The organism is Phenylobacterium sp. (assembly GCF_025934275.1).
GTDB lineage: Bacteria > Pseudomonadota > Alphaproteobacteria > Caulobacterales > Caulobacteraceae > Phenylobacterium.
On the sequence record NZ_JAICYI010000001.1, the window covers coordinates 107,196 to 161,991 of the forward strand.

Sequence of the window (54,796 nt, forward strand, 5' to 3'; positions counted from 1 at the left end):
GGCCGTCCTCGTCGCCGCGAGGCCGACCGCGTCGCTGGCGCTGAAGGGGATGGTGCTTCTCACCCTTGGCTATCTGGCCGGCAGCCTCGTCTGGGCGCCGGGCCTGTGGCTGGACCCGCTTGGGCCGCTGGTGAAAGCCGTTCCCGCCGCCGTCCTGGCCATGGCGGCGCTCGCCATGATGGACGAACGATGAGCCTCTATCTCGCGCTCAAGGCGCTGCACATCGTGGGCGCGACGGTGCTCCTCGGCACGGGCGCCGGCATCGCCTTCTTCATGCTGATGGCCCATCGCACCGCCGACGCGCGGCTCATCGCCCACACCGCCGGCGCGGTCGTCGTCGCCGACGCGCTGTTCACCGCCACGGCCGTGGTGCTGCAGCCGATGAGCGGCGCCGCGCTCGCCGCGATGGCCGGCTATCCGCTGCTCCACGGCTGGGTGGCGCTCAGCCTGGCGCTCTACGTATTGGTCGGGGTCTTCTGGCTGCCGGTGGTCTGGATGCAGCTTCGGATGCGCGATCTCGCCCGCGCGGCCGCGGCGCAGAGCGCGGCCCTGCCGGCCGCCTATCATCGGCTGTGGCGTCTCTGGTTCGCCTGCGGGATCCCGGCATTCACGGGCGTGCTGGCGATCATCTGGCTGATGACCGCCAAGCCTTCCCTCTAGGCGGCGAGCTCGGCGGTCAGCCGGTCCAGCACCAGCCGGCCGGCCGGGGTGGCGCGCAGCCGGGCAGGGTCGGCCGCCAGCAGGCCGAGCGTGGTCAGCTCGGCGATCCGCTGCGGGGGGATCACCAGCGCCGCCAGGGCCCCGAGCGGCACGCCCTCGGTGATCCGCAGGCCGGTGAGCAGGCGCTCCTCCGCCGCTTCCCGAAGCGACAGCGTCAGGCGGCTCGCCAAGCCCGCGCCGCGCTCGGCCACGCGGCGGATGTAGTCGGCCGGGCGGGCCTCGGTCAGGGTCGCCTGGCGGACGCCCTCGATCGTGATCCGCCCATGCGCGCCGGGGCCGACGCCGAGATAGTCCCCGCCACGCCAGTAGACGAGGTTGTGGCGCGACTGCGCAGCCGCCCCGCGGGCGTGGTTGGAGACCTCGTAGGCGTCGAAGCCGGCTGTCCCGAGCACGGCCTGGGTGGTCTCGAACAGGTGGGCCGCCGTCTCCGGATCGGGCGGCGCCCAGCGGCCGCGGCGCACCGCACGCTCGAACGCCGTGCCGGCCTCGATGGTGAGCTGGTAGGGCGAGACGTGCTCGGGTCCCAGCGCCAGCGCCCGGCCGAGCTCGGCGGCCCAGGCGGCGGGCGTCTGTCCCGGCCGGGCGTAGATCAGATCGATCGAGAGCCTGCGGAAGACGCCCCGAGCCGCCTCAGCCGCCCGGATGCCGGCCGCCGCGTCGTGATTGCGGCCGAGGAAGGCCAGCGCCCGATCGTCCAGCGACTGCAAGCCGAGCGACAGGCGGTTGACGCCAGCCTCGGCGAAGGCCCGGAAGGCGGCGGCCTCGGCATCCGTCGGATTGGCCTCCAGGGTGACCTCCAGCTCGGCCGCCGGGCGCCATAGCCGACGGGCGGCGTCTATGATCTGCGCCGTCCACGCCGGGTCCATCAGCGAGGGCGTGCCGCCGCCGAAGAAGATCGAGACCAGCGTGCGCGGCCCGGCGAGCGCCGCCTGCGCCTCCAGGTCGGCGACGATGGCGCGGGCCAGCGCGGCCGCCTCGGGGCCGCCGCGCGCGCGGACCACGTTGAAATCACAGTAGGGGCAGATCCGCGCGCAGTAGGGCCAGTGGACATAGATCGCGAGCGGCGCGGGCGCGCTCAAATCAGCGCGGCCTTCAGCTTGGCGAACGCCCGCGACCGATGGCTCATCTGCTCCTTCTCGGCCGGGTCCATCTCACCGAAGGTCTCGCGGCGGCCCTCGGGCACGAAGATCGGGTCGTAGCCGAAGCCGCGGCCGCCGCGCGGCGGGAAGGTCAGGCTCCCGTCCACCCGGCCCTCGACGACCACCACCGGTCCGTCCGGCCAGGCGAGCGCCAGCGCGCAGGTGAACCAGGCGGCGAGGTCGTCGCTTTCGGCCGCGCCCAGCCGCTCTTCGACCTTCGCCATGGCGAGCGGGAAGTCACGGCCCGGCCCCGCCCAGCGTGCGGAATAGACGCCCGGCTGGCCGTCCAGCGCCCTGACCGACAGGCCGGAGTCGTCGGCGAGCGCGATCCTCCCGCTGGCGTCGGCCGCCAGGCGCGCCTTCAGCAGCGCATTGCCGGCGAACGTCGATTCGGTCTCCTCCGGCTCGCGGAGGCCCAGCTCGCCGGCCGTGGCGATCTGGAAACCGCCGCCGAGGATCTCCGCCAGCTCGCGCGCCTTGCCCGGATTGTGGGTCGCCACGACCAGCCGCGCACCGGGCTCGAGCTTCAGGGCCATGTGTTCGCGCCTCCTTCGGGCCGCGGACCATAGCGCCGCCGACGACCGTTGCATTGCGAAAGTTTAATATTGTTAATCGATATTCATTTGATCGAGTTTCGATGCGGACCTATCCCTCTGGCCCAGCAGGACGGCATGGCCGTCCAGGAACATCGCTGCGCTGCAGCAACAGACATCGAAGGGGCTATCGCCATGACCAAGTCGCTCACCCGCACGTTCGACCGCGCCGCCCTGGGGCTGGTTTTCGCGCTCGCCGCGCTGCCGATCATCGGCCTGCCGCTGCTCGCCATCGCGGCCGCCGGCGTGATCCAGTAGGGTTCCGCGTCGCATGGGCCTGGTCGGGTCCGTCGGCGGTCGCGGAGGGGCCGGGATCATGATGCGTGCGCTGGGTCCGGGATCGGTCTCGAGCTTCCTCAAGGTGATCCTGGACGTCGTCTACGCGGCCCTGATGATCGGCGTGGCCGCCGTCGGCCTGATGGTGATCAGCGCTCTGGTGTTCAGCTTCAATCCCGGCCTGCTGCAGGGCGTGACGCTTCCGGCCGCCGGCGCCTCGCTCGCCAGCCGTTGGCCGACCGTCACCGGCGGTCTGTTGGCGGCGGGCCTCTACATCGCCGGCGTGCTGGTGATCGTCGGACGCCTGCGGCGCATCTTCGTGACGCTCACCGCGGGCGATCCCTTCCATCCGGACAACGTCAGCCGCCTGCGGCTGATCGGCGCCATGCTGGCGGCCCTCGAGCTCGGCCGCTATGTCGTCTGGGCGGCCGGCGCGTGGCTCGCGCCGGAACTCGCCAAGCAGCGGCCCGGCCTCAGCCTGACCGCCTGGTTCTCCGTGCTGGTGGTGTTCGTGCTCGCCGAGGTGTTCCGCGAGGGCGCGCGGCTCCGGCGCGAGGCGGAGCTGACGATCTAGCCATGCCGATCCGCGTGCAACTCGACCGCGTGCTGTTCGAACGCCGCATGTCGCTCACCGAACTGGCCGATCGGGTCGGCGTGACCATCGCCAACCTCTCCATCCTGAAGACCGGCAAGGCGCGGGCGGTGCGCTTCACGACCTTGGCGGCGCTGTGCCGCGAGTTGGACTGCCAGCCCGGCGACCTCCTCACCTATGAGGCGGGCCCGTCCGAGGCTCCTGACGAGGCGGGCGACTCCTAACCGATGGGTGCGCTGCAGCGCACCGACTGTGGCGTTGCGGCAACAACTCACGGCTAGACAGCCAGAAATCTTGCACTTTCAATCTCTCGATCTTATGTGCGATGCAGCAATAATGCGCTGCACAAAGGAGAGTGAGATGGTCGCTGCTATCGAGCGTTTCCTCGACGCCTTGTTCGCCCCGCTTGCGCGCGAACTCGCCCGTATGCCGGCTTCGGCGTTCCGCCACCTGCTGCCGGGGATCTGACGTCGAACGTCCCTCCCTGCGGGAGGGACAGCTCGCCCGAGCGAGCAGGGCCTTCCGGCTAGGGGAGGGCCGCCGCCGCCCGCTGCAGGATGCAGAGCTCGCCGATGCCCTTGCGCGCGAGCGCGAACAGGGCCTCGAACTCGGCCTCAGAGAAGCCGCGCTTCTCCCCTGTCGCCTGGATTTCGACGATGTCGCCGGTCCCGGTCAGCACGAAGTTGGCGTCGGCCTCGGCGGTGGAGTCCTCCTCGTAGTCGAGGTCCAGCACCGGGATTCCCGAGAACACCCCGCAGCTGATCGCCGCCACCTGGTCGAGGATCGGGTCCCTGGCCATCACCCCCTCCGCGACGAGGTAGCGGGTCGCCTGGCGCAGCGCGACCCAGGCGCCGGTCACCGAGGCGGTGCGCGTGCCGCCGTCCGCCTGGATCACGTCGCAGTCGAGGGTGATCTGGCGCTCGCCCAGCGCCTTCAGGTCGACCACCGCGCGCAGCGAGCGGCCGATCAGCCGCTGGATCTCCTGCGTGCGGCCGGACTGCTTGCCCTGGGCGGCCTCGCGCCGGCCGCGCGTGTGGGTGGCGCGCGGCAGCATGCCGTACTCCGCCGTGACCCAGCCTTGCCCCGTGCCGCGCAGGAACCCCGGTACGCCTTCCTCCAGGCTCGCCGTCACCAGCACCCGCGTATGGCCGAAGCTCGCCAGGCACGAGCCCTCCGCATAGCGGTTCACGCCGGTCTCCAGGGTTACAGATCGCAGCGCGTCTGGCGCGCGTTCGGAGGGTCGCATGATGGAAGGAACTCCGAGACCGGATCGGGCGTCTTGCACGTGGTGAGGCGGCGCTTATCCTAGATCGACAAGGTCCAGTCCATGGGCGCGCTCGAAAGACTGCCGCAGGCAGACGTGAACAATTCCCTCCTAGGCCGCGGGCCGTCGCTCGCCGAACTCGACGAACGCGCCCGCGACATCTTCCGGCGGATCGTGGAGAGCTATCTCGAAAGCGGGGAGCCGGTGGGCTCGCGCACGCTGTCCAAGGCCGGCATCGCGCTGTCGCCGGCCTCGATCCGCAACACCATGCAGGACCTGACGCAGCTCGGGCTGCTGGGCGCGCCGCACGTCAGCGCCGGGCGGCTGCCGACCCATGCGGGCCTGCGCCTGTTCGTCGACGGCCTGCTGGAGGTGGGCGACATCGCCGAGGAGGAGCGCCGGTCCATCGAGGCCCGGCTGCGCGCCCACGGCCGCAACTACGAGGACGCGCTCAACGAGGCCTCCTCGATCCTCTCGGGCCTGGCCGGCGCGGCCAGCGTGGTGGTCACCCCGATCCGCGACGCGGGCGTCAAGCACGTCGAGTTCGTGCCGCTCGGCGTCGAGCGGACGCTCGCGATCATGGTGTTCGAGGACGGCACGGTGGAGAACCGGCTGATCCGTCTACCGGCCGGCGTCACGCCCTCGGCCCTGCAGGAGGCCTCGAACTTCCTCAATGCGCGGCTGCGCGGCCGCACCCTGCTGGAGGCCGGCGCGGACCTCAAGGCCGAGCTCGACAATGCCCGGCGCCAGCTCGACGCGAGCGCCGCGCGGCTGGTGGAGGACGGCCTCGCCGCCTGGACCGGCGAAGGCGAGGAGCGCGCGCTGATCGTCCGCGGCCGCGCCAACCTGCTGGAGGACCGCGAGGCGCTGGAGGATCTGGAACGGGTCCGCTCCCTGTTCGCGGACCTCGAAGAGAAGGAGCATCTCATCCAGCTGCTGGACGGCGTCCGCGACGGCCAGGGCGTGCGCATCTTCATCGGAGCGGAGACCCGGCTCTTCTCGCTGTCGGGTTCCGCCGTGATCGCCGCGCCCTATATGACGGGCTCGCAACGGGTGGTCGGCGCGATCGGCGTGATCGGCCCCGCCCGGCTGAACTACGCCCGGGTCATCCCGCTGGTGGACTACACCGCCCGCGTGCTTGGCCAGGTGATGAACGCCTGAGACAACAGAAACCAGGAAAGCCATGTCCGAAGACAAGACCCCGGCCGATCCCGCCGAGGCGCCGGCCAACGACCTCGACGCCGACGAGATCGAGGCGCTGAAGGCCGAGGCCGCGGCCCTGAAGGAGCAGGTGCTCCGCTACGCCGCCGAGGCGGAGAACACTCGTCGGCGCGCCGAGCGCGAGGCCAACGACGCCCGCGCCTACGCGATCCAGAAGTTCGCGCGCGACCTGCTGGGCGTGGCCGACAACCTCGCCCGGGCGTTGTCGCACCTGCCCACCGATCTCGCCGATCCGGCGACCAAGACCTTCGTCGTCGGCGTCGAGATGACCGAGAAGGAGCTGCAGACCGCCTTCGAACGCAACGGCCTGAAGAAGATCCACCCCGCCAAGGGCGAGAAGTTCGATCCGCACAAGCACCAGGCCATGATGGAGCTCGCCGAAGCCGACGCTCCGCCGGGCGCGATCGTCGAGGTCATGCAGTCCGGCTATGAGCTCCTGGGCCGGCTGGTGCGCCCGGCCATGGTGGTGGTGGCCGGCAAGGGCGCCGGCGCGCGCGGCAAGGCCAACAAGGGCGACGGCAATCCCTACGCCGGCGGCGAGGACGACGGCGCCGGCGGGTCGGTGGACACGCGGGCCTGAGCTTCCCGCTGCAGCGCCGCCGCGCCTCGGTCAAGGAGGCGCTTCCGCGGCCCTCAGAATCCGCTAATGTGCGAAGTCCCTTCCAGTCGGGAAGCGCGGCCTTGCGATCGGCTGCGCGGGTGAGGTTCGGGACACACGCATGAAGCTGACGATCGAGCGCGCGGCGCTGCTGAAGGCTCTAGGCCACGTTCAGAGCGCGGTGGAGCGGCGCAACACCATCCCGATCCTCTCCAACGTCCTGCTCTCGGCCGAGCGGAACGGCCTCGCCTTCTCGGCGACCGACCTCGACATGGAGATCGTCGATGGGGCGGCGGCCCACGTCGACCAGCCCGGCCAGATCACCGCGCCCGCCCACACCCTCTATGAAATCGTCCGCAAGCTGCCGGAAGGCGCCGACGTGTCGCTGAGCTTCACCGGCGAGGACCCGAGGCTCGCCGTGCAGGCCGGCCGCTCGCGCTTCAACCTGCCCGTGCTGCCGGCTGGCGACTTTCCCGTGATGTCCTCCGACGGGCTCTCGGGCGCCATGTCGCTGGACGCCGCAGACCTCATCCGCCTGATCGACAAGACGCGCTTCGCCATCTCTGCGGAGGAGACCCGCTATTACCTGAACGGCATGTACCTGCACACGGTGATGGAGGACGGCTCGCCGAAGCTGCGGGCCGTGGCGACGGACGGCTCGCGCCTGGCGCTCGCCGAGATGCCGGCGCCGGAGGGCGCGAGCGGCCTTCCGGGCGTCATCGTACCCCGCAAGACCGTCGGCGAGGCGCGCCGTCTGTTGGAGGACGCCGGCGAGAGCGTCGAGCTGCAGATCAGCCCGCAAAAGGTGCGCTTCGCCTTCGACGGCGCGGCGCTCACCTCGAAGGTCATCGACGGCAATTTCCCCGACTACGGCCGGGTGATCCCGAAGGACAACACCCGCACGGTCAGCGTCGACGCCAAGCTGTTCGCCCAGGCGATCGACCGGGTGGCGACCATCTCGGCGGAGAAGTCCCGTTCCGTGCGTCTCGCCTTCGAGGCCGGCAAGGTGGTGCTCACCGTGCGCAACATGGAGGCCGGGCAGGCGGTCGAGGAGTTGGAGGTCGACTACGACGGCGACGCCTTCGAGCTCTCGTTCAACGCCCGCTTCCTCATGGACATCACCGACCAGATCGGCGGCGAGACGGCCGAGCTGCGCTTCGGCGGCCCCAACGATCCGGCCCTGGTGCTCGATCCCGGCGATGCGCTCGTCCAGTACATCCTGATGCCGCTCAGGGTGTAGCCCTCCCCAGAAGAGGGGCCTGAGCCTAGTGCCCGTGCGAGCCTTCGTAGACGCCGGGGGCCAGGCGCTCGTCCTCGGCGCCTTCCGAGCCCTTGGCGAGCACGAAGCGGCGGTCGCAGTAGGGACACTCGACGAAGTCGGCTTCGCCCATCTCCAGCCAGACGCGCGGGTGGCCCAGGGCGCCGCCGACGCCGTCGCAGGAGATCCGGCCGGAGCGCACCTCGATCACCTCGGGCGCGGGCAGGCCCGGCGTCAGCGCCGGCTGGGCCGGCGCGGGCTCAGGCCGCTTCTGCGCCTTGGCGCCCAGGTCTCGGACTCGACGGGCCATCTCACCATCCTTGCGCCGACCGGGCTGCTTGGCGGCGGCTTGCGGCGCGCCTAGGTATGCGAGGCGGCTTTGCGCCGTCAACGATCCCGGAGACGGCATGCAGCTTCCCGACTACGCCATCGAGGCCCGCGGCCTGGTCAAGACCTATGCGGCGACCAAGACCACGCCGGAGATGCAGGCTCTGCGCGGCGTCGACCTGGCGATCCCGAGGGGCTCGATCTTCGGCCTGCTGGGTCCAAACGGGGCGGGGAAGTCAACCTTCATCAACATCCTGGCGGGGCTTTGCCGCAAGACTTCCGGGACGGTGGCCATCTGGGGCCGCGACATCGACGAGCGGCCGCGTGACGCCCGCGCCGCGATCGGCGTGGTGCCGCAGGAGATCGCGGCCGATCCCTTCTTCACCCCGCGCGAAAGCCTGGAGGTCGCCGCCGGCATGTACGCCGTGCCGCCCGGCCAGCGGCGGACCATGGAGCTCCTGACCGCGCTCGGCCTCGCCGACAAGGCGGAGGCCTATGTGCGCCAGCTCTCCGGCGGCATGAAGCGGCGGCTGATGGTCGCCAAGGCCATGGTGCACAACCCGCCGGTGCTGATCCTCGACGAGCCCACGGCCGGCGTCGACGTCGAGCTGCGCCGGCAGCTGTGGAACTACGTCCTGGAGCTGAACCGCAGGGGCGTGACCATCGTGCTGACCACCCACTACCTCGAGGAGGCCCAGGAGCTCTGCGACCAGATCGCGATCATCAACAAGGGCCAGCTGGTCGCCTGCGAGCCCACCACGACGCTGCTGCGGCGGATCGACACCCGCAAGGTCCTCGTCACGCCGGAGGAGCCGATGACCGCGGCGCCGGCGCTCCCCGGCTTCGAAACCCACCTCCTGAGCTCCGGCGGCTTCTCGGTCGGCTACCGCACCGGCCACTCGAGCGTCGAGCAGGTGCTGGCCGCGATCCGCAAGGCGGGCTTGCACATCAAGGACATCTCCACCGAAGACCCCGACCTCGAGGACGTCTTCGTCTCGCTCACCTACGCGGCCGAGCCGGCGCAGGCCTGACGTCAACCGCATCGTGAAACGATGTTTCCGATTCGGCGTTCAACGGGCCTGACACCCAGAGGAGTTTGGAGATGAAGAAGACCGTTCTGACGGCCGTCGCCGCCCTGAGCCTCGCCGGCGCCGCCGCGCCCGTGCTGGCCCAGCCGGTGACGCCCGGCGGCTGGGACCTCGCGCGCCGCGAGTCCTGGCTGCAGGACCGTATCGACCGCGGCCGCGCCGACGGCTCACTTGCCCGCATGGAGGCTCGCCGGGCCGAGCGCCAGCTCGCCAGCGTCCGTCGCCAGGAGCGGCATCTGCGGCGGATGGACGGCGGCGTGCTGCGCCCCTCCGACGTCACCACCCTGCAGGCCCGGCTCGACAACGTGGCCGACCACATCCGCTGGCTGCGCCACAACGACGTCCGCCGGCCCTGGGCCTAAGCCGGCGTCGGCTCCGCGCCGAACGCCGCGACGTCGTCGATCAGCGCCTGGGCGGCGGCGGCGACCAGCTCGCCGCCTTTCTCGGGCGTGGCCTGGCCCGGATCGGAGCCCATCCGGCCGTCCGGATAGCGGGCCCGGAAGTCGCGCGCCTCGCGGATCGGCCCGGTGGGGGCGATCTGCGGGGCGTAGTTCGCCGCCTTGATGGCGTCGGGATAACCCCACTGGGTGACCGCGATCTCCGAGGGCGTCGCGTGGCTCCCGTGGCCGGTCGGGAACTGCCGCTGGGCGATCGCCATGACGCCCTTCAGGTCCCACCAGTTCTTCAGCTTGCAGGCGAAGCCGCGGTTGGAGTCGCGGAACGTCGCCTCCGCGTAGAGCTCCGAGAACGCCGCCTCGATGGTCGCCACGTTGCCGCCGTGGCCGTTGAGGAAATACATCCGCTCGAACCCGGCCAGGCTCAGCGAGCGGCACCAGTCGCCGATCGCGGCCATGAAGGTCGAGGGGCGCAGCGCGATGGTGCCGGGGAAGCCCAGATGATGCTGCGCCATGCCGATGTTGAAGGTCGGCGCGACCAGGAGCTCGGGGTTCGTCTTCTGCGCCTGGTGGGCGATGATCTCCGGGCACAGCCAGTCGGTGCCCAAGAGCCCGGTCGGGCCGTGCTGCTCGTTGGAGCCGATCGGGATCACCACCGTCTTCGAGCGTTTCAGGTAGTCGTCGATCTCCATCCAGGTGGAGAGATGCAGGAGCATGGCGGGAAGACCCTCATTCGGCCGTGCGGAGCCGCATCCGGCTTACTATCTTTGGCGCTGGGCCGATAAGCGTAAACCAGCCAGGAGATCTCCATGAGCCTCCGTTTGGGCGACACCGCCCCCGATTTCACCCAGGACTCCACCGAGGGCCCGCTGCACTTCTACGAATGGGCCGGGAACAGCTGGGTCGTGCTGTTCTCGCACCCCAAGGACTACACCCCGGTCTGCACGACAGAGCTCGGCCTTGTGGCCAAGATGAAGCCGGAATTCGCCAAGCGCGGCGTCAAGGTCATCGGCCTCTCCGTCGATCCCGCCGACAGCCACCGCGGCTGGTCGAAGGACATCGAGGAGACGCAGGGCGCGAAGCTGAACTTCCCGCTGATCGCGGACCACGACCGCAAGGTCTCCGACCTCTACGGGATGATCCATCCGAACGCCAACGACACGCTCACCGTCCGCTCGGTGTTCGTGATCGACCCCAACAAGAAGGTGCGGCTCACCCTCACCTATCCGGCTTCCACCGGGCGCAACTTCGACGAGCTGCTGCGGGTGATCGACAGCCTGCAGCTGACCGACAAGCACAAGGTGGCGACGCCCGGCAACTGGAGGCATGGCGAGGACGTGATCATCGTCCCCTCGATCTCCAACGAGGAGGCGAAGCAGCTCTTCCCGAAGGGCTTCAAGGAGCAGAAGCCCTACCTGCGCACTACGCCGCATCCGGTGTGACCGCGTTGCTCCGCGTCAGGGGGAGCTGTCCCGAAGGGACTGGAGGGGGCTTCATCCCGACGCTTCGTCGGAAACCCCCTCCGGTCCTCGGGACCACCGTCTCCTGAGGGCGAGGACCAGGGGCTACTTCGCGGGCTCCGGCCCGACCTCGATGCGGCTGCCGGGCTGGGCCGGCATGGCGGTGAGCCGCCAGCCGGGCGTCTCGCGGGCGAAGGTCAGCAGGCAATGCTGCGCCGGATCGCGCACGCAGACGTGGTCGCGATCGATGGGTTTCAGCAGCGCCGCCGTCTGGCCGGGCGAGGGCGCGGCGGCGAGCGGCTGGTCGGTGCCCTGCCGCACCAGCCGAAGCGCCGCTGGGTCGATCCGCCGGTCGAGGGCCGGTTCCGAGGGCCCGCCCTCCACGTCCAGGCCGTTGGCGCGGCCGACGCCGGCGATCTGGGCGCGGAGGTCGGCGCGGAGCGCCGGGCGGTCGAGGCGCGCCTCGAAGGCTTTGGCGTCGCCCGCCTGGACGGCGGCGAGCAGCGCCTGCACGTCCGGCGTCGCCGCCTTGACCGGATCGCGCCGCGCGCAGGCGCAAAGCAGGAGGAGCGCCGCCGCGGCGGCGAGGCGAGCCGGCATTCGAAGCATGGCCGGACCATGGCCGCGCCGCGGCGCGCCCGCAAGCCGCAGCGCAAGGCGAATGTTGCGCTGAATGGCCCATCCGCATACTCGTCGGCGCGTATCTCGCCCAGCGTCCCTGGGCGGCAGCTGGAGTGCGGACCGTGTCGGAAGAGGTTTTCCCCGTCCCCAAGGAATGGGCCGAGAAGGCCCTGATGAACGCCCAGGCCTATGAGGCGGCCTGCAAGCGCGTCGCGGCCGAGCCCCAGGCCTACTGGGCCGATCTCGCCAGACGCCTCGACTGGATCAAGCTCCCCACCGAGATCAAGGACGTCTCCTTCGACCGCGAGGACTTCCGGATCCGCTGGTACTCCGACGGGATCCTCAACGTCTCGGTCAACTGCCTCGACCGGCATCTCGCCACGCGCGGCGACCAGGTGGCGCTGATCTGGGAGAGCGACGGCGGCGACAGCTACGACGCGCTCACCTACAGGCAGCTGCACGTCGAAGTCTGTCGAATGGCCAACGTGCTGAAGGCCAAGGGCGTCAGGAAGGGCGACCGGGTCACCATCTACCTGCCGATGATCCCGGCGGCGGCGGTCGCGATGCTCGCCTGCGCCCGCATCGGCGCGATCCATTCGGTGGTGTTCGGCGGCTTCTCGCCCGACAGCCTGGCGGGACGCATCCAGGACTGCGACTCGAAGATCGTCATCACCGCCGACGAGGGGATGAGGGGCGGCAAGCCCGTGCCGCTGAAGCGCAACGTCGACGAGGCGCTGGCGTCCTGCCCGATGGTCACCGACGTGATCGTCATCCGTCGCACGCGCGCCGACGTGCCGATGACCGCCGGCCGCGACGCCTACTATTCCGATCTTAAGCAGGGCGTCTCCGACAGTTGCGATCCGGAGCCGATGGAGGCCGAGGATCCGCTGTTCATCCTCTACACGTCGGGCTCGACGGGTAAGCCCAAGGGCGTGCTCCACACCACCGGCGGCTATCTCGTCTGGGCCGCCTACACCCATGAGGTCATCTTCGACTACCGGCCGGGCGAAGTGTTCTGGTGCACCGCCGACGTGGGCTGGGTCACCGGCCACTCCTATGTGGTCTACGGGCCGCTCGCCAACGCCGCCACCAGCGTGATGTTCGAAGGCGTCCCCAATTACCCGACCTCCTCACGGTTCTGGGAAGTCTGCGACAAGCACAAGGTGGAGATCTTCTACACCGCGCCCACCGCCATCCGCGCGCTGATGCGCGAGGGCGACGCGCCGGTGAAGCGCACCTCGCGCGCCTCGATCCGGCTCCTCGGCACGGTCGGCGAGCCGATCAATCCGGAAGCCTGGCTCTGGTATCACCGCGTGGTCGGCGAGGAGCGCTGCCCGATCGTCGACACCTGGTGGCAGACCGAGACGGGCGCGGCGCTGATGAGCCCGCTTCCCGGCGCCACACCGCTCAAGCCCGGTTCCTGCACCAGGCCGCTGCCGGGCGTGAAGCCGCAGCTGGTCGACGCCGACGGCAAGGTGCTGGAGGGGGCGGTGACCGGCAACCTCTGCCTGATCGACTCCTGGCCCGGCCAGATGCGCACGGTCTACGGCGACCACCAGCGCTTCATCGAGACCTACTTCTCGACCTACCCCGGCAAGTACTTCACCGGCGACGGCGCGCGACGCGACGAGGACGGCTACTACTGGATCACCGGCCGCGTGGACGACGTGATCAACGTTTCCGGCCACCGCCTGGGGACCGCCGAGATCGAATCCGCCCTGGTCGGCCATCACGACGTCGCCGAGGCCGCGGTGGTCGGCTACCCGCACGAAATCAAGGGCCAGGGCATCTACTGCTTCGTCACGCCGAAGGCCGACGTGCCGCCTTCCGATGCGCTGCTGGCCGACCTGCGCGGCTGGGTGAGGCGCGACATCGGCCCGTTCGCCGCCCCGGACGTGATCCAGTTCGCGCCGGCCCTGCCGAAGACCCGCTCCGGCAAGATCATGCGCCGCATCCTGCGGAAGATCGCCGAGGACGACCTGGGCAATCTCGGTGACACCTCGACGCTGGCGGATCCCTCGGTGGTCGACGACCTGGTGAAGAACCGCGCCGCCCGGGGCGGCGAGGAGCATCTGCAGGTGGCCGGAGAGAAGCTGCAGGCGGCGGACCTCGAGGCCGTGCTCCGCGCCCACGACGCCATCGCCGACGCCGCGGTCGTGGGCGTGCCGGCCGGCTCGTCGGGCGACGAGGCCCTGCACGCCTTCGTCCGCCTCGAGGCGGACGTGGCGCCCACCGATGTGCTGCAGGCCGACATCAAGGGCTGGATGCGCCGCGAGGTCGGTCCCCATGCGGTGCCGGCGGAGGTTCGCTTCGTGCGTGGCCTGCCCCGCGCCCGCTCCGGCGAGGTGGTCCGCTCGATCCTGCGCAAGGTGGCGGCCGGCGACGTCAAGGACCTCGGCGATCTGTCGGCGCTCGCCGATCCGTCGCTCGTGGACGACCTGGTCAACAACCGGGCGCCCGCCGAAGCTTGAGATTGCTAGGCTGGAGGGGATGATCCGTCCCCTCCTGTTCGCCGTTCTCGCCCTCGCCGGCTCCGCCGCCCGCGCCGCCGACCTCGATCCCAGCGTGCAGGCGCAGCTCGCCCGCGGTCGGCCCTACGTGCAGGTGCGCGCCGATGCGGACGGCGAGTCCGGGCTGATCCAGGCGGCCATCGATATCGCCGCCCCGCCGCAGGTGGTCTGGAACGTGGTCACCGACTGCGACCTCGCGCCCAGGATGGTGGCCAGCCTGAAGAGCTGCCGCATCCTGGAGAAGGACCCGGCCGGCGCCTGGGACGTGCGCGAGGACATCTCGAAGATGGGTTTCCTGCCCTCCGTGCGGAACGTCTTCCGCTCCGACTACGACCCGCCGAGGAGCGTCCGCTTCCATCGCGTGGCCGGCGATCTCAAGGTCTACGAAGGCGAGTGGCGGATCGAGCCGCGCGGCGGCGAGACGCGGGTGTTCTACGAAAGCCGGGTCTCCGCGCCCTTCCGGGTGCCCGGGCCGATCGCGCGCATCGCGCTCCGTTACGAGGTGCCGCAAGCGCTCATGGCGCTCCGCCGCGAGTGCCTCGCGCGGGCGAAGTGAGAGCTCGATCTGGCCTACCGCCCACGCCCGCGGAGCACCTGATCCAGCGCGTCCAGGGCGCCAGGATTCATCACCGGCCGGGCGCGCGGCGGCAGGTCGAGATCGAGCATTTGTTCGCTCCTGGCGTCGTACTTCGGCCACGCCGACAGGCCCGGGCCATTAGGATCGCCGGTCTTGGCGAAGTTCACCCAGTAGTCGGCGGTGATGCGGGCCATCAGCCCGTCGGCCGCATCCCACTGCAGGTCGGCGTAGCGCAGGTTGTCGAAGGCGTAGGCGACGTCCGAGCCATGCGGCGCCCCGGCCTGCCGCGTCGCGCGGCCGTCCGGCCCGTAGGCCGGCGGGGCGTGGCTGAAGAGGTAGAGCCAGACCGGCGCCTTTCCCGTCTTCGTCTGCAGGCGCGCCCAGGTGCGGTGTCCGGCGAAGTTCGCATCGCGCAGCAGCGCGTGGTAGCTCGCCTGGGCCTGGGCGTCGCTGGCCGCCGGATAGACCGCGAGCAGCCGCTCGGCGACAGGACCGTAGGCGTCTTTCAGCCACGCGACGTAGTCGGCCGCGGTCTTCGGCGGGCCGCCCGGGTGGGTCCGCCCGCCCGGTTCGTCGGCGGTGCCGCCGGTGATCAGGGCGACGTCGTTCTGCCGGCCCTTCTCGAAGATCGTGCGGATGTCGGCGGGCAGGAAGGCGCCGTCGACGATGGCGGCGTTCATCCCTGGATTGGGCATTTTCAGATAGGCCGCCATCAGCGCCTCGGCCGGCATGGCGCGCAGCGCTTCCAGGCTCGGCGCGCCGGCCGCGGCGGCGAAGGCGGCGCCGCGCGCCTCGGCCTCCTTCAGGGTCTCCATGCGGTCGAACACCGTGTGCGACTGGGCGATGGCGCCGCGGAACAGCCCGCGCGCCATCGGCGAGGCCATCAGCCAGTTGACGCTGCGGCTGCCGCCCGACTCGCCGAAGATGGTGACCTTGTCCGGATCGCCGCCGAACGCGGCGATGTTGGCCTTCACCCACCTGAGCGCCGCCACCTGGTCGAGCGCGCCGTAATCGCCGGAAGCGTGGTCGGGACTCTCGGCGCTCAGCGCCGGATGCGCCATCCAGCCGAACAGGTTGACCCGGTAGTTGAAGCTCACCACCACCACGCCGCGCTTGGCGAGATTGTCGGGGGCGTAGAGCGCTTCGGCGCCCGAGCCCTCGCGCCCGCCGCCGCCATAGATCCAGACCATCACCGGCAGCCGGTCGCCTGCGGATTTCGCGGGCGTCCAGACGTTCAGGTAGAGGCAGTCTTCGGATATCCCGTTCTCGCCGGTCGCCCAGGGCGCGACGCCCTTCGGCCGGGCTTGCTGCATGCAGGCGGGCGAGAACTTCGTCGCGGCGAGCACGCCGGACCAGGGCGCCGCCGGCTGCGGCGGCCGCCAGCGCAAGGGCCCGATAGGCGGCGCCGCGAACGGGATGCCCTTGAACACGCGGACCCCATGGCCCCAGGCAGGCATGCCGATGACCGGACCGCCGGCGGTGTTCACCGGCTCCGGGATCGCGGCGTGGGCCGTGGCGGCCAGGCTCAGCGCCGCCGCCAAGGCCAAGGTCAGGCCTCGCACCATCATCATCCCCCTTCGCCATGTAGCCGCGCTAACGGTAGTCGCGCGGCGCCCGGATGCAGCGGCACGCCGTCGGCCTTCCACACCATGTGGACGTTGTAGCTCAGGTTGGTGCGGCTCCGCTGGAAAGCACGAACCTGAGCCACCCGGCCATCGCCCGCCCCCATCTGACGCCGGGTCATCGTAGGACCGGATCGCGGCGCGAGCCAAGCGCGCATGAACCAGGCTTGAGCTTCCCACACGCCGCGGCGGTGCTAAGGGTTCTGCGCCCTTCGAGTTTCGGGAACGCGCATGCCCCGCCAAGCCTTCGCCGCCTTCGGTTTTGTCCTCGCCCTCGCCGTCTCCGCGGCCGCCCAGGCGGCCACCGTGCCGCCGATCCCGTTCACCAAGCGGGTGCTGCCGAACGGCCTGACGGTCCTGGAATCCCTCGACAAGGCCACGCCCAACGTATCGGTGCAGGTCTGGTACGGGGTGGGCTCGAAGAACGACCCGTCCGGGCGCTCCGGCTTCGCGCACCTTTTCGAGCACCTGATGTTCAAGGCGACGAAGGACCTGCCGCCGGAGAGCTTCGACCGGCTGACCGAGGACGTCGGCGGCCTGAACAACGCCTCCACCTACGACGACTTCACCAACTATTACGAGGTCGTCCCGGCCAACCACCTGCAGCGGCTCTTGTGGGCCGAGTCCGAGCGCATGGGCTCGCTGGTGGTGGACAAGGCGGACTTCACCTCCGAGCGGCAGGTGGTCGAGGAAGAGCTCCGCCAGCGCGTGCTGGCCGCGCCCTACGGCCGTCTGTTCGCGCTCTACGTGCCGGAGGCCACCTATCGGGTTCACCCGTACCACCGGCCAGGCATCGGCTCGATCGCCGATCTCGACGCCGCCACGCTCGACGACGTCCTGGCTTTCCACCGGACCTATTATCGCCCGGCCGACGCGGTGCTGATCGTCGTCGGCAACTTCGATCCCGCGCAGCTCAACGCGTGGGTCGACAAGTACTTCGCCCCGCTCGACAATCCGAAGGCGCCGATGCCGCGGGTCACCGCGGTCGAGCCGCCCCGCAAGGGACCTGGCGTGTTCAACGGCTATGGGCCGAACGTGCCGCTGCCAGCGGTCGCCATCACCTGGCTCGCCCCCTCGGCCCGCAGTCCCGACGCCCCGGCGCTCACCGTGCTCGACGCGGTGCTCTCGGCCGGCAAGTCGTCGAGGCTCTACGACAGCCTGGTCTACCAGAAGCGGATCGCGACCGAGATCTACTCCAACGCCGATCTGCCGGAGCAGCCGGGCAATTTCATGGTCGGCGCGGTGATGGCCTCGGGCCACTCGATCGACGAGGGCGAGAAGGCGCTGCTGGCCGAAGTCCAGCGCCTGCGCACGGCTCCGCCCTCGGCGGAGGAGCTGGAGGCCGCCAAGAACCAGCTGATCGCAGGCAAGCTGCGCGAGCGCGAGACTCTCGAGGGCCGCGGCTTCGCGCTCGGCTACGCCAAGTGGATCGAGGGCGATCCGGCGAAAGCCAACACCGACCTCAGCGCGATCCAGCAGGTCAGCGCCGCCGACGTCGAGCGGGTCGCGGACAAGTACCTCGATCCGGACAAGCGGATGACCATCCGTTATCGCCCGGAGACCGCGCGCCCGAAGGGCGAGTCCGCGCCGCCCGCGCCGGCCCCGCCGAAGCGCGTGGTGAGGTACGTCGGCCCGGTCTTCACGCTCGCCCCGCCGGCCAAGCGCCAGGCGCCTCCGCCGATCGGCAAGCCGGTGCAGCCGGTGCTGCCGAGGCCGGCCGAGCGCACGCTCGCCAATGGGCTGCGGGTGATCGTCGCGCGCTCGTCCGACCTGCCGCTGGTCACCGGCGACCTCACCTTCAAGACCGGCGCCTGGGCCGATCCGCCGGGCCTCGCAGGCGACGTCGCCATGACCGCCGACATGCTGACCGAGGGCACCACCACTCGCTCGGCCCAGGAGATCGCCCGCCAGGTCGAGCGGCTGGGCGCGACCCTGGAGTCCGGCGGCGGCCTGGAATCGTCCTCCGTCACGCTCAACGTCATGCCGGACAAGCTCTCGGTCGCCATGCCGATCATGGCCGATGTGACGAAGAACCCCGCGTTCGCCGCCGAGGAGCTGGCCCGCCAACGCCAGCTCGCGCTGGATTCCCTCCGGGTCGCCTATCAGGAACCCGGCCAGCTCGCGGCCTACGCCGCGGCCCCGGTGGTGTTCGGCGGCACGCCCTTCGGCCACGTGCCCTCCGGCACGCCGGAAAGCCTGCCGAAGCTGAAGCCCGCCGACCTCGTCGCGGTGCATCAGCAATGGTTCCGGCCCGACAATGCGATCCTGGTGTTCACCGGCGACATCACGCCCGAGCAGGGCTTCGCGCTGGCGGAAAAGGCGTTCGGCGACTGGCCCGCGCCCGCCGCCGCGCTGCCGTCCCCGCCGGTCATTCGGCCGAATCCGACGCCGCGCGCCATCGCCATCGACCTGCCGGGCACGGGCCAGGCGGCGGTCACCGTGGTCAAGCCCGGCATTCCGCGCAGCAGCCCCGACTACTACACCGGCATCGTCGCCAACACCGTGCTCGGCGGCGGCTATTCGGCGAGGCTGAACGAGGAGATCCGCATCAAGCGCGGGCTCTCCTATGGCGCCTCCTCGCGGCTGGCGGCCAACCGCACCACGGGCTCCTTCCGGGCTGCGGCTCAGACCAAGAACCAGTCCGCGCCGCAGGTGCTGGAACTGATCGAGCAGGAGATGGCCAAGCTCGCCGCGGCGCCGGCCGGCGCGGAGGAGCTGAAGGCCCGCAAGTCGGTGCTGGTGGGCAGCTTCGGCCGCGATCTGGCGACCACCGGCGGCCTCGCCGACATCCTGGGCGGTCTCGCCCTCTACGGCGTGCCGCTCGACGAGATCACCCGCTACACCGCCAAGGTCGACGCCGTGACGGCGCCCGAGGTGCAGGCCTTCGCCGCCCGCGTGCTCGACCCCAGGGGCGCCAGCGTCATCGTCGCCGGCGACGCCAAGGCCTTCACCGCCGGCCTGAAGGCCAAGGCTCCTGGCCTGGAGGTGATCCCCGCCGCAGACCTGGACTTCGACAATCCGAGCCTGCGGAAGCGATGACCTCTCCCCATCAAGGCGCGGACATCGTCCACCGTCCGAGCTCCGGCTCGCGGCCGATCAGCGCCAGGCCGGAGGCGATGGATTCCAGCTCCGCGCCGGTCTCGATGCGCTCGGCCGCGAACCGCCGCTGGAAGATGGCGCGCACGGCGGGCGCCAGCGAGGAGCCGCCGGTCAGGAACACGCGGTCGATCTGCGGCGCCGTCAGCCTCGCTTCCGTGAGCGCCCGGTCCACGGCGGTCTCGATCTGGGCGAGTTCGGGGGCGATCCAGGCCTCGAACTCGGCCCGCGCCACCTCGCGCACGATCGCGATCGAACCCGCCTCGAAGCGGAACTCCGCGTGCGACTCGACCGAGAGGGCCTCCTTCAGCCGCGAAACCGCGTGGTAGAGCCGATAGCCGTAGTTCTCGTCCAGGGTCTCCACCAGCCGGGCGATCTTCGCGGGCTCGCTCGCCTCGCGCACCAGCCGGCGGATCTCGCGCATGTCGCGGCTCATCCGCATCAGCGCCAGCTGGTCCCAGCGAGCGAACGCCGCATAGTATCGATTAGGGATCGGCAATACCTTGCCGTAGCTCACATAGCTCGAACCCTTGCCGAGCGCCGGGGCGACCAGCTGGTCGATGATCCGGTAGTCGAAGGCGTCGCCGGCCACGCCCACGCCCGAGCGGCCCAAGGGCGCGGCGCGCAGCTCGCCCGCCTGCGCCTCGAAGCGGATGATCGAGAAGTCGCTCGTGCCGCCGCCGAAGTCGCCGACCAGCACGGTGGCGTCGCCGGTCAGGCCGCGCGCGAAGAAGAACGCGGCGCCCACGGGCTCGTAGGCGTAGAGGATCTCGGCGAAGCCCAGCCTGCGGAACGCCGTCTCGTAGCGCGTCAGCGCCAGCGGCTCCGATGGGGCGGCGCCGGCGAAGGTCACCGGACGACCGACGATGACGCGCTCCGGCAGCGCGGCCATCTCCGCGCCGGCGTAGTCCCGGAGCTTCAGCAGGAAGGTCGACAGCAGGTCCTCGAAGCGGTAGCGGCGGCCGAGGATCTGCGTCTCGGTGAAGCTCTCGGCGGCCGCGAACATCTTGAATGACTGAATGAAGCGGGTCTCGACCGGATCCTCGACATAGGCCTCGATGGCCCAGGGGCCGGCCGCGATGGTGCGCTCGGCCGGCCTCTCCGCAGGCGCGTGGAAGGACAGGCAGCTGCGGAACGCGAACAGCTCCCCCTCAGGCGCCTGAAACCGCGCCAGCTGCGCCGGCCCGGCCTCTTCGGCCAGGGCGACGACGGTGTTCGTGGTGCCGAAGTCGATGCCAAGGCTCGTCGCCATGCCGTCCCCCTCCGGCGAAAGGGGCGGGGCATAGCAAACAACTCGGTGATCGCGGAAGCCCTTAGTTGCTCTCGCCGGGGGGAGCTGTCCTGGAGGGACTGAGAGGGTTTCCGCTCAGAAGGCGCAGCTGCAAGCTGGCGAGTGAAACCCCCTCCGGCGCTCTGCGCCACCTCCGCTGCGGGGGAGGAACTTCGCTACTCCGCCTCCGCCAGCGGGCGCTCGTGGGCGCAGACGGTGGCCATCTGCAGGATCTTGGAGACCGAGGCCGATAGCGGACAGATCTGCACCGGCCGCTCCAGGCCGAGCAGGATCGGGCCGATCACCATCGCCCCGCCCAGCGACTGGATGAGCTGCGTCGAGATCGTCGCCGAATGGATGGCCGGCATGATCAGCACATTGGCGGGGCCGGAGAGCCGCATGAACGGGTAGTTGCCGCGCCGCTCCGGCTCCAGGGCCAGCTCCGGCGGCATCTCGCCCTCGTACTCGAAGTCGACGCCCTCGGCATGGTCGAGGATCGCCACCGCCTCGCGCACCCGCTCCGAGCGATCGCCCATCGGGTTGCCGAACGCCGAGTAGCTCATGAACGCGAGCCGTGGCGTGTAGCCCAGGGTGCGCACAGCGCGCGCCGCTTCGCAGGCGATCTCCACCAGGTCGGAAGCTTCCGGCATCTCGGTGACGTTGGTGTCGGCGATGAAGATGGTCCGCCCGCGCGCCAGCACCACGCTCATCCCGAGCACCCGTCCGCCCGGCGCCGGATCGATGACCCGCAGGACCTCCTCGAGGGCCTGGTCGAAGGCGCGGGTGACGCCGGTCACCATGCCGTCGGCGTGGCCTAGCGCCACCATCGAGGCGCCGAACGAGTTGCGGTCCTGGTTGATCAGCCGCTGCACGTCGCGCTTGAGATATCCCTCCCGCTGCAGGCGCTCGTAGAGGTAGTCCACGAAGGCGGCGTTCCAGGGCGACAGCCGGGCGTTGATGATCTCCAGCCTCACCTCGACGGGATCGAGCCCCACGAGCCGCATGTTCTCGTGCACCAGCTCCTCGCGGCCGACGAGGATGGCGTCTCCCAGCCCGCCCGACTGGAAGGCGTAGGCCGCACGGATCACCGACGGCTCTTCACCCTCGGCGAAGACGATGCGCTTCTTGGGCGCGGCCAGCACCGCGCCCTGCAGCTTCTGCAGGAAGGCCGCGGTCGGATCGAGCCGCTGCGCCAGCGACGCCCGGTAGGCGTCCATGTCCTCGATCGGCTTGCGGGCGACGCCGGTGTCCATCGCCGCCTTCGCGACGTAGGGCGGGATGTACCAGATCAGCCTGGGGTCGAACGGCGTCGGGATGATGTATTCGGGGCCGAACTTGAGCTGCGCCCCGTGGTAGGCGGCGGCCACCTCGTCGGGCACATCCTCGCGGGCGAGCTGGGCGAGCGCCTGGGCGCAGGCGATCTTCATCTCCATGTTCACCCGCCGAGCCCGCACGTCGAGCGCGCCGCGGAAGATGTAGGGAAAGCCCAGGACGTTGTTCACCTGGTTCGGGTAGTCGCTGCGGCCGGTGGCGACGATCGCGTCCGGTCGGACGGCGAAGACCTCCTCCGGGGTGATCTCCGGATCCGGATTGGCCATGGCGAAGATGATCGGCTTCTTGGCCATCTTCTTCACCAGCTCGCCGGTCAGGGCGCCCTTCACGGACAGGCCGATGAACACGTCGGCGCCTACCAGCGCCTCCGCGAGCGTGCGCTTGTCGGTCGGCGCCGCGTGCGCGCTCTTCCACTGGTTCATGGATTCCGTGCGGCCCTGGTAGAGCACGCCTTTGGAGTCGACCGCGATCACGGCGCCGTGCGGCACGCCCATGGCCTTGATCAGCTCGAGCGTGGCGATGCCGGCCGCGCCCGGGCCGTTGAGGACGACCTTGATGTCCTGCAGCTTCCGCCCGGTGATCTCGCACGCATTGATCAGGCCGGCCGCCGAGATGATCGCGGTGCCGTGCTGGTCGTCGTGGAACACCGGGATGTCCAGCAGCTCCTGCAGCTCGGTCTCGATCCGGAAGCACTCGGGGCTCTTGATGTCCTCGAGGTTGATGCCGCCGAAGGTGAGCCCGATGTTCTTGACCACGGTGATGATCTCGTCCGGGTCCGTGGCGGTCACCTCGATGTCCATCGCATCCACGTCGGCGAACCGCTTGAACAGCACGCCCTTGCCTTCCATCACCGGCTTGGCGGCGAGCGCGCCCAGGTTGCCAAGCCCGAGGATGGCGGTGCCGTTGGAGATCACCGCCACCAGGTTGCCCTTGGAGGTGTAGTCGTAGGCCTCGTCGGGATTCTTCGCGATGGCCAGCACCGGCGCGGCGACGCCCGGCGAATAGGCGAGGCTCAGGTCGCGCTGCGTCGCCATCGGCTTGGTCGGCGCGATCGCGATCTTCCCCGGCGTGGGATACCGATGGAAGGCGAGGGCCTCCTCGTCGGTGAAGGTGCGTTTTTCGGCGTCGCTCATCCGGCGGCGGCATCCTCGAGCGCAAGACTGCGGTGGGGCGCCACCTATAGAGAGCCGCGCCGCATCGAACAACCTTCGGCGCAGCCCTCTCCTGGACGCAGGCGCCGCGCCCATAGGCTCTAGGCGTCGGCCTGGGCCGGGCCGTCGTCCGTCGTGGGTCGCCCCGAGGCGAGGAGCGCGAACAGAACGCCCAGCACCGGCAGCACGTCCGCCTCGGGCTCGATCGCCTTGCGCACTTCGCTGCCGATCGCCACTGCGGCGATCAGTTCCGCCAGCAATCCGGGATCGACGCCGCGCCTGGCCGCCAGCGGCTGGGCGATGTCTCCGAGCGCCTCGATCAGCTGGGCGCGACTGCGCAGATAGATCGACCTCAGGCCCGCATTGCCGATGGCTTCGGCCCAGATGCGGAGGTCGTACTGATTGACCTGGGCCGCCTCGGGCCGGCTGAATTCGCTCAGGAACATGCGAAGCCTAGTCAACGGGTCGAGCCCGCTTCGGGCGGCGTCCATGCGCGCCGCCGACTGCTGAGCTCCCAGCTCGGCCATGGCGGCGATGATCGCCTCCTTGCTGTCGAAGTAGGTGTAGACCGCGCCGGGGCTGAGGCCGGCCTCGCGGCAGATGTCCAGGATGGTGGTCTCCGCGAAGCCCTGGCGGGCGAACCTGCGGGCGGAGGCGAGCAGGATCTGACGTTTTCGCTCAGACTTGCGAGCTTCCGAGATCTTCGGCATCGCGAAATCGAACAGCCGTTCGCGTTGCCCGTCAATCCTCCGACCTTGACGACTTAAAACAAAACGTCTATTCGTTTTTTAAATAGGAGGGTGACGATATGACGGAACGAGCGGCGCAAGGCGGGCGGCGGGCGGCGGGCGGCGTACTTCTATCTCCTGGCGACGGCGCTCGGCCTCGCGGGTTGGGTTCCGTACGGCGCGCAACAGGCCGGAATCCTCCGCACGCACCTGTCGGCGGACCTGCCGCTGATCGCCCAGTACAGCCCGACCGTGGCGGCGCTCGTCCTGGTGGGCCTTGAAGGCGGCTGGGACGGCCTCGCGCGCTTCCTTCGTCGATCGTTGAACCCGAGGGTGGGCTGGCGCTGGTTCGCGATCGCGGCGCTGATTCCGCCGGCGATGGCCTTGACCCTGGTGGGGCTTCAGGCGGCCGCCGGCCACGCGCCGCCGCTGGCGGCGCTGGGGGCCTGGCACACCCATGTCGCGGCCTTCGTGGTCGGGACTTCGGGGGGCCTCGCCTCGTCGGGCGCTCTGCAAGGCCTGGCGCATCTGTCTTCGCAGGGACCGGCGTCGGCCGCGCTGGTGGTGATCGGCCTTGCCCTCGCCAACGGCGGCGTCTCCGAGGAGGCGGGCTGGCGCGGCTACGCTATGGCCGCGCTGGCGCCCGGCCGCCGCGCGCTCACGGCGGCCCTGATCGTCGGGGTCATGTGGGGACTGTGGCACACCGGACCGGTGTTCTGGACCGGAGTGTTCAGGTCGGATTGGCGGGTGCTGGCGATTCCGGTCGAATACACCCTTGGCGCGATCCCCCTGGCGGTGATGATCGGTTGGGTGTTCCTGCGGGCGAACGGCAGCCTTCTGCCGGGCATGGTCTTCCACGCCTCCTACAACTCCACCTGCCTCTTCCTCACCGCCTTGTCGACCCCGGGCCGGCCCGTGGTTTCGGTCCTGGCCTGGCTGGCCGCCACCTATGTGGCTGCGGCCCTGGTGGCGGCGATCGGCCGGCGGACGCTTCTGGGCCGTGCGAGCGCCGCCGAGTCCCGACCCCTCGTCCAGGTCGCCTGATCGCGGCCGCCTTCGCCGCTGGCCCGGCTCGCGTGACTCAGGCGGTGACCGCCGGGCCGCACGGGCCGCGCGGCGGCCGCCAGAGCTTCGCGGTGAGGTGAGATCGCTTGACAGATTCGTAAGTTAGTACTTACTGTAAGCAATGGCTAACGCGAACGCCTTCGCCGCCCTGGCCGATCCCACCCGCCGCGAGGTGTTCGAGCGCCTCGCCCGGGGACCGCGCTCGGTGGGCGAACTGGCGCAGGGCCTGCCGGTCTCGCGGCCGGCGGTCTCGCAGCACCTGAAGGTGCTTAAGGAGGCGGGGCTCGTGACCGACCGCCCGGAAGGCGCCCGCCGCGTCTATCAGATCGATCCCCAGGGCCTCGGCCAGATCCGCGCCTGGCTGGACCGTTTCTGGGAAGCCGCCCTGGAGGCCTTCAAGGCCGAGGTCGAGCGCGAGGATCCGGAGGGGACGAACCCATGAGCCAGACCATCAGGCCCGCGGACATCCGCAAAAGCTTCGTGGTCCGCGCGACACCGGAGAAGGCCTGGGCGGTGTTCACCTCAGGCTTCGGCCGGTGGTGGCCCAAGACCCATTACATCGGGCCCTCGCCGCTCACTGACGCGGTGGTCGAGCCGCGGGCCGGCGGCCGCTGGTACGGCGTCCACGCGGACGGCGTCGAGCGGCCGTGGGGTGCGGTGCTGGCGTGGGAGCCGCCCCGCCGTCTCCTGCTCGACTGGCAGATCTCCCACGAGTGGGGCTATCAGCCCGACCTCCACACCGACGTCGAGGTGCTGTTCGTCCCGGTGGGCGACGGCGAGACCCGCATCGACTTCACGCACCGCGACCTCGAGCGCTTCGGCGACAGCGAGGCGGCCGCGGCGACCCGCGCAGGAATGGACCGCGGCTGGGGTCTCATCCTGGAAGCCTTCAAGGTCGCCGCCGAATCCTGAGTTCCACCCCCGGACAAGAGGAGAAAGCCATGTCCGAAGTGATCGTCTACGGCATCCCCGGAAGCCCCTATGTGCGCATGCCGCTGCTCGCCTGCGAGGAGAAGGGCGTCCCTTACACCCTCTCGGCCATGGAGTTCGGCAAGACCAAGACGCCCGAGCATCTGGCGCGCATGCCGTTCGGCCGCATTCCCTACATCCAGCACGACGGCTTCTGGCTTTACGAAGCCGACGCCATCATCCGCTACATCGACCAGGCCTTCGAAGGCCCGAGTCTCACCCCCTCGGCGCCCAAGGCCCAGGCCCGCATGAATCAGGTGATGGGCATCGTCGACTGGTACGTCATGCCCGCGATCAGTTCGGCCATCGGCTTCAATCGCATCGTCAAGCCGATCTTCGGCCTGCCGGTCGACGAGGCGGCGGTGGCCGCGGCCCTTCCCCAAGCGCGGGTCTGCATCCGGGCGCTGGAGGAGATCCTGGACGACAAGCCCTATTTCGCGGGCGACGCGGTTTCGCTGGCCGACTTGATGGCCGTCGCTCACCTCGATCTCCTCCCGCAGTCTCCGGAGGGCGCCAACATCATGGCGGGCTCGCCCCTCCTCGCCTGGCTGGAGCGCATGGCCGCGCGGCCCAGCGTGGCCAAGACCACCCTGCACAAGTTGATGAACCTCCGCGAGCCCGAGGCGGCCTAGGCTCGGCTTGACCCTGGCGCCTCCCCCGGGCGACACACGGCGATCAGCCGCTCGCCGGGGGAGGCGCACCTGCCGCAACCGCTGAAGATCGCCGTGGCCGGCGCGCTGGGCCGCATGGGCCGGACTGTCGCCGACATGGTCGGGGCCGATCCGGACCTGACGCTCGTCGCCCGCTTTGACCGGCCCGACGCAGCCGGCGACGGCCTGGTCAGCCAGGCAGAGGCGCTCGCCGCCTGCGACGTGGTCGTCGACTTCTCCACCGCCGCGGCCTCCGCCGACCTCGCGGCCGCCGCCGCCGCCCGCGGCGGGCCGGCGCTGGTGATCGGCTCGACCGGCTTCCGGGACGCCCAGCTCGCCGCCATCGCCCGGGCCGCGCAGAAGGTCGCCATCGTCAGCGCCGGCAACTTCGCCCTCGGCGTCAATGTGCTGTTGGGGCTGGTCCGCCAGGCCGCCGCGACCCTGCCGGCGGACTCGTTCGATATCGAGGTCCTGGAGGCGCATCATGCGCGCAAGATCGATGCGCCCTCCGGCACGGCGCTCATGCTGGGCGAAGCGGCCGCGGAGGGGCGCGGCGCCGATCTGCAGAAGGTCGCCAAACGCGGCCGCGACGGGATCACTGGCGCGAGGCCCAGGGGCGAGATCGGCTTTGCGGCGATCCGCGGCGGCGGGCTCGTCGGCGAGCACGCGGTGATCTTCGCCGGCGAGGAGGAGATCCTCACGCTCGCCCACTCCGCCCGCGACCGCGGCCTCTTCGCCCGGGGCGCGCTCGCCGCCGCTCGCTGGGCGTCCAAACAGCCGCCCGGCCAGTATGACATGCAAGACGTCCTGGGCTTCTCCAAGAAGGCTTGAGCCATGGCCGACATCCTCGACCTCGACGCCACCGGCCAGCTTGCGGCGCTGGCTCAGAAGCGGGTCTCGGCCACCGAGCTCCTGAAGGCGGCGCTGGCCCGCCACGACCAGCTTCACGCCGGGCTCAACGCCGTGGTCATGGCCGATCCGGAGCGCGCGCTGGAGCGGGCCCGGGCGATCGACGACCTGCGCCTCAAGGGCGAGACGCAAGGTCCGCTCGCCGGGCTGCCGATGACCGTCAAGGACACCTTCGACGTGGTCGGGATGGCGGCCTCCTCAGGCCTCGAGATGCTGCGCCGCCGGCAGGCCGAGGACGCGACCTCGGTGGCCCACGCCAAGGCGGCGGGCGCGGTGATCTGGGGCAAGACCAACACGCCCGTGATGGCCGGCGATTGGCAGACCTTCAACGCGCTCTATGGCGTGACCAACAATCCGTGGGACCCGTCGCGCACGCCCGGCGGCTCGTCCGGCGGGGCGGCCGCGGCGCTCGCCGCCCAGGTCACGTCGCTGGAGATCGGCTCCGACATCGGCGGCTCGCTGCGCGTGCCGGCGAACTTCTGCGGCGTCTTCTCGCACAAGCCGACCTGGGGGCTGGTTCCCCAGCACGGCCATGTGCCGCCCAAGCCCGGGTCCTGGGCCGAACGCGACCTCAACGTGGTGGGGCCGATGGCCCGCTCCGCCCGCGACCTGCGGCTGCTGCTCTCGGTGCTCGCGAGCGGTTCGGTGGCCGCCAAGGCTGCGCCGGCCGAGCTCAAGAGCGCGCGCATCGGGCTGTGGCTGGACGAGCCCTCGTTCCCGCTCGATCCCGAGGTGCGCGCCGTCCTCGAGCGGTTCGCGGGCGAACTCGCGGCCCAGGGCGCGGAGGTCACGCCGATCCCCTGTCCCGTCGACGCCCGCGCGCTGCTTGGCGCCTACCAGCTGTTGCTGGGCGCCGTGCTGTCGGAGGACCTGCCGCCGGCGATGCTGCGGCGGATGGAGTTGATGCGCCCGTTCGCGCGGATGGCCATGAAGCGCGGCGCCCACCCGCTCTCCACCTCGGCCATGGCGCTCGCCTACACCGCCACCCACCGCGAGTGGATGGAGGCCGACGCGGTGCGCTGCCGTCTGCGCCACGACATCGAGGGAAGCTTCGAGCGGGTCGACGCCATCCTCGCGCCGATCGCGCCGGTTGCGGCCTTCCCGCACGATCACCGGCCGTTCGAGAAGCGGAGCCTCAGGCTGACGACGGGCGCTGCGATCCCCTACACCTCCATGCTGTGCTGGATCTCGCTGGCCACCGCCCTGCACCTGCCGGCGACCGCGATTCCGACCGGCCGCACGCCTTCGGGCCTACCGGTCGGCGGCCAGCTGATCGGGCCGCGCGGCGGGGATTCGCGGACCATCGCGCTCGCCCAGGCGATCGACGAGGCGGTGGGCGGCTTCAGGGCGCCCCCACCGCCGGCCCTCGCCGCCGCCTAGCCCGCTCGTGCTGTTTGCGTCGCCAACCTTCCTGTTCTTCTTCCTGCCCGCCTGCCTCGCCGTCTACTTCGCGGTCCGCGGCATCCGCGCCAAGAACGCGGTCCTGATCGGCGCCTCGCTGGTCTTCTACGCCTGGGGCGAGCCGCGATTCGTGCCGCTGATCGCGGCGATGGCGCTGTTCAACTACGGCGCGGCCCTGGCGATCGATGCGCGCGAGGGCCCGGCGCGGCGGTGGGCGCTCGGCCTCGCGGCGGCGGCGAACCTCGCCGTGCTGGGAGTCTTCAAATACGCCGACTTCGTGGTCGGCAGCCTGGATCCGCTGCTCGCGCCCGCCGGCGTCGCACTCGAGCCGCCGCACATCCCGCTGCCGCTCGGCATATCGTTCTTCACCTTCCACTGCCTCTCGTACCTGATCGACACCTTCCGGCGGCGCTTTCCGGCCAATCGGCGGCTCTCGGAGGTGGCGCTCTACATCGCGCTGTTCCCACAGCTGATCGCGGGGCCGATCGTCCGCTACAAGACCATCGCGCGGCGCCTGCGCGTCCGCCGCCACAGTCTCGGGCTCGTCTCGGCGGGCCTGCGGATCTTCGTCATCGGGCTGGCGCAGAAGCTGCTGCTCGCCGATCCGCTGGCGCCGCTCGCCAACGCCTGCTTCGACCGCACGGCCCGGCCCGACCTGCTCGAGGCCTGGGCCGGCACGCTCGCCTACGCCCTGCAGATCTATTTCGACTTCGCCGGCTATTCGACCATGGCGATCGGGCTGGGCCTGGTGTTCGGCTTCCGCCTGCCGCGGAACTTCCGCACGCCCTACGCCTCGCGCTCGATCACCGAGTTCTGGCGCCGCTGGCACATCAGCCTGTCGACCTGGTTCCGCGATTACCTCTACATCCCGCTGGGCGGCAACCGGAGCGGGGCGGCCGCCACCTACCGCAACCTGGTGGTGGTCTTCCTGCTCTGCGGGCTGTGGCACGGGGCGAGCTGGACCTTCGTGCTCTGGGGCGCCTGGCACGGCCTCTTCCTGGTCCTGGAGCGGGCCGGCCTTGGGTCGATGCTGCGCCGGGCGCCGCCGCCCGCCGCCTGGGCCTACGCCCTGATCATCGTGGTCCTCGGATGGGTGCTGTTCCGGGCGCCGCACATGAGCCAGGCGGTGGAGGTCTGGCGCGGCCTCGTCGGGCTGAACGGGACCGGCGGCTTCGGTGCGACCATGGCGCTCGCCTTCCGCAAGCAGCAGCTCTGGGCGTTCGCGATCGGCGGCCTGCTTGCGGTCTTCGGCCTGCCGCGCCGGCGCCTCCCGCGCCTGCGGCTCGGGCCGGCGCTCGCCTGGGGAGACAACGCCGCGAGCCTCGTCCTGCTCGGCGCCTCCCTGTTGCGGATCGCCGCCGGCACCTACAGCCCGTTCCTCTACTTCCGGTTCTGAGCCGCGGGATGGCGCTTCTCACCCGCCCTCGCCGCGGCCTGGCGCTGGCCTTGCTGGCCATGCTGCTGGTCCCGGTGGTCGCGATCCCGCTGCGACCGCTCAAGGCGATGTCGCCGGTCGAGAACCGCCTCCTCGCGCGCGCGCCGCCCCGCCCGCAGCGCCTCGCCGACTGGGCCAGGCTGCCGCGCCGGATCGACGCCTACCTCGCCGACCACTTCGCCTTCCGTGACGGGATGATCGCCGCGAACAACCGCCTGTTCGGCCGCGCCGCCCGCGCCGCGGTCTCCGGTCAGGCCGATCTCGCGGCGGCCATCGCCGGCCACTCCGAAGCGGCCGACGCCGGTGCGACGGGCGAGCTCGCCGCCGCCGTCGAGGGCAAGGCCGGCCGCATGTTCCTGACCGAGGGTCTCCTGGAATCCACCGGCCGCGAGACCGATCGCCGGCGCGCCGCCGACTACGCGCAGTTCGTCTGCCAGGCCGTCAGGGCGCTCCGCGCGCGCGGCATCCGCCCGATCTTCGCCATCGCGCCGTCGCCGGCGGCGATCTATCCGGAATACGCGCCCGATTGGGCGCTGCCGCCGCTCTCGCCCACCGAGTACGACCTCATTCTGCGCGGCGCGGCGGCCTGCGGCGCGCCGGGGATCGACCTGCGGCCGGCGCTCCGGGCGGCGAAGGCCGGAACCATCCTCTACCGCTTCACGGACAGCCACTGGCGCGAGGTGGGCGCGCTTGCTGGCTTCAACGCACTGGTCGCGGCCGCCGGCCACCCGGAGTGGGTGCTTGATCCCAAGGGCGCGGCGTGGACGCCGGTGACGCGCACCGACGGCGATCTTCCGCGGCTCGCGGGGCTGCCCGCCCGCGCGGAACCGGATTACGACACCCGCTATGTCGTGCCGCCGGCGGACGCCTTGCGCGGCCCGATCAAGGTGCTGCCGACCAAGGAAGACACGCCGTTCGCCCTCGCGACGCCGCGCAAGGGCGCGAGCCTGCTGATCATCGGCGACTCCTACACCGAGCACTACTTCCCGGGCTTCTTCCTGAACGCCGGCCTCGCCCGCGTCGGCTGGGTGCACGAGGAGGACTGCGGCTTCGACTGGGGCGCGATCGGCGCCTTTTCGCCCGACTACGTCCTGATCATGCCGGTGGAGCGGCTGGCCCTGTGCCGCCCCCGCGGCGCCCGGCCGAAGGGGGTTCCCCGCTAAGCGGGCGCCCCATTCCGGTTGGCCGAGGCGTTGACTCGCCCGCCTTCCGCAGAGCCTAGTTCGCCGGATCGGCTGGCGATCCGGGGGAAGATCGGCGATGTCCGTTTGGTCCAAGGCGGCCGCGGGGCAGGCGAGCCTCGCCGACGCCCCCGTGCTGAGACGCAGGCACATTGCGGCCGCCACGATCGGAAACGCGCTCGAGTTCTACGACTTCCTGACCTACGCCTTCTTCGCCATCCAGATCGGTCACGCGTTCTTCCCCTCGGGCAACGCCTACGCCAGCCTGATGCTGTCGCTCGCCACCTTCGGCGCCGGGTTTGTCACCCGCCCGTTGGGAGCCCTTGTGATCGGGGCCTACGCGGACCGCGTGGGGCGCAAGCCCGCGATGTTGCTGTGCTTCACCCTGATCGGGGCCGCCATCGTCGCCATGGCGCTGATTCCCCCCTATTCGGCGATCGGGATCGCCGCCCCGATCCTGGCGGTGGTGGCCCGCATGGCCCAGGGTTTCTCCCTCGGCGGCGAAATCGGCTCCAACACCGCCTTCCTGCTCGAAGCCTCCGTTCCCGGAAAGCGCGGCCTCACCGTCTCCTGGCAAGGCGCGAGCCAGGGCCTGGCCCTGGTCGCGGCGGGCTCGGTGGGGGTGATCCTCAGCGCCGCGATGCCCGCCAGCCTGCTCGACGCCTACGGTTGGCGCATCGCCTTCCTGCTGGGCGCCGCCACCCTGCCGTTCGGCTTGTGGCTCCGCTCCAGCCTGCCGGAGACGCTGCACAGGCCCGAGGCGTCGCTGCCGACGCCTGCGGCCCGCTCGACGCGCATCGCCCAGGCGCGAAGGTCCTGGCGGGTCATCGTCCTGGGACTTGTGGTGCTCGCCGCCGGAACGATCAGTTCGTACGTGTTCACCTACATGGCCACCTTTGCGCAGGACACGCTGCGCTTGCCGGCCCTCGTTGGGTTCGTGGCCGAGACCGGCGGCAACATCACAGGGATCGTCGCGGTGCTCTTCGGCGGCTGGCTCTCCGACCGCATCGGCCGCTGGCGAGTGAACGTCTGGGGCAATCTGGCTTATCTGGTGGCGATCCTGCCGACCTTCTGGTGGATCACCGAGGCTCGCTCTGCGTTTGCGCTGATCGCGGGCGTCACCGCGCTCGGCGGATTGTCTGGGCTGATATACGGATCCTTCTACGCCGGCTTGGCCGAGAGCCTGCCCAAGTCCATCCGCGGCAGCGGCTTCGGCACGGTCTATTCGGTTTCGATCGCCGCCTTCGGCGGAACCACGCAGCTGGTCGTCACCTGGCTGATCCACGTGACCGGCAGCGCGCTGGCGCCAGCCTGGTACGTGCTCGCCGCGGCCTCGGTCGGTCAGGTCGCGCTGATGCTCATGGCCGAGAGCGCGCCGGCTCGCCTGGCGATGGGCCGCTCCCCCATTGCGGAGTCCCTGCCCGTGGTCGCCGGCTGAGGCCCAGATCCGTCTTCCGGCGTGACCACGTCCGCCGCGCCGCGACCCCTCGCGGCTGAGCCTAGCCCGCGCCGATCGGCTTCACCGGGACGTAGATGTGGCGGCCGTCGCGCTCGACCAGCAGCAGCACCTCGCCGCGGTGCTCGGCGCGCACCGCCTGCATGGCGGCGGCCACGTCGCCGCTCGAAGCGATGCGCCGGCCGTTGATCGACTGGATCACGTCGCCGGGGCGAAGGCCCTTGCGGGCGGCGTCGGAGGCCGGGTCCACCTGCTCGATGCGGGCTCCGCCGCCGGGATTGGGCGCGATCATAAGGCCGAGCGTGCCGGGGGCGGCGTGCGCGGCGCCGTCCGGCGCGGCCGCGTTCGCCAGCTCCGTCTCGGCCGGCCGCACGCCGGCGGTCACCGCCAGCGCCACGGGATGGCCGTCGCGCCGGACCTGAAGCCGCAGCACCTGGCCCGGATGGATCACCGCGACCGAACGGGTGAGCCCGGCGGCGGACTCGATCGGCCGGCCGTCGACGCGCTCGATCAGGTCGCCCATCTTCAGCCCCGCGCGGTCGCTGGGCCCGCCGGGCGTGACCTCCGCCACCAGCGCGCCGTCGTGGGCCCGCACGCCCAGGCTCTGGGCGATCTCAGGGGTGACGTCCTGCACCGTCGCGCCGATGAAGCCGCGCACGACCCTGCCCTCGGAGATCAACTGCTTGACCACCCGGTCGGCGACGTCGGCCGGGATGTCGAAGCCGATGCCAACCGAGCCGCCGGAGGGGGTGAAAATCGCCGAGTTGACGCCCACCACACGGCCATAGACGTCGAAGGTCGGGCCGCCCGAGTTGCCGCGGTTGATCGGCGCGTCGATCTGCAGGTAGTCGACGTAGCTCGAGCCCGAGATGTTCGGCCGCTTCAGCGACGAGACGATCCCCGCCGTCGCCGTGCCGGAGAGGCCGAAGGGATTGCCCACCGCCACCACCCAATCGCCGACCCGGGGCCGCGCCCGGTCCTCGAAGTTCACGTACGGAAAGCCCCGGCCCTCCACCTTCACGACCGCGAGGTCCGTGGCCGGATCGCGGCCGATCACCCGGGCGGAGAGGGTGCGGTTGTCGGCCGTGCGCACGGTGATCTTCTGCGCGCCCTCGACCACGTGGTTGTTGGTGACGATGTAGCCGTCCGGCGAGACGAAGAAGCCGGAGCCCGCGCCGTGGATCGGGCCGGGCCTGGGCATTTCGGGTAAGCCCGGCAGGCCGGGGAACATCCGCCGAAGCTCGCCCAGCGGGTCCTCGCCCTGGATCATCGCCGACTGCAGCGGCGCCTTCTGCTCGACCTCGATCGCCACCACCGCCGGGGCAACCCGCTGGATGATGTCGGCGAACGAGCCGGGGGCGACGCCCGCGGGCGGGGCCATGGGCGCGGGGTTCACCGCGTGCGCCCCTTCCTGGGCGACCGCCAGTTGCGATCCCGCGGTCGTGAGGACCGCGGCCAGAGCGCCGGCTGCGCCGGCATAAGCCAATTCCTTCCGTGTCATCTCTCTACCGTTGATCTGCGGGCGTCTGCGCGGCGGCCCCAAAAGCATCGCGATACGATATAGTTAGGGCCAGCGTTCGACGCAAACGTGGCCGTAGATTGACCGCCGTCGTCGGACAGCCCCGGCACAGGGTTCGCGCGTTAGGGGATCATCGCCACCCACCGGGGAGCCCGCCATGCGGACCATCCATTTCCTGGCCGGCCTCGCCGGCCTCGCCGCCGCCGCGCCTGCGGCGCTCGCGCAGCCCTACGGCGCGCCGCCCGGACCCTATCGCAACCAATGTCGCGACATCCGCATGAACGGCCAGTTCCTGAGCGCCGTCTGCCAAGGCCCGCACGGCTCGGGGCCCTCGTCGATCAATGTGGCGAGCTGCTCGACGCCGATCTACGTCGATGCGGGCGGCGCGCTCTCCTGCATCGGCCCGGGCGGCGGAGCTCCACCCAGGGTGGAGGCCAAGCCACCCGGCTTCTACACCGGGCCGGGCCCCGGCCCCGGCTATGCTGAAAGCCCGCGCCGCTATGAGCGCCGACGGGCCGAGGACCGCCGGGCCGCCCGCTGGTCGGCGGACATCTATCCAGGGCCGGGCTTCCGCGGCGCGCCGATCCGCGTCCAAGGCGCCACGCCCGATCTGGGCTATACGGGCCTCAACGACCGCGTCGGCTCGATCCGCCTGCCGCCCGGCTCCGGCCCCTGGCTGGTCTGCACCGACGCCGGCTACCGCGGCCGCTGCGTCACCGTCTCGCGCAGCCTCGGCGATGTCCGCGCCATCGGCATGCGGGGCGCCATCTCCTCCATGCGCCCCGCGGGCTAGCCGCGGCCGGTCGAGCCGAAACCGCCGCCGCCGCGGACGGTCTCGCCCAGGCTCTCCACCTCGCGCCAGGCGGCCTGTACGACCGGGGCGATCACCAGCTGGGCGATGCGGTCGCCGCGCCGGATGGTGAAGTCTTCCTCGCCGAGGTTGATCAGGATCACCATCACCTCGCCGCGATAATCCGCGTCGATCGTGCCGGGCGTGTTGAGCTGGGTGATCCCGTGGCGCAGCGCCAGGCCGGAGCGCGGCCTCACCTGGCCCTCGAAGCCCTCCGGCAGGGCGATGGCGAGGCCGGTGGGCACGGCGATCCGCGAGCCGGGCCGCAGCACGATGGGCTCCGCCTCCGGCACCGCGGCCCGCAGGTCCATGCCGGCCGCATGCGCGGTCTCGTAGGCGGGCAGCGGCAGGTCCGGATTGTGCGCCAGCCGGCGCACCGGGATCGGCGGCGTCACGGCAGCGCCTCGGCGATCTTCCGGGCGAGCCGGCGGGCCACCTCGGCCTTGGGCGCGCGCTCCCAGCGCTCGATCCCGGCGGCGCTGACGATCGCCACCGCGTTCGCCTCGCCGCCCATGGTCCCCTCGACGCTGACGTCGTTGGCGACGATCCAGTCGCAGCCCTTCTTCTGCAGCTTCGCCTTGGCGTTGGCCTCCACGTCGTCGGTCTCGGCCGCGAAGCCGACCACCAGCCGCGGCCGCCGCTCGGCCCTCGACAGCGTCGCCAAGATGTCGGGGTTCTCGACGAGCGCGATCGGCGGCGGGCCGGCGGCGCCCTTCTTGATCTTGCGCGTCCCGCAGCTTTCCGGGCGCCAGTCCGCCACGGCGGCCACGCAGACCGCGATCTCGGCCGGCAGCGCCGCCTCGCAGGCCTCGAGCATCTCTCGCGCGGTCTCCACCTCCACCCGGCTGACGCCCGCGGGGGCGGCCAGCGCGGTGGGTCCGCTCACCAGCACGACGTCCGCTCCCAGCGCCGCCAGAGCCCCCGCGATCGCATAGCCCTGCTTACCGGACGAGCGGTTGGTGATCACCCGCACCGGATCGATCGGCTCGGCGGTCGGCCCCGCGGTGACGATGGCCCGCTTGCCGGCCAGCGGGCGGCCGGAGGAGAGCGCCGCCGCCACGGCCTCGAAGATCGCCAGCGGCTCGGCCATGCGCCCGGGCCCGTACTCGCCGCAGGCCATGGCCCCCTCCTCGGGTCCCACGAAGGCGACGCCGTCGGCCCGCAGCCGGTCGAAATTCCGCCGCGTCGCCGGATGCCGCCACATCCGCACGTTCATCGCCGGCGCCATCACGACCGGCTTGTCGGTGGCCAGCAGCGCCGTCGAGGCGAGGTCGTCGGCCAGGCCGTTGGCGGCCTTGGCCATCAGGTCGGCCGTGGCCGGCGCGACCACCACCAGGTCGGCCTGGCGGGAGAGCTCGATGTGGCCCATCTCCGCCTCGTCGGTCAGGGAGAAGAGCTCGGCGTAGACCTTGTCCTCGCAGAGCGCCGAAAGCGACAGGGGCGTCACGAACTGCGCCCCGGCCCGGGTGAGGATCGGCCGGACGGCGATCCCCGCCTTTCTCAGCAGCCGGACGAGTTCGAGCGCCTTGTAGGCCGCGATCCCGCCGCCGACGATCAGGAGGATTCGCTTCTGGTCCAAGGCTTGCTGGCCCCTGCGTTGTCGCGCGCCCGCTTTACGCCAGAACCCCGGGCGCCGACAAATCGCCCGAGACCCCGCGAGGCCTCCTTCGAAAATTGACTCGACAAGGCCGTCGTTCTCTGTTCTTAGTTTGTTCCAAAGCTTCGCTGTATCAGGAGAAGAACACGATGGCTGGGGTGAAGACGGCGCTCGGATTGGCGCTCTCGATTTCGGCGGCGGCGCTGCTGGGCGCCTGCGACAACGGCCCGTCGGCCGTGCACGCCGCTGCGACGGCCGATCAGGCCGCGCCCGCCGCCCCCTCCGGCGGCCCGGATTACCGCCGCGCCGCCTATGCGAGCCGCGACCGGGGCGATGCCGGCGTCGACCACCGCAAGGACGAGGTCAAGCTCGTCGAGGGCAAGCCGCTGTGGGCAGCCTCGCGCCGCTATTCGGCCGAAGACAACGCCCAGCGCGCGTTCGAGCGCAACGGGGCTGCGTTCGGCGCCCGCACCGAAGCGCAGTTCATCCGCAAGGCGCACGACTTCGTCGACCATCCGCCGGCCGGCACGCTGACGCTCACCCGCGCCAACGGCGACATCCTGTTCTACGATCCGAAGGGCAACGTGTTCGCCGTCGCCAGCAAGGAGGGCGCGCCGCGCACCATGTTCAAGCCGGACGACGGCATGGCGTACTGGCAGCAGCAGAAGGACCGGGAGTCCAAGTCCCAGACCGCCCGGTCCGATCACCGCTCCCGCCGCGCCGCCGACGACGAGGCCTAGGCTGCGGCAGACTCGAAAGGCGAACCGCGGAAAACGCGGAAGGACGCGAAAAACAGGGATGATCCGAGGCGCCGAGGGGTCTTAATCGATCAAGCCCGTGGCGCGATCGTTACGGTTGGCCGCGGCCGCGCCACATTCCGCGCATTTCCGCGGTTCCGGAGCGCCTTTCGTGTGGTGCGTGGTAGCAACCGGCACGACCCGCGCCGCCTCGCGGCTCAGTGGTGCAGCAAGAGCACGCCGAGCAGGAAGGCCGCGCCGGACAGCAGGGCGCCCAGGGCGAACCAGGGCAGCGGCGAGATGTGGTGGATCTCGTGGATCACCCGCTCGGCCTTGAGGAACGGCGCCTCGGCCATCTTCGCGAGGCTGCGGGCCGCGCCCGCCAGGTCTTCGGCGAAACGCCGGACCTGCGTCACCGGCGACAGCTCGCGGGTGATCCAGCGGCGCACCACCGGCTCGGCCGCCGACCAGATGTCGTGGTCGGGATAGATCCGCCGCGCCACCCCCTCGACGGTCATCATGGTCTTCTGCAGCAGCACGAGCTCGGGCCGCAGCCGCATGTCGAAGAGCGCGGTGATCTCGAACAGCTGGGTCAGCACCCGGCTCATCGCGACCTCGCTGGCGGCGCGTCCGAACACCGGCTCGCCCACCGCCCGCAGCGCCTGGGCGAAGGCCGGGACGCTGTGGCCGGCCGGCACGTAGCCCGCCTCGAAATGCACCCGTGCGACCCGCTCGTAGTCGCGCTCCAGAAAGCCCCAGAGGATCTCCGCCAGGTAGCGCCGCTCGGACGCGCCCAGCCGGCCGATGATGCCGAAGTCCACGGCCGTCAGCTGGGCCGGCGGGGCCACGAACAGGTTGCCCTCGTGCAGGTCGGCGTGGAACACGCCGTGGTCGAGCGCCTGGGCGAGAAAGGCGCGGATCAGGTTGTCGGCCAGCGCCTTGCGGTCCAGCCCCGGCTGATCGAGCGCGCCCGCGTCCGACAGCGGGACGCCCTTGGCCCACTCCATGGTCAGCACGCGCTTGCCGACGCCCTCCCAGACGACGGCCGGCGCGCGCATGTAGCCGTCCTTGGCCATCACCTCGCAGAGCTCGTCGGCGCCCGCCGCCTCCAGCCTGAGGTCGAGCTCGAGCTCGGTCGCGCGGATGACGGTCGCGGCGAACGCCCGCGGCTCCAGGCGCCGGGCCGGCGCAGCCCAGCGCTCAACCAGCCGCGCCGCCAGCGCCAGCGCCTCGGCGTCCTCGGCCACCCGCCGGGCGATCCCGGGCCGCAGCACCTTGACCGCCACGTTGCGGCCGTCGAGCAGCACGGCCTCGTGCGCCTGCGCCAGAGATGCCGCGGCCACCGGCTCGCCGAAGCGGGCGAACAGGCTCTCGATCGGCCGCCCGAGGGCATGCTCCACCTCCGCCCGGGCGAGCGCCGTCGGGAACGGGTCGAGCCGGTCCTTCAGCCGCGAGAGATCCTCGGCGAACTGCGGTCCGAAGATGTCCGCGCGGGTGGAGAGCAGCTGGCCGAGCTTGATCGCCACCGGCCCAAGGCTCTCCAGCGCCCGCGCCAGCCGCTCGCCGGGCCGCCCCGCCTGGGCCTCCCGCCCCGCGAGCAGCCGCAGGGCGTTCGAGAGGGTGCGCACGCCGGATGAATAGAGCGGATCCAGCTCGCGGGGCAGCAGCGCGTCGCTGCGCGCCAGGGTCCAGGCCGCGCCGATCAGACGGCCGAAAGCCGCAGGCCCGCTCATCGGGCTCAGATCGCCCGCGCCGTGTGCAGGGCCGCCACGCCCCCGGAGAAGTTGGTCACGTCCACGAGCGAGAACCCGGCCTGCCGGATCATGCCGGCGAACCGCGCCTGGTCCGGGAAGCGGCGGATGCTCTCCACCAGGTACTGGTAGGCCTCGCGGTCGCCGGCGACCCGCGCGCCGATCTCGGGGATCACCTTGAAGGAATAGGCGTCATAGGCGCGCCGCAGGGCCGCGGTGACCGGCCTGGAGAACTCCAGGCACAGGAACCGGCCGCCGGGCTTCAGCACCCGTCGAGCCTCGCGCAGCGCCGCGGAGATGTCGGTGACGTTGCGGATGCCGAAGGCGATCACATAGGCCTCGGCGCAGGCCCCGGGCAGCGGCAGCGCCTGGGCGTCGCCCACCGCCCAGCAGATTTCCGGCGCGACGCCGCGCGCCCGGCCGGCGGCGATCATCTCGGCATTGTAGTCGACGACCAGCACCTTCGCGTCCGGGCCGCCGCGGCGCAGCTGCGCGCGCCTGGCCATCCGCGCCAGCCGGCGCGCGATGTCGCCGGTGCCCCCCGCGCAGTCGATGATCGTCTCGCCGGGCTGCGGGTTGAGCCGGGCCGCGACCGCATCCTTCCAGAGCCGGTGCACGCCCGCGCTCATCAGGTCGTTCATCAGGTCGTAGCGGCGCGCCACCCGGTCGAAGACGCCGCGCACCAGGCTCGGCTTGGCCTTGGGGTCGACGTCGCGGAATCCGAAGGTGGCGGGGGCTTCGGTCATGCGCGCCGTCTTAGACCGGCGGCCCTTGGCGCGCCATCCCGGCCGTGCCAAGGCTTGGCGACATGCCTGAACTGCCCGAGGTCGAAACCGTTCGGGGCGGCCTGGCCCCCGTGCTCGAGGGCCAGAGACTGGCCCACGTGGAGGCGCGCCGCCCCGACCTGCGCTTCCCGCTGCCGCAGAATTTCGTCCAGGCGCTCACCGGCGCGCGCGTCGTCCGGCTGGAGCGCCGCGCCAAATATCTGCTGGCCCGTCTCGATCGCGAGGACACGCTGGTCATGCACCTCGGCATGAGCGGCCGCTTCGAGATCGCCGGCGCGCGCGGGGCCGACCGGCCGGGCGAGTTCCACTACGCCGCCGTTCCGGATCCGAGGCACGCCCATGTCGTCTTCGAGACCGACGTCGGGACCAAGATCACCTATTACGACCCGCGCCGCTTCGGCTACATGGCGCTCGTCAACACCGCGACCATGGACCTGCATCCCTGGTTCGCGGGCCTCGGCCCGGAGCCGCTGTCTGAGGGCTTCGACGCGGCTCACCTCGTGCGGGCCTTCGCGGGGCGCCGGCAGGGCCCCAAGACCCTGCTGCTCGACCAGAGAATCGTGGCCGGGCTCGGCAACATCTATGTCTGCGAGGCGCTGCACCGGGCACGGATCTCGCCGTTCCGCGCCGCCGGCCGCATCTCGCGTCCCAGGCTGGCGCGGCTGGTCGCGGCGGTGAAGGCGGTGCTCGCCGAGGCCATCGCCGCCGGCGGCTCGAGCCTGCGCGACTACGCCCAGGCCGATGGCGCGCTGGGCTATTTCCAGCACCGTTTCCGGGTCTACGACCGGGCCGGCCGGCCATGCGCGAACCCGGGCTGCGAGGGGGTGATCGCCCGCCGCGTCCAGGCGGGCCGCTCCACCTTCCACTGCCCGGTCTGCCAGCGATGAGGCGCCGCGTCCGCGCGCTCTGGGGGGCGATCCTGCTCACCGCGGGCCTGCTGGCGGGAGCGCCGCTCGCCGCGGCCGAGCCGCCGGTCTGGGTCGTCAAGTCCCACCGCGCGCAGGTGGTGCTGTTCGGCTCCGTGCATGTCCTGCCGCCGGGCCTGATCTGGGAGCCGCCGGCCCTGAAGCGCGCCATCGCCCGGGCCGACGAGATCTGGTTCGAGCTTCCGGTCGATGCGGCGACCCAGGCGAGGACCGCCGAGCTCGCCACGCACCTGGGCGTGCTCGCGCCCGACCAGTCGTTGTTCAGGCTGGTCGGGCCGGCCGACGCGACCCGCATGTCCCGCGTGGCTGACGCCTACGGGGTCTCGACCATGCTCCTGGACCGGCTGCAGCCCTGGCTTGCGGAGATCGCGCTGGCCGGCGCGACCTATCGCAAGGCGGGCGCCGACACCAGTTCCGGCGTGGAGCAAGCGATCGAGGCCGAGGCGCCGCGCGCCGCCCGGCGGTTCGCCTTCGAGACGCCGGAGCAGCAGCTGAAGATCTTCGCCGAGACTCCGCTGCCCGAGCAGGTCGCTTCCCTCGACGAGACCGTCAAGGAGATGGAATCCGATCCCGACGAGTTCGCCAGCCTGCTCCGCGCCTGGATGGCCGGTGACGTGGCGGCCCTGGATCGCGAGGCCCTGCGGCCCTTGCGGCAAGCCTCCCCGGACCTCTTCCGGCGCATCGTGGTCGAGCGCAACGAGCGCTGGCTGAAGGTGATCCGCGGCCGCCTCAAGGGGCACGGCCGCACCGTGATCGTGGTCGGCGTCGGCCACCTGATCGGGCCTGAAGGCCTGCCGGCCCGCCTGAGGTCGCTTGGCTATTCCGTCGAGGGGCCTTAAGCGGCCGAAACGAGACCCACCCGGAGCCCGCCATGAGCTTTGAGACCCTCATCGTCGAGCGCGACGAAGCCGTGACCCTGATCCGGCTGAACCGACCGCAGGCGCTGAACGCGCTGAACGGCCGCCTCCTGCAGGAGCTCGCCCAGGCGCTGGACGAGGCGGAGGCCGACGAGGCCGTCCGTTGCCTCGTGCTCACCGGCTCCGAGCGGGCGTTCGCGGCCGGCGCGGACATCAAGGAGATGTCCGACAAGACCTACGCGCAGATGTTCGCCACCGACTTCTTCACCGCCGGCGCGCGCCGGCTGGAGCAGGTCCGCAAGCCGATCATCGCCGCGGTCGCCGGCTACGCCCTGGGCGGCGGCTGCGAGCTCGCCATGCTCTGCGACTTCATCATCGCCGCCGACACCGCCAAGTTCGGCCAGCCGGAGATCAACCTGGGCGTCATGCCCGGCATCGGCGGCACCCAGCGCCTGACCCGCTTCGTCGGCAAATCGAAGGCCATGGAAATGGTGCTCACCGCCCGCATGATGGACGCCGCCGAGGCGGAGCGCGCCGGCCTCGTCTCGCGCGTCGTGCCGGTCGATAGGCTGATCGAGGAGGCGATGGCCGCCGCCAAGAAGATCGCCGCCCAGTCGCCGCTGGCCGTGATGATGAACAAGGAGTTGGTGAACGCCGCCTACGAGACCACGCTTTCGACCGGCGTCGCCATGGAGCGGCGGCTGTTCCATTCACTGTTCGCCTTCGATGACCAGAAGGAGGGCATGGCCGCCTTCCTCGAAAAGCGGCCGCCGACGTTCACCGGGCGCTAGCCGCCCACGGGCTGCGGGGCGTCGCGGCATTGACCCGAGCCCGCCCCCCGCGTATATCCGCGCCTCCGATTTTGACGCCCGGCGCGCCGGGCGCGACGCATTTTGCAAAGAGCTGAAGTATGGCCAACACGCCCGGCGCCAAGAAGGCGGTCCGCAAGATCGCCCGCCGCACCGAAGTCAACAAATCGCGCCGCTCGCGGGTGCGGACCTACCTGCGGATGTTCGAGGAAGCGATCAGCGCCGGCGACGCGGGGAAGGCCCGGGCGGCGTTCATCGAGGCCCAGTCGGAGGTGATGCGCGCCGTGTCCCGGGGCGTGATCCACAAGAACACCGGCTCGCGGAAGGTCTCGCGGCTGGCGGCCCAGTTGAAGAAGCTCTCGGCCGCGTGAGCGCGTCTGCCGGGCGGAGCTCACCCCGGCTGATCCCATAGGAATTGGACCCACCGAAAAGCGCCCGCCCGGGCGCTTTTTTATGCCCTCCCCGGGCCAGCCTGGTGCGACTCATGCGGCGAAAGTTCCCACCTTCGGCGGCCCAAAAGCAGAGTTTCCCTTTGCGCAAAAAGGGCTGGCGGCGAGTCAACGAAAATATCAAGCAGGGCCGCTAAGAATCCCCGTTGACCGGCCTTTCCCCCCGACTAGTCTCACAGGTCTTACAGGCGTCTTGAACTGATCCCGGATCAAAAAACGGGGCGCCGGCGGAGCTCATGCGTTCGCCGGATAAGAGCTTGTGCGTGCTGAGAAAAAGCCGACTGGGGCGTGGGGTCTCGGGGGTCGGCCGGCGGGTGGATGGGGTTGGCAGGGATGATCAGCGGGGGGGCTGCGGGAGCTATGGCGAACGCGCCGGCTTCGGCCGTGTGGACAAGGACAAGCCAGGTTCTCAAGCATGAGTTGGGCGAAGCCACGTTCGGCTCCTGGCTCGGCCAGGCGTCGCTGCGTGAGATGGGCGACGAGGTGTGCCTGGTGGCGGCCACGGGGGTGGCGCGCGACTGGATCCGCCGGTATGCCTGGCGGCGCATCGGCGAGCTGTGGACGCAGCACGACCCGATGGGCCGTCGCCTGGACCTGAAGAGTCGCTTGGAGGTGGATTCCGTGGGCGCGTTCTCGGCGGCCATGCCGCCCGCCGCGGCCAATGCGCTTGCCGTGGCGCCGACCATTTTCGAGGTGGAGGCCGAGGTGGCGCCGGTGGCCGCCCGGCAGGGCCGGCTGCTCGGCCTGCAGGAGCGCTTCACCTTCGACACCTTCGTGGCTGGGCCGGCCAACGAGTTCGCCTATTCCGTGGCCCAGCGCGTCGCTTCCTGGGCCGACGGCTACTTCAATCCGGTGCTGTTCCATGGCCCGTATGGATTCGGCAAGACCCACCTGCTGAACGCGCTGGCTTGGGCCGCCATCCGTCAGGAGCCCAGCCGGCGCGTGGTCTATCTGACCGCCGAGCGGTTCACGAGCACCTTCGTCAAGGCCCTGCAGGATCGCCAGACGGCGGCGTTCAAGGACGAGCTGCGCAACGCCGACCTGCTGCTCATCGACGACGTCCACTTCGTGGCCGGCAAGCCCACCACCCAGGAGGAGCTGTTCCACACGCTGATCGCGCTGGTGGAGGACGGCCGCCGCGTGGTGATGACCGCCGACCGCTCGCCGACCGAGATCTCCGAGATGGAGCCCAGGCTGCGCTCGCACCTGCAGGCGGGACTGGTCTGCGGCATCGAGCCCGCCGACCGCAACCTGCGGCTGGGCATCCTTCAGCGCAAGCTCGCCACGCTCGCCGGCCAGGGGGGCTTCCGGGCCGAGGCCCGGCCGGAGGTGCTGCAGTTCCTCGCCGACCGCTTTACCGACAGCGTTCGCGAGCTCGAGGGCGCGTTGAACACCCTCGTCGCCCGGGTCGGCAGCCAGCTGGCCGCGCTCACGCTCGATGACGCGCAATCGATCCTGCGGCCGCACCTCTCCTGCAACGAGCGGCGCGTCACGGTCGACATGATCCAGAAGCTGGTCGCCGAGCACTACAGCCTGAAACAGGCGGACCTGATCTCCGAGCGCCGGGCGCGCGCGGTCGCGCGTCCGCGGCAGGTCGCCATGTGGATCGCCAAGCAGGTGACGACGCGTTCGCTGCCCGATATCGGCCGCCGCTTCGGCGGCCGCGACCACACCACCGTGCTGCATGCGGTACGCCGCATCGAGTCGCTGAAGAGCGAGGACGCCGGCATCGCCCGCGACCTGGATGTCCTCTTGCGCAAGCTGCGCGGCTGAGCCGAGTTACCCTGGAGAGAGACGGGAGGCCCGCCGCGAGGCGGGCCTTTTGCTTGCCGCTCAAAGGAAAGGGGCGGCTGCATCACTGCAGCCGCCCCGATCCGTTCCGCCGATGGGCTGAGGCGTCCTACGCCTCCGCCGGCTCCGGCTGCTCCTGCTTCTTGGAGAGATCCTCGCCGGTCTCCTGGTCGACGATCTTCATGGAGAGCCGGGTCTTGCCGCGATCGTCGAAGCCGAGGAGCTTGACCTTCACGGACTGGCCCTCGCGCAGCACGTCGGAGACCTTGTCGACCCGGTGATTGGCGATCTGGCTCACGTGCACCAGGCCGTCCTTCGAGCCGAAGAAGTTCACGAAGGCGCCGAAGTCGACGATCTTGACCACCTTGCCGGTGTAGATCTGGCCCACCTCGGGTTCCGAGGTGATGCCCTTGATCCACTCCCGCGCGGCGTCGATCTTCGCCTGCTCGGCGGCCGCGATCTTGATCGTACCGTCTTCGCCGATGTCGATCTTCGCGCCGGTCTTCTCGACGATCTCGCGGATCACCTTGCCGCCGGAGCCGATCACCTCGCGGATCTTGTCGACCGGGATCTTCATGGTCTCGATCTTCGGCGCGTACTCGCCGAGGTGGGCGCGCGGCGCCTCCATGGCCTTGCCCATCTCGCCAAGGATGTGCTCGCGCCCATCCTTCGCCTGGGCCAGCGCCTGGCGCATGATCGCCTCGGTGATGCCGGGGATCTTGATGTCCATCTGCAGGGAGGTGATCCCCTCGTGCGTGCCGGCCACCTTGAAGTCCATGTCGCCCAGGTGGTCCTCGTCGCCCAGGATATCGGAGAGCACCGCGAACCCGTCCTTCTCGAGGATCAGGCCCATGGCGATGCCGGAGACCGGCTTCTTGAGCGGCACGCCCGCATCCATCAGCGCCAGCGACGAGCCGCAGACCGAGGCCATCGACGACGAGCCGTTGGACTCGAAGATCTCAGAGACCAGGCGCAGCGTGTAGGGGAACTCCTCGGCCGAGGGCAGCATCGGCCGGATCGCCCGCCACGCGAGCTTGCCGTGGCCGACCTCGCGCCGCCCGGGCGCGCCCATGCGGCCCGTCTCCCCCACCGAGAACGGCGGGAAGTTGTAGTGCAGCATGAAGTTCTCGTAGCGCTTGCCTTCGAGGGCGTCGATCAGCTGCTCGTCCTCGCCGGTGCCCAGGGTCGCCACGACCAGCGCCTGGGTCTCGCCGCGGGTGAACAGCGCCGAGCCGTGGGCCCGGGACAGCACGCCCACTTCGCACACGATGGGGCGGACCTGGTCCACCCGCCGGCCGTCGATGCGCACGCCGCGCTCCAGGATGTCGCGGCGGACGATGTCGGCTTCGAGGTCCTTGAACACGCCGGCGAGCTTCTGCGGATCGGCGCCGTCGGGTTTGGACTCCGACTTGGCGAGCGCGGCTGCGCCCTTGTCCTTGGCCGCGCCGATCGCCGCATGGCGCTCGGCCTTGCCCTTGATCTCGTAGGCGGCTCGAAGGTCCTTGCCGATGAGCTTCTTGAGCTCGGCCTTCAGCTTGTCGGTGTCCTCCGCCTCGAAGTCGAAGGGCTCCTTGGCGGCGTGCTCGGCCAGCTCGATGATCGCATCGATCACCGGCTGCATCTCTTTGTGCGCGAAGGTGACCCCGCCCAGGACCTCATCCTCGGAGAGCTCCTGGATCTCGGATTCCACCATCATCACGGCTTCGGCGGTGCCGGCCACGACCAGGTCCATCCGATTGCCCTCTTTCATCTGGTCGAGGGTCGGGTTGAGCACGTACTGGCGGTCGATGAAGCCCACGCGGGCTGCGCCGATCGGGCCCATGAACGGCACGCCCGACAGCACCAGCGCCGCGGAGGAGGCGACCAGGGCCACGATGTCGGGATCGTTCTCCAGGTCGTGGGCGAGCACCGTCGCCACCACCTGCACCTCGTTCTTGAACCCCTTCACGAACAGCGGCCGGATCGGCCGGTCGATCAGCCGGGAGGTCAGCGTCTCCTTCTGGGAGGGGGCGCCTTCGCGGCGGGGGAAGGAGCCGGGGATCTTGCCGGCGGCGTAGAATTTCTCCTGGTAGTTGACGGTCAGGGGGAAGAAATCCTGACCGGCCTTGGCCTGCTTGGCGAACACCGCCGTCGCCAGCACCATGGTCTCACCGTAGGTGGCGAGCACCGCGCCGTCGGCCTGGCGGGCCATGCGGCCGGTTTCCAGGGTGAGCTTGCGCCCGCCCCAGTCGATCGTCTTGCGTTTGATGTCGAACATTTCTGCTTCTTTCTCATCCCGCGGGCGGATTCCCGGCGGGGGCGGACAGGGCGTCGGTTTTCCGAAATCCTCTCCATTCGAACAGGCCCGTGAGGATTTCGATTGAACCCTCGGCGTACGGATCGAAGGCCTTCGCCCTCGGGGCCGCCGCTTTCATCTTCCGGCCTGTCGCGGAAGAGCGGCGGAACTGGATGGGCCTACCTGCGCAGGCCCAGCTTCTCGATCAGCGTCTGGTAGCGGCTTTCGTCCGACGTCTTCAGGTGATCGAGCAGTGAGCGCCGCTGGGACACAAGCTTCAGCAGGCCCCGGCGCGAGTGGTTGTCCTTCTTGTGGGTCTTGAAGTGCTCGGTGAGGTTGGCGATCCGTTCGGACAGGATGGCCACCTGGACTTCCGCACTTCCCGTGTCCGCGTCGCCGCGGGCATGGGTCTTGATGAGTTCAGCCTTGCGTTCGGCCGTAATCGACATCGGGTCTGTCTCCGCTCTTTTCAAGGTGGAAGACGCGCGAGGGTTCGAGCCGGCCCGCGCGCATCTCGCAGAGCGCGACCACCGAACCGCCCGCCGTGGCTGAAACGGTGCGCGAGCCGGGCTTGAGCCTGGCCTTCACCGCGTCGACCTGTCGGGGAACGAGAACGATCGATCGTCCCTGCTTCAGTCGGAAAGCGTCTTCGTCGGTCACGGCCAGCGCCGGGATGTCGTCCAGCGCGGTCTCGACCGGAAGCAGGGCCTCCGACTGGCGGGCCTTATGCCCCAAATCCTCAAGATATTCCAGCGTCACCGCCGAGGCTTCGGTGAACGCGCCCACGCGGGTGCGGCGGAGCTCGGCCACATGGCCGCAGGCGCCCAACGCCGCGGCCAGGTCGCGGACCAGGGCGCGGACGTAGGTTCCCTTGCCGCACTCGATCTCCAGCACGATGCGGTCGGCGCCCGGCGCATCCGCCACGCGGGCGGCGTGGATCACCACGGTGCGCGCTTCGAGCTGGACGGTCTCGCCGGCGCGCGCCAGGTCGTAGGCGCGCGCTCCAGCCACCTTGATCGCGGAATAAGCCGGCGGGACCTGGCGGATATCGCCCACGAACTGCGGCAGCGCGGCTGCGACCTGCTCAGGGCTCGGCCGGACCGCGGATTCCGCCAGGACAGGGCCCTCGCGATCGAGGGTCGCGGTGGTTCGGCCCCAGGCGATCTCAAAGCGGTAGGCCTTGTCGGCGTCCATCAGGAAGGGGACCGTCTTGGTCGCCTCGCCGAGCGCGATCGGCAGGATGCCCGTGGCCAGCGGATCGAGGGTTCCGGCGTGGCCCGCCTTCCGGGCGTTGAAGATCCGCCGCACGCGGCTGACCGCATGGGTGGAGGTGAGGTCGGAGGGCTTGTCGAGGTTGATCCAGCCCGAGACCGGATCGCCCTTCCGCCGCCGCCCCATCAGTGATGCTCCCCTTCAGGGGGAGCGCCGCCAAGCGGTGAGGCGAGTTCATCCGTAGCGTCCGGGGCGTCCCCCTCCGCCCTGCGGCCATCTTCGCCTGAAGGGGAGGACAGGTCGCGTTTCACGCGCGGATCGGCGAACAGCCGGTCCATCCGCGCCGCTTCGTCGAAGCTCTGGTCGTGGACAAACTTCAGGTCCGGCGTGAACTTCAGTTCGATGGCGTGCCCCAGCCGCCCGCGCAGGAAGCGCGCATGCCGGTTCAGGCCCTCGACCACCTCCGCGGCATGGCCGCCGCCCAGCGGCTCGACGAACACGGTGGCGTGCCGCAGGTCCGGGCTGACGCGGACCTCGGTGACGGTGACCGAGACGCCCTCCAGCGCCGGGTCGGCGATGTCCGCCTCGCGCAGGATCTCCACCAGGGCGTGGCGCACCAGCTCGCCGGCGCGAAGCTGCCGCTGCGAAGGCCCCTGCGCCTGGCTGCGCGAACGGGCCCGCGAGGAATGGGAGTGACGCGACATGTCTCGAGCCTCTTGCCTGGAGCGCGGATCGGACGCGGCCCTCAGGGGAAGCGCGGGGCTCTAGCGCCTTACCCGCGCCCTGTCATCCCGCATTCCGCTTGGCGCCTCAGGCCCCCGTCCGCTCGCGGAAGAAGGCGATCACCCTCTGCTCGGCGGCCTTGGTGGGGCCGGTCTCCGCCAGGTTGACGGTCAGCACCGAGTGCGGATGGGCCAAAGGTCCGGGCGCGGCGTCCTGCGGGTCGAGCTCGATGGCCTCGAACGCATCGCCCAGCTCGCGCTTGAGGGTGTCGAATCGGCCATCGCCGACGAACGGGTCGCCGCGGAAGCGGAGCCCAAGGACCGTGAGCCCTTCCTCGGCGTGACGGCGCCGGGCGCAGGCGACTTCGGCCGGCGAGGCGTCGATCGCCGCCTCGCGGCTCGCCTTGCCCGGCCCCATCGGCAGCGGCAGCGAGGGCTGCGATAGCACCGGGGCTACCACCGCCGGCTCGGTCACCATGGCGAGCGCGAAGCCCCCGGTGAAGCACATCCCGACCGCGCCCACGCCCTTGCCGCCGCATTCGGCGTGCGCCTTGCGCGCCAGGGCCCGGAGCCAGTCCACGATCGGCGACGACTTGCCGCCCGCCCAGGCGTTGAACTCGCGCCGCACGCACATGCCGCCCAGCATGGTGAGCACGCTGCCCGGATGGGTCGCCGGGCGGCCCGGCACGCCGAACAACACCGGGCAGAACACCGTCATCCCCGCCTCCGCCACCCGGTCGGCGAACCGGATCACCAGCGGATGCAGCCCGGGCATCTCGTGGATCACGATCACCGCGGGGCCCGCGCCGCGCCGATAGACCTCGCGGGTCCAGCGGCCGTCGTCGAACCGGAACTTCTCGTAATCCGACAACGCGGCTTCGTGGCTCATCATCGCCTCCCGTCCGGACGGCGAGCTTAGAGCCTCACAGCTTCAGGCGCAGGTCGGAAATCTGGCCCTCGAAGCCGGTGAGCTTCCAGACGCCCTGCTCCTTGGTGAACACCAGCACGCAGGGTCCGTCCTTCTTCTTGACCGCGCAGACGCGGCCGTCGGGCAGGGGCTTCAAGGCGCCGGCGATGGCCATCGGGCCGGGGATCCGGGCCTGGTCGGAATAGCCGTACTGCCGCGCCACCAGCTTGAAGACGCCGGGCTGGACGAGCGTGTCGCCCGCGAACTCCGCAAGCCCCGGGGCCAGCAGGCTCGCGATGTCGCCGTAGCGCTTCGACGCCCGTTGCTCGATCGTGGCCTCGATGGCCCGCTTCAGCGCCGGCCGGTCGACATGGGCGTCGAACGCCTGCTGGTCATCGTCGCGGATCGCCAGCAGCAACGCATGCACGTCGTTCGCCGCATCCAGCCGCTGCATCGAGGCGCACGCCGCGAGACTCGCGGCGGCCAGGGCGATCAGGATCGGGCGGCGCATCGCATCATCCCAGCAGGGCCCGAACTCTACCGCAAGATCGCGGCCAGATCACGACCGGCATCGCCCTCTCCGCGCATCGCGCTTCGCAGTCAACCTGCGCCCTGCTAGCGTCGGAGCCGCGACTCACGGGGGCGCGCCGGAGCAGGACTTTGACGGCGGTTGCGATCGCGGCGGACCTGGACGAGGCCAAGCTCGCGGCGGCGCACCGCGCCCTGCTGGCGACGCGCGGCCTGCAATTCGATTTCGCCGCCGTGCCGATCCCGGAGCCGCCCGGCTGGCTCGAGCCGCTGCTGCGTGCGTTGGCGGTGGCCGTCCCGGTCCTGAAGTACGTCTTCTGGGGCGGGGTGATCGTCGGCGTCGTCTGGCTCCTGTGGATCGCGCTCAGGGACCTGGTCCCGGTGCGCTATCGCCGCCGGAAGGCCGCCACCTCGCCGGCCGACTGGCGGCCGGAGGCTGCGCAGGCCCGCGCGCTGCTGGAAGACGCCGACGCGCTGGCCCGCGCCGGCGAGTTCGCCGAAGCCATCCACCTGCTGCTGTTCCGCTCGATCGAGGACATCGCCGCCAAGCGCGCGGGCGCGGTCCCTTCGGCGCTCACCAGCCGCGAGATCGTGGTCCGCACGCCGATGCCGGAGACCGCGCGCGCCGCGTTCGCGCGCATCGCCGAGGTCGTCGAGCGCACTTTCTTCGGCGGACGCGCCGCCGGCGAGGCCGACTTCCGGCAGGCGCGCGGCGACTACGAGGCCTTCGCCTTCGCCGAGGACTGGCAGTGACCGCCGGGACACAGTCGCCAGCGTCTGTCGCCTCCGGCTTCTCGCCCCGCGCGGTGCTGGCGCTTGTCCTGATCGGCGTGGTCGCCTTCGCCGGGCTGTCGGTGCTGGCGGTCTATGCGCCGGACCTGCGCGCCGGATCCGACGGCGGGGCGCATGCGCTGTCGTCCTCCGCGGTCGGCTTCCGCGGCGCGACCATCCTGCTCAAGGCCCTCGGCGAGCCCGTCGTCCTCAACCGCACCCTGCCCAGGCCCACCCAGCACGTGAGCGCAAGCGCGCTCCTTGTGCTCACGCCCGGCCCGATGACGGCGCCCCACGAGCTGAACGCCTTCTCCGACTATTCGCATCTGCTGATCGTCATGCCGAAGTGGCTGGCGATGCCGGATCCGGAGCAGCCGCGGTTCGTGAAGAAGACGGGCGTGCTGGAGGATCGGGGCTGGTCCAGGCGCCTGCTCTCGCCGTTCGCGCCCTCGACCACGCTGCGCCAGCGCCCCGGGTGGTCGCGGCCGGTGTTGCTCGCCGCCGGCCAGCCGTTCGCCTCCGGCCGCGTCCTGCCGCTCGGCCGCATCGACCGGTTGCAGACCCTTGCGGGCCCGGAGTGGGTCCCGGTGCTCACCGACGAGACCGGCGGGGTCGTGCTGGCGCACGCGCACGCTCACCCCGACGTCTTCGTGCTTGCCGACCCTGACCTTCTCAACAACCAGGGCCTCGCCCAACTCGCCAACGCGCGCGGCGGCGTCGCGGTGATCGAGGCGCTGAAGGGGAGCGCCGTGGTGTTCGACGTCACCCTGCAAGGCTTCGCCCGCACGCAGAGCCTCGGCAAGCTGCTCCTCGAGCCGCCCTGGCTCGCCGCCACCATCTGCGCGGCCGCGGCGGGCGTGCTGATGTTCCTGCACGCGCTGGCCCGTTTCGGCCCGGCGCACGAGGGCGGCCGCGCCATCGCGCTCGGCTCCGGCGCGCTGGTCGACAATTCGGCGGGCCTTGTGCGGCTGGCGCGCAAGGAGGCGGCGCTCGCGCCGCGCTACGTCGACCTCGCGAAGGCGCTGGTGGTCCGCGCGGCGGGCAGCGACGGCGCGGACGCCGAACTCCGGCTGGAAGCCCTGGCCCGCCGGCGCGGCCTGGAGCCGCCCGACGTGCTCGCCGCCGAGGCCGCGCGCGCCGCGACACCGGACGACGTGCTCGCAGTCGGCCGCAAGCTCTATCGCTGGAGACGGGAGATGACGCGTGACGGTCGATGAAGTGAAGGCGCTGGGCGCGCGGGTGCGCGAGGAGGTCGGCAAGGCCATCGTCGGCCAGGCCGAGACCGTGGACCTCCTGCTGGTCGCCTTGTTCGCGCGCGGCCATGTGCTCCTGGAGGGTCCGCCCGGCACGGCCAAGACCTTCCTGGCCCAGTGCTTCGCCCGCACCCTGAAGCTGGGCTTCGGCCGCATCCAGTTCACGCCCGACCTGATGCCGGCCGACATCATCGGGGCCAACGTCTTCAACTTCCAGACGAGCGCCTTCACGCTCACCAAGGGGCCGGTGTTCTGCGAGCTGCTGCTCGCCGACGAGATCAACCGGACGCCGCCGAAGACCCAGGCCGCCCTCCTGGAGGCCATGCAGGAGCGCCGCGTGACCATCGACGGCCGCTCGCACGAGCTCAGCGCCCGGTTCATGGTCGTGGCCACCCAGAACCCGCTGGAGCAGCAGGGCACCTATCCGTTGCCGGAGGCGCAGCTCGACCGGTTCCTGTTCAAGCACGTGCTCGCCTATCCGAGCCGTGAGGAGGAGCAGCGGATCGTCGAGACCTACGGCGTGCAGGCCGGCCCGTCCGATCCCGCCGAGATGGGGGTCCAGACGGTCGTCGACGCCAAGACCATCGCCCGGGCCAACGCCGCGGTGGCGCAGGTGCGGCTCACCCCCGAGATCGTCAACTACGTGCTCGAGCTGGTGCGCGCCACCCGCACGACCCCCGAGCTGCAGAGCGGCGCCTCGCCGCGCAGCGCCGCCCAGCTGGCGCTCGCCGCCCGCGCCCGCGCGGCGCTGGACGGGCGCGACTACGCCATCCCCGACGACGTCAAGGCGCTGGCGCTGCCGGCGCTGCAGCACCGGGTGATCCTCTCGCCCTCCGCGGAGATCGAGGGACGCCGTCCGGAGCAGGTGATCGAGGCGCTGGTCGAGCGGGCCGCGGCCCCCCGCTGATGACGCTATACCCGACCCGCCGGGCGATCGTGCTGATGGCCTCGGGCGCGCTTCCGGCGCTCCTCGTTGGCCTGGCCGCGCCGCAGGCGTGGCTCGTCGCCGCCGCCTGGGTGCTGGTGATCGCCGCCGTGATCCTCGCCGACCTCGCGCTCGCGGTCCCGCCGCAAGCCCTGACCCTGGAGCTGGAGGTCCCTGGCGCCATGGGCGTCGGGCGCGCCGCACCGCTGGGCGTGGAGGTCCGCTTCGAGGCCGCCGCTCCGCGGGCGCTGGAGCTCGCGGTCGCGGGCGACGAGCGGCTGCAGGCGCATCCGGCGCGCCAGCGGTTGGCCACCGTCGCCGGGCGCGCCGCCGCGGCGCTGACGCTGGCGCCCCGCCGACGCGGCGAGAGCCGCCTCGGCGGCGTCTGGCTTCGCTGGACCGGTCCGCTGGGCCTCGTCTGGCGTCAGCGCGCCGAGGCGCCGGAGGCCGTGATCGCGATCACCCCCGACATCCAGGGCGTCAAGAACGAGGCGCTCCGGCTGTTCTCGCGCGATGCGCCGTTCGGGCAGAAGGCCCAGCTCGATCTCGGCGAGGGGGCCGAGTTCCACGCCCTCAAGGAGTTCCAGACCGGCATGGACCTGCGCTCCATCGACTGGAAGCAGAGCGCGCGCCACGGCGAGCTGGTCGGACGGGAGTACCGGGTCGAGCGCAACCATCAGGTCGTGCTCGCCCTCGACAGCGGCCGGCTGATGAGTGCGCCCGTCGCCGGCGAACCGCGCATCGACCACGCGATCAACGCCGCCCTGCTGCTGGCTTTCACCAGCCTCAAGCTCGGCGACCGCGTGGGCCTGTTCGCCTTCGATTCCCGCCCGCGCGTGGCGAGCGGGCTGGCCGCAGGGGCGCGCGCCTTCGGCCTCATCCAGCGGCTGGCGGCGGGCATCGACTACTCCACGGAGGAGACCAACTTCACCCTGGCGCTGACCAGCCTTTCCGGCCAGTTGAGCCGCCGCGCCCTGGTGGTCGTCTTCACTGACTTCGTCGACGCCACCTCCGCCGAGCTGATGGTCGAGAACGTGGCCCGCCTCACCCGCACCCACCTGGTGCTGTTCGTGACCTTCCGCGACGAGGAGCTGGAAGCCCTCGTCACCGCCGAGCCGCAGAGCGCCGACGACGTCTCCCGGGCGGTGATCGCCCACGCCCTGCTGCGGCAGCGCGAGGTGGTGATCGGGCGGCTGCGGCGGATCGGCGTCGAGGTGGTCGAGGCGAG

General features: G+C 71.0%; 54 protein-coding genes and 2 pseudogenes (2 of these 56 only partly in view). 35 read left to right on the top strand and 21 right to left on the bottom strand.

Annotated features, from left to right (window positions below; all coding sequences use genetic code 11):
- On the top strand, positions 1-193 hold the end of the coding sequence (locus tag Q0W60_RS00555) for an SDR family oxidoreductase (RefSeq protein ID WP_297691469.1). Its footprint begins 1,088 nt before the window's first position; only the last 193 of its 1,281 coding nucleotides appear in the window; its start codon lies beyond the left edge, outside the window; the stop codon is at positions 191-193.
- Positions 190-660 carry a DUF2269 domain-containing protein gene (locus tag Q0W60_RS00560; protein WP_297691471.1) on the top strand — a complete coding sequence of 157 codons (471 nt, stop codon included), beginning with the start codon at positions 190-192 and terminating at the stop codon, positions 658-660. The genes Q0W60_RS00555 and Q0W60_RS00560 overlap by 4 nt, the downstream gene beginning before the upstream one ends.
- Here the strand turns inward: Q0W60_RS00560 and hemW are convergent.
- Positions 657-1,799, bottom strand: a complete 1,143-nt coding sequence (gene hemW, locus Q0W60_RS00565) for a radical SAM family heme chaperone HemW (RefSeq protein WP_297691474.1) — start codon at positions 1,797-1,799, stop codon at positions 657-659. The two genes, Q0W60_RS00560 and hemW, sit on opposite strands and share 4 nt — an antisense overlap.
- Entirely contained in the window at positions 1,796-2,395 is a 600-nt protein-coding gene (gene rdgB / locus Q0W60_RS00570; protein ID WP_297691476.1) for an RdgB/HAM1 family non-canonical purine NTP pyrophosphatase, read from the bottom strand. The genes hemW and rdgB overlap by 4 nt, the downstream gene beginning before the upstream one ends.
- A gap of 192 nt (positions 2,396-2,587) precedes the next feature.
- On the opposite strand from rdgB, the gene Q0W60_RS00575 reads away from it, so the two are divergent.
- From Q0W60_RS00575 to Q0W60_RS00585, 3 genes are read left to right on the top strand one after another with little or no spacing between them, the layout of a single operon-like run.
- Complete coding sequence (locus Q0W60_RS00575; protein ID WP_297691478.1) at positions 2,588-2,710, top strand: hypothetical protein; 123 nt, start codon at positions 2,588-2,590, stop codon at positions 2,708-2,710.
- A gap of 58 nt (positions 2,711-2,768) precedes the next feature.
- On the top strand, positions 2,769-3,302 hold the full coding sequence (locus Q0W60_RS00580; RefSeq protein WP_366074811.1) for a DUF2975 domain-containing protein: 534 nt from the start codon (positions 2,769-2,771) through the stop codon (positions 3,300-3,302).
- A 2-nt stretch (positions 3,303-3,304) separates the two neighbouring features.
- Positions 3,305-3,544: a helix-turn-helix transcriptional regulator gene (locus tag Q0W60_RS00585; RefSeq protein ID WP_297691480.1), complete on the top strand. Its 240-nt coding sequence runs from the start codon at positions 3,305-3,307 to the stop codon at positions 3,542-3,544.
- 302 nt (positions 3,545-3,846) lie between these two features.
- On the opposite strand, the gene rph is transcribed toward Q0W60_RS00585, so the two are convergent.
- Positions 3,847-4,566, bottom strand: coding sequence for a ribonuclease PH (gene rph / locus Q0W60_RS00590; RefSeq protein WP_297691482.1), 720 nt, complete (start codon positions 4,564-4,566; stop codon positions 3,847-3,849).
- Between the two features lie 81 nt (positions 4,567-4,647).
- Between rph and hrcA the strand changes: the two genes are divergently transcribed.
- From hrcA to dnaN, 3 genes and pseudogenes are all read left to right on the top strand, one after another.
- On the top strand, positions 4,648-5,745 hold the full coding sequence (gene hrcA, locus Q0W60_RS00595; RefSeq protein WP_297691484.1) for a heat-inducible transcriptional repressor HrcA: 1,098 nt from the start codon (positions 4,648-4,650) through the stop codon (positions 5,743-5,745).
- Positions 5,746-5,755: 10 nt separating this feature from the next.
- A pseudogene (grpE, locus tag Q0W60_RS00600) lies at positions 5,756-6,385 on the top strand (nucleotide exchange factor GrpE); the annotation flags it as partial.
- Between the two features lie 139 nt (positions 6,386-6,524).
- Positions 6,525-7,643, top strand: coding sequence for a DNA polymerase III subunit beta (dnaN, locus tag Q0W60_RS00605; RefSeq protein ID WP_297691486.1), 1,119 nt, complete (start codon positions 6,525-6,527; stop codon positions 7,641-7,643).
- Between the two features lie 25 nt (positions 7,644-7,668).
- Here dnaN and Q0W60_RS00610 read toward each other — a convergent pair whose 3' ends face one another.
- Positions 7,669-7,971, bottom strand: coding sequence for a zinc-finger domain-containing protein (locus Q0W60_RS00610; RefSeq protein ID WP_297691488.1), 303 nt, complete (start codon positions 7,969-7,971; stop codon positions 7,669-7,671).
- Positions 7,972-8,068: 97 nt separating this feature from the next.
- Between Q0W60_RS00610 and Q0W60_RS00615 the strand changes: the two genes are divergently transcribed.
- Entirely contained in the window at positions 8,069-9,019 is a 951-nt protein-coding gene (locus Q0W60_RS00615) for an ABC transporter ATP-binding protein (protein ID WP_297691490.1), read from the top strand.
- 71 nt (positions 9,020-9,090) lie between these two features.
- Positions 9,091-9,438 (top strand): hypothetical protein, encoded by a 348-nt coding sequence (locus Q0W60_RS00620; RefSeq protein ID WP_297691492.1) that lies wholly within the window; start codon positions 9,091-9,093, stop codon positions 9,436-9,438.
- Here Q0W60_RS00620 and Q0W60_RS00625 read toward each other — a convergent pair.
- Positions 9,435-10,187, bottom strand: a complete 753-nt coding sequence (locus Q0W60_RS00625; protein ID WP_297691494.1) for a creatininase family protein — start codon at positions 10,185-10,187, stop codon at positions 9,435-9,437. The genes Q0W60_RS00620 and Q0W60_RS00625 overlap by 4 nt on opposite strands.
- Positions 10,188-10,280: 93 nt before the next feature.
- Between Q0W60_RS00625 and Q0W60_RS00630 the strand changes: the two genes are divergently transcribed.
- Positions 10,281-10,913 carry a peroxiredoxin gene (locus Q0W60_RS00630; protein WP_297691496.1) on the top strand — a complete coding sequence of 211 codons (633 nt, stop codon included), beginning with the start codon at positions 10,281-10,283 and terminating at the stop codon, positions 10,911-10,913.
- 123 nt (positions 10,914-11,036) lie between these two features.
- On the opposite strand, the gene Q0W60_RS00635 is transcribed toward Q0W60_RS00630, so the two are convergent.
- Positions 11,037-11,531, bottom strand: coding sequence for a hypothetical protein (locus tag Q0W60_RS00635; RefSeq protein ID WP_297691498.1), 495 nt, complete (start codon positions 11,529-11,531; stop codon positions 11,037-11,039).
- Positions 11,532-11,674: 143 nt separating this feature from the next.
- Here Q0W60_RS00635 and acs point away from each other — a divergent pair.
- The 3 genes and pseudogenes from acs to Q0W60_RS00650 all read left to right on the top strand — a co-directional run.
- A pseudogene (gene acs / locus Q0W60_RS00640) lies at positions 11,675-13,603 on the top strand (acetate--CoA ligase); the annotation flags it as partial.
- A gap of 66 nt (positions 13,604-13,669) precedes the next feature.
- Complete coding sequence (locus Q0W60_RS00645; RefSeq protein WP_297691587.1) at positions 13,670-14,023, top strand: hypothetical protein; 354 nt, start codon at positions 13,670-13,672, stop codon at positions 14,021-14,023.
- 19 nt (positions 14,024-14,042) lie between these two features.
- Positions 14,043-14,618 carry an SRPBCC family protein gene (locus Q0W60_RS00650; RefSeq protein ID WP_297691500.1) on the top strand — a complete coding sequence of 192 codons (576 nt, stop codon included), beginning with the start codon at positions 14,043-14,045 and terminating at the stop codon, positions 14,616-14,618.
- A gap of 14 nt (positions 14,619-14,632) precedes the next feature.
- Here the strand turns inward: Q0W60_RS00650 and Q0W60_RS00655 are convergent, their stop codons facing one another.
- Complete coding sequence (locus Q0W60_RS00655; RefSeq protein WP_297691502.1) at positions 14,633-16,210, bottom strand: carboxylesterase family protein; 1,578 nt, start codon at positions 16,208-16,210, stop codon at positions 14,633-14,635.
- A 282-nt stretch (positions 16,211-16,492) separates the two neighbouring features.
- On the opposite strand from Q0W60_RS00655, the gene Q0W60_RS00660 reads away from it, so the two are divergent.
- On the top strand, positions 16,493-19,300 hold the full coding sequence (locus tag Q0W60_RS00660) for a pitrilysin family protein (RefSeq protein WP_297691504.1): 2,808 nt from the start codon (positions 16,493-16,495) through the stop codon (positions 19,298-19,300).
- Between the two features lie 10 nt (positions 19,301-19,310).
- Here Q0W60_RS00660 and Q0W60_RS00665 read toward each other — a convergent pair whose 3' ends face one another.
- From Q0W60_RS00665 to Q0W60_RS00675, 3 genes are all read right to left on the bottom strand, one after another.
- Positions 19,311-20,609, bottom strand: a complete 1,299-nt coding sequence (locus Q0W60_RS00665; protein WP_297691506.1) for an Hsp70 family protein — start codon at positions 20,607-20,609, stop codon at positions 19,311-19,313.
- A gap of 194 nt (positions 20,610-20,803) precedes the next feature.
- Positions 20,804-23,092, bottom strand: coding sequence for an NADP-dependent malic enzyme (locus Q0W60_RS00670; RefSeq protein ID WP_297691508.1), 2,289 nt, complete (start codon positions 23,090-23,092; stop codon positions 20,804-20,806).
- 119 nt (positions 23,093-23,211) lie between these two features.
- A complete protein-coding gene (locus Q0W60_RS00675) occupies positions 23,212-23,820 on the bottom strand; it encodes a TetR/AcrR family transcriptional regulator (protein WP_297691510.1) in 609 nt (202 codons plus the stop codon).
- A 270-nt stretch (positions 23,821-24,090) separates the two neighbouring features.
- Here Q0W60_RS00675 and Q0W60_RS00680 point away from each other — a divergent pair, with 270 nt between their 5' ends.
- From Q0W60_RS00680 to Q0W60_RS00720, 9 genes are all read left to right on the top strand, one after another.
- On the top strand, positions 24,091-24,882 hold the full coding sequence (locus tag Q0W60_RS00680; protein ID WP_297691512.1) for a CPBP family intramembrane glutamic endopeptidase: 792 nt from the start codon (positions 24,091-24,093) through the stop codon (positions 24,880-24,882).
- 142 nt (positions 24,883-25,024) lie between these two features.
- On the top strand, positions 25,025-25,345 hold the full coding sequence (locus Q0W60_RS00685) for a metalloregulator ArsR/SmtB family transcription factor (protein WP_297691514.1): 321 nt from the start codon (positions 25,025-25,027) through the stop codon (positions 25,343-25,345).
- Entirely contained in the window at positions 25,342-25,815 is a 474-nt protein-coding gene (locus Q0W60_RS00690) for an SRPBCC family protein (RefSeq protein ID WP_297691516.1), read from the top strand. Before Q0W60_RS00685 ends, Q0W60_RS00690 begins: the two co-directional genes overlap by 4 nt.
- A 29-nt stretch (positions 25,816-25,844) precedes the next feature.
- On the top strand, positions 25,845-26,504 hold the full coding sequence (locus tag Q0W60_RS00695) for a glutathione S-transferase family protein (RefSeq protein ID WP_297691518.1): 660 nt from the start codon (positions 25,845-25,847) through the stop codon (positions 26,502-26,504).
- Positions 26,505-26,573: 69 nt separating this feature from the next.
- A complete protein-coding gene (gene dapB, locus Q0W60_RS00700) occupies positions 26,574-27,353 on the top strand; it encodes a 4-hydroxy-tetrahydrodipicolinate reductase (RefSeq protein ID WP_297691589.1) in 780 nt (259 codons plus the stop codon).
- A 3-nt stretch (positions 27,354-27,356) separates the two neighbouring features.
- The gene (locus Q0W60_RS00705) at positions 27,357-28,811 is read left to right on the top strand and encodes an amidase family protein (RefSeq protein ID WP_297691520.1); all 1,455 of its coding nucleotides are present in this window, start codon (positions 27,357-27,359) and stop codon (positions 28,809-28,811) included.
- Between the two features lie 7 nt (positions 28,812-28,818).
- Positions 28,819-30,228 carry an MBOAT family O-acyltransferase gene (locus tag Q0W60_RS00710; RefSeq protein ID WP_297691522.1) on the top strand — a complete coding sequence of 470 codons (1,410 nt, stop codon included), beginning with the start codon at positions 28,819-28,821 and terminating at the stop codon, positions 30,226-30,228.
- Positions 30,229-30,236: 8 nt separating this feature from the next.
- Complete coding sequence (locus Q0W60_RS00715; RefSeq protein ID WP_297691524.1) at positions 30,237-31,430, top strand: hypothetical protein; 1,194 nt, start codon at positions 30,237-30,239, stop codon at positions 31,428-31,430.
- Positions 31,431-31,527: 97 nt separating this feature from the next.
- Positions 31,528-32,886, top strand: coding sequence for an MFS transporter (locus tag Q0W60_RS00720; RefSeq protein ID WP_297691526.1), 1,359 nt, complete (start codon positions 31,528-31,530; stop codon positions 32,884-32,886).
- Positions 32,887-32,947: 61 nt separating this feature from the next.
- On the opposite strand, the gene Q0W60_RS00725 is transcribed toward Q0W60_RS00720, so the two are convergent.
- Positions 32,948-34,405, bottom strand: coding sequence for a trypsin-like peptidase domain-containing protein (locus tag Q0W60_RS00725; protein WP_297691529.1), 1,458 nt, complete (start codon positions 34,403-34,405; stop codon positions 32,948-32,950).
- 175 nt (positions 34,406-34,580) lie between these two features.
- On the opposite strand from Q0W60_RS00725, the gene Q0W60_RS00730 reads away from it, so the two are divergent.
- Positions 34,581-35,216, top strand: coding sequence for a beta/gamma crystallin-related protein (locus Q0W60_RS00730; RefSeq protein WP_297691531.1), 636 nt, complete (start codon positions 34,581-34,583; stop codon positions 35,214-35,216).
- On the opposite strand, the gene dut is transcribed toward Q0W60_RS00730, so the two are convergent.
- Together dut and coaBC are read right to left on the bottom strand one after the other, a co-directional pair.
- Positions 35,213-35,668, bottom strand: coding sequence for a dUTP diphosphatase (dut, locus tag Q0W60_RS00735; protein WP_297691533.1), 456 nt, complete (start codon positions 35,666-35,668; stop codon positions 35,213-35,215). The two genes, Q0W60_RS00730 and dut, sit on opposite strands and share 4 nt — an antisense overlap.
- Positions 35,665-36,852 (bottom strand): bifunctional phosphopantothenoylcysteine decarboxylase/phosphopantothenate--cysteine ligase CoaBC, encoded by a 1,188-nt coding sequence (coaBC, locus tag Q0W60_RS00740; protein ID WP_297691535.1) that lies wholly within the window; start codon positions 36,850-36,852, stop codon positions 35,665-35,667. The genes dut and coaBC overlap by 4 nt, the downstream gene beginning before the upstream one ends.
- Positions 36,853-37,019: 167 nt before the next feature.
- Here coaBC and Q0W60_RS00745 point away from each other — a divergent pair, with 167 nt between their 5' ends.
- Positions 37,020-37,610, top strand: coding sequence for a hypothetical protein (locus Q0W60_RS00745; RefSeq protein WP_297691536.1), 591 nt, complete (start codon positions 37,020-37,022; stop codon positions 37,608-37,610).
- A 215-nt stretch (positions 37,611-37,825) separates the two neighbouring features.
- On the opposite strand, the gene ubiB is transcribed toward Q0W60_RS00745, so the two are convergent.
- Positions 37,826-39,340 carry a 2-polyprenylphenol 6-hydroxylase gene (ubiB, locus tag Q0W60_RS00750; RefSeq protein ID WP_297691538.1) on the bottom strand — a complete coding sequence of 505 codons (1,515 nt, stop codon included), beginning with the start codon at positions 39,338-39,340 and terminating at the stop codon, positions 37,826-37,828.
- Between the two features lie 5 nt (positions 39,341-39,345).
- The gene (locus Q0W60_RS00755) at positions 39,346-40,104 is read right to left on the bottom strand and encodes a class I SAM-dependent methyltransferase (protein WP_297691540.1); all 759 of its coding nucleotides are present in this window, start codon (positions 40,102-40,104) and stop codon (positions 39,346-39,348) included.
- A 62-nt stretch (positions 40,105-40,166) separates the two neighbouring features.
- On the opposite strand from Q0W60_RS00755, the gene mutM reads away from it, so the two are divergent.
- From mutM to dnaA, 5 genes are all read left to right on the top strand, one after another.
- Positions 40,167-41,030 (top strand): bifunctional DNA-formamidopyrimidine glycosylase/DNA-(apurinic or apyrimidinic site) lyase, encoded by an 864-nt coding sequence (mutM, locus tag Q0W60_RS00760; protein ID WP_297691542.1) that lies wholly within the window; start codon positions 40,167-40,169, stop codon positions 41,028-41,030.
- A complete protein-coding gene (locus Q0W60_RS00765) occupies positions 41,027-41,908 on the top strand; it encodes a TraB/GumN family protein (protein ID WP_297691544.1) in 882 nt (293 codons plus the stop codon). The genes mutM and Q0W60_RS00765 overlap by 4 nt, the downstream gene beginning before the upstream one ends.
- A gap of 32 nt (positions 41,909-41,940) precedes the next feature.
- Positions 41,941-42,717, top strand: coding sequence for an enoyl-CoA hydratase (locus Q0W60_RS00770; protein WP_297691546.1), 777 nt, complete (start codon positions 41,941-41,943; stop codon positions 42,715-42,717).
- A gap of 119 nt (positions 42,718-42,836) precedes the next feature.
- Positions 42,837-43,106: a 30S ribosomal protein S20 gene (gene rpsT / locus Q0W60_RS00775; protein ID WP_297691548.1), complete on the top strand. Its 270-nt coding sequence runs from the start codon at positions 42,837-42,839 to the stop codon at positions 43,104-43,106.
- 396 nt (positions 43,107-43,502) lie between these two features.
- Positions 43,503-44,957, top strand: coding sequence for a chromosomal replication initiator protein DnaA (gene dnaA / locus Q0W60_RS00780; RefSeq protein WP_297691550.1), 1,455 nt, complete (start codon positions 43,503-43,505; stop codon positions 44,955-44,957).
- 127 nt (positions 44,958-45,084) lie between these two features.
- Here dnaA and pnp read toward each other — a convergent pair whose 3' ends face one another.
- The 6 genes from pnp to Q0W60_RS00810 form a co-directional block, all read right to left on the bottom strand.
- A complete protein-coding gene (gene pnp / locus Q0W60_RS00785; RefSeq protein WP_297691552.1) occupies positions 45,085-47,232 on the bottom strand; it encodes a polyribonucleotide nucleotidyltransferase in 2,148 nt (715 codons plus the stop codon).
- Positions 47,233-47,429: 197 nt separating this feature from the next.
- Entirely contained in the window at positions 47,430-47,699 is a 270-nt protein-coding gene (gene rpsO / locus Q0W60_RS00790; protein ID WP_297691554.1) for a 30S ribosomal protein S15, read from the bottom strand.
- Positions 47,671-48,648 (bottom strand): tRNA pseudouridine(55) synthase TruB, encoded by a 978-nt coding sequence (gene truB / locus Q0W60_RS00795; RefSeq protein WP_297691557.1) that lies wholly within the window; start codon positions 48,646-48,648, stop codon positions 47,671-47,673. Before truB ends, rpsO begins: the two co-directional genes overlap by 29 nt.
- The gene (rbfA, locus tag Q0W60_RS00800) at positions 48,648-49,166 is read right to left on the bottom strand and encodes a 30S ribosome-binding factor RbfA (protein WP_297691559.1); all 519 of its coding nucleotides are present in this window, start codon (positions 49,164-49,166) and stop codon (positions 48,648-48,650) included. The genes truB and rbfA overlap by 1 nt, the downstream gene beginning before the upstream one ends.
- A 106-nt stretch (positions 49,167-49,272) precedes the next feature.
- On the bottom strand, positions 49,273-50,073 hold the full coding sequence (locus Q0W60_RS00805) for a dienelactone hydrolase family protein (protein WP_297691561.1): 801 nt from the start codon (positions 50,071-50,073) through the stop codon (positions 49,273-49,275).
- Positions 50,074-50,107: 34 nt separating this feature from the next.
- Positions 50,108-50,602, bottom strand: a complete 495-nt coding sequence (locus tag Q0W60_RS00810; protein ID WP_297691563.1) for a DUF2939 domain-containing protein — start codon at positions 50,600-50,602, stop codon at positions 50,108-50,110.
- A 149-nt stretch (positions 50,603-50,751) separates the two neighbouring features.
- Here Q0W60_RS00810 and Q0W60_RS00815 point away from each other — a divergent pair, with 149 nt between their 5' ends.
- The 4 genes in view from Q0W60_RS00815 to Q0W60_RS00830 are tightly spaced (each overlapping or abutting the next) and all read left to right on the top strand, a layout consistent with a single transcriptional unit that may run on beyond the window.
- Positions 50,752-51,372, top strand: a complete 621-nt coding sequence (locus Q0W60_RS00815) for a DUF4129 domain-containing protein (protein WP_297691565.1) — start codon at positions 50,752-50,754, stop codon at positions 51,370-51,372.
- Complete coding sequence (locus Q0W60_RS00820) at positions 51,369-52,607, top strand: hypothetical protein (protein WP_297691567.1); 1,239 nt, start codon at positions 51,369-51,371, stop codon at positions 52,605-52,607. Before Q0W60_RS00815 ends, Q0W60_RS00820 begins: the two co-directional genes overlap by 4 nt.
- On the top strand, positions 52,594-53,550 hold the full coding sequence (locus tag Q0W60_RS00825) for a MoxR family ATPase (protein ID WP_297691569.1): 957 nt from the start codon (positions 52,594-52,596) through the stop codon (positions 53,548-53,550). Before Q0W60_RS00820 ends, Q0W60_RS00825 begins: the two co-directional genes overlap by 14 nt.
- On the top strand, positions 53,550-54,796 hold the 5' portion of the coding sequence (locus Q0W60_RS00830; protein WP_297691571.1) for a DUF58 domain-containing protein. Its footprint extends 67 nt past the window's final position; the window shows 1,247 of its 1,314 coding nt (coding positions 1-1,247); it begins with the start codon at positions 53,550-53,552; its stop codon lies beyond the right edge, outside the window. Before Q0W60_RS00825 ends, Q0W60_RS00830 begins: the two co-directional genes overlap by 1 nt.

Bases quoted from the DNA above. Each gene is read 5' to 3' on its own strand.
- Q0W60_RS00560 (WP_297691471.1), top strand. From the start codon at position 190: ATGAGCCTCTATCTCGCGCTCAAGGCGCTGCACATCGTGGGCGCGACG.
- rdgB (WP_297691476.1), bottom strand. From the start codon at position 2,395: ATGGCCCTGAAGCTCGAGCCCGGTGCGCGGCTGGTCGTGGCGACCCAC.
- Q0W60_RS00575 (WP_297691478.1), top strand. From the start codon at position 2,588: ATGACCAAGTCGCTCACCCGCACGTTCGACCGCGCCGCCCTGGGGCTG.
- Q0W60_RS00580 (WP_366074811.1), top strand. From the start codon at position 2,769: ATGATGCGTGCGCTGGGTCCGGGATCGGTCTCGAGCTTCCTCAAGGTG.
- Q0W60_RS00585 (WP_297691480.1), top strand. From the start codon at position 3,305: ATGCCGATCCGCGTGCAACTCGACCGCGTGCTGTTCGAACGCCGCATG.
- rph (WP_297691482.1), bottom strand. From the start codon at position 4,566: ATGCGACCCTCCGAACGCGCGCCAGACGCGCTGCGATCTGTAACCCTG.
- hrcA (WP_297691484.1), top strand. From the start codon at position 4,648: ATGGGCGCGCTCGAAAGACTGCCGCAGGCAGACGTGAACAATTCCCTC.
- dnaN (WP_297691486.1), top strand. From the start codon at position 6,525: ATGAAGCTGACGATCGAGCGCGCGGCGCTGCTGAAGGCTCTAGGCCAC.
- Q0W60_RS00610 (WP_297691488.1), bottom strand. From the start codon at position 7,971: ATGGCCCGTCGAGTCCGAGACCTGGGCGCCAAGGCGCAGAAGCGGCCT.
- Q0W60_RS00615 (WP_297691490.1), top strand. From the start codon at position 8,069: ATGCAGCTTCCCGACTACGCCATCGAGGCCCGCGGCCTGGTCAAGACC.
- Q0W60_RS00620 (WP_297691492.1), top strand. From the start codon at position 9,091: ATGAAGAAGACCGTTCTGACGGCCGTCGCCGCCCTGAGCCTCGCCGGC.
- Q0W60_RS00625 (WP_297691494.1), bottom strand. From the start codon at position 10,187: ATGCTCCTGCATCTCTCCACCTGGATGGAGATCGACGACTACCTGAAA.
- Q0W60_RS00630 (WP_297691496.1), top strand. From the start codon at position 10,281: ATGAGCCTCCGTTTGGGCGACACCGCCCCCGATTTCACCCAGGACTCC.
- Q0W60_RS00635 (WP_297691498.1), bottom strand. From the start codon at position 11,531: ATGCCGGCTCGCCTCGCCGCCGCGGCGGCGCTCCTCCTGCTTTGCGCC.
- Q0W60_RS00650 (WP_297691500.1), top strand. From the start codon at position 14,043: ATGATCCGTCCCCTCCTGTTCGCCGTTCTCGCCCTCGCCGGCTCCGCC.
- Q0W60_RS00655 (WP_297691502.1), bottom strand. From the start codon at position 16,210: ATGATGATGGTGCGAGGCCTGACCTTGGCCTTGGCGGCGGCGCTGAGC.
- Q0W60_RS00660 (WP_297691504.1), top strand. From the start codon at position 16,493: ATGCCCCGCCAAGCCTTCGCCGCCTTCGGTTTTGTCCTCGCCCTCGCC.
- Q0W60_RS00665 (WP_297691506.1), bottom strand. From the start codon at position 20,609: ATGGCGACGAGCCTTGGCATCGACTTCGGCACCACGAACACCGTCGTC.
- Q0W60_RS00670 (WP_297691508.1), bottom strand. From the start codon at position 23,092: ATGAGCGACGCCGAAAAACGCACCTTCACCGACGAGGAGGCCCTCGCC.
- Q0W60_RS00675 (WP_297691510.1), bottom strand. From the start codon at position 23,820: ATGCCGAAGATCTCGGAAGCTCGCAAGTCTGAGCGAAAACGTCAGATC.
- Q0W60_RS00685 (WP_297691514.1), top strand. From the start codon at position 25,025: ATGGCTAACGCGAACGCCTTCGCCGCCCTGGCCGATCCCACCCGCCGC.
- Q0W60_RS00690 (WP_297691516.1), top strand. From the start codon at position 25,342: ATGAGCCAGACCATCAGGCCCGCGGACATCCGCAAAAGCTTCGTGGTC.
- Q0W60_RS00695 (WP_297691518.1), top strand. From the start codon at position 25,845: ATGTCCGAAGTGATCGTCTACGGCATCCCCGGAAGCCCCTATGTGCGC.
- Q0W60_RS00705 (WP_297691520.1), top strand. From the start codon at position 27,357: ATGGCCGACATCCTCGACCTCGACGCCACCGGCCAGCTTGCGGCGCTG.
- Q0W60_RS00715 (WP_297691524.1), top strand. From the start codon at position 30,237: ATGGCGCTTCTCACCCGCCCTCGCCGCGGCCTGGCGCTGGCCTTGCTG.
- Q0W60_RS00720 (WP_297691526.1), top strand. From the start codon at position 31,528: ATGTCCGTTTGGTCCAAGGCGGCCGCGGGGCAGGCGAGCCTCGCCGAC.
- Q0W60_RS00725 (WP_297691529.1), bottom strand. From the start codon at position 34,405: ATGACACGGAAGGAATTGGCTTATGCCGGCGCAGCCGGCGCTCTGGCC.
- Q0W60_RS00730 (WP_297691531.1), top strand. From the start codon at position 34,581: ATGCGGACCATCCATTTCCTGGCCGGCCTCGCCGGCCTCGCCGCCGCC.
- Q0W60_RS00745 (WP_297691536.1), top strand. From the start codon at position 37,020: ATGGCTGGGGTGAAGACGGCGCTCGGATTGGCGCTCTCGATTTCGGCG.
- ubiB (WP_297691538.1), bottom strand. From the start codon at position 39,340: ATGAGCGGGCCTGCGGCTTTCGGCCGTCTGATCGGCGCGGCCTGGACC.
- Q0W60_RS00755 (WP_297691540.1), bottom strand. From the start codon at position 40,104: ATGACCGAAGCCCCCGCCACCTTCGGATTCCGCGACGTCGACCCCAAG.
- mutM (WP_297691542.1), top strand. From the start codon at position 40,167: ATGCCTGAACTGCCCGAGGTCGAAACCGTTCGGGGCGGCCTGGCCCCC.
- Q0W60_RS00765 (WP_297691544.1), top strand. From the start codon at position 41,027: ATGAGGCGCCGCGTCCGCGCGCTCTGGGGGGCGATCCTGCTCACCGCG.
- Q0W60_RS00770 (WP_297691546.1), top strand. From the start codon at position 41,941: ATGAGCTTTGAGACCCTCATCGTCGAGCGCGACGAAGCCGTGACCCTG.
- rpsT (WP_297691548.1), top strand. From the start codon at position 42,837: ATGGCCAACACGCCCGGCGCCAAGAAGGCGGTCCGCAAGATCGCCCGC.
- dnaA (WP_297691550.1), top strand. From the start codon at position 43,503: ATGGGGTTGGCAGGGATGATCAGCGGGGGGGCTGCGGGAGCTATGGCG.
- pnp (WP_297691552.1), bottom strand. From the start codon at position 47,232: ATGTTCGACATCAAACGCAAGACGATCGACTGGGGCGGGCGCAAGCTC.
- rpsO (WP_297691554.1), bottom strand. From the start codon at position 47,699: ATGTCGATTACGGCCGAACGCAAGGCTGAACTCATCAAGACCCATGCC.
- truB (WP_297691557.1), bottom strand. From the start codon at position 48,648: ATGGGGCGGCGGCGGAAGGGCGATCCGGTCTCGGGCTGGATCAACCTC.
- rbfA (WP_297691559.1), bottom strand. From the start codon at position 49,166: ATGTCGCGTCACTCCCATTCCTCGCGGGCCCGTTCGCGCAGCCAGGCG.
- Q0W60_RS00805 (WP_297691561.1), bottom strand. From the start codon at position 50,073: ATGAGCCACGAAGCCGCGTTGTCGGATTACGAGAAGTTCCGGTTCGAC.
- Q0W60_RS00810 (WP_297691563.1), bottom strand. From the start codon at position 50,602: ATGCGCCGCCCGATCCTGATCGCCCTGGCCGCCGCGAGTCTCGCGGCG.